Annotated in this window: 53 protein-coding genes and 2 pseudogenes (2 of these 55 only partly in view); 22 read left to right on the top strand and 33 right to left on the bottom strand. The window is 67.4% G+C overall.

The window, feature by feature from the left end; all coding sequences use genetic code 11:
* Positions 1 to 299, top strand: the final stretch of a protein-coding gene (locus QOL69_RS16225) for an NAD-dependent epimerase/dehydratase family protein (protein WP_283404025.1). It extends 358 nt beyond the left edge of the window; only the last 299 of its 657 coding nucleotides appear in the window; the start codon falls outside the window, past its left edge; the stop codon is at positions 297 to 299.
* A gap of 31 nt (positions 300 to 330) precedes the next feature.
* Here QOL69_RS16225 and QOL69_RS16220 read toward each other — a convergent pair whose 3' ends face one another.
* From QOL69_RS16220 to QOL69_RS16170, 11 genes are all read right to left on the bottom strand, one after another.
* Entirely contained in the window at positions 331 to 606 is a 276-nt protein-coding gene (locus tag QOL69_RS16220) for a DUF8119 family protein (protein WP_283404024.1), read from the bottom strand.
* Positions 607 to 733: 127 nt separating this feature from the next.
* Positions 734 to 1,195, bottom strand: coding sequence for a universal stress protein (locus tag QOL69_RS16215; protein WP_283404023.1), 462 nt, complete (start codon positions 1,193 to 1,195; stop codon positions 734 to 736).
* Positions 1,195 to 2,955 carry a VC_2705 family sodium/solute symporter gene (locus QOL69_RS16210; protein WP_283404022.1) on the bottom strand — a complete coding sequence of 587 codons (1,761 nt, stop codon included), beginning with the start codon at positions 2,953 to 2,955 and terminating at the stop codon, positions 1,195 to 1,197. The genes QOL69_RS16215 and QOL69_RS16210 overlap by 1 nt, the downstream gene beginning before the upstream one ends.
* Positions 2,952 to 3,455: a DUF4212 domain-containing protein gene (locus tag QOL69_RS16205; protein ID WP_283404021.1), complete on the bottom strand. Its 504-nt coding sequence runs from the start codon at positions 3,453 to 3,455 to the stop codon at positions 2,952 to 2,954. Before QOL69_RS16205 ends, QOL69_RS16210 begins: the two co-directional genes overlap by 4 nt.
* 104 nt (positions 3,456 to 3,559) lie before the next feature.
* Entirely contained in the window at positions 3,560 to 5,554 is a 1,995-nt protein-coding gene (gene acs, locus QOL69_RS16200) for an acetate--CoA ligase (protein WP_283404020.1), read from the bottom strand.
* Between the two features lie 97 nt (positions 5,555 to 5,651).
* Positions 5,652 to 7,454: a bacterio-opsin activator domain-containing protein gene (locus tag QOL69_RS16195; protein WP_283404019.1), complete on the bottom strand. Its 1,803-nt coding sequence runs from the start codon at positions 7,452 to 7,454 to the stop codon at positions 5,652 to 5,654.
* A gap of 159 nt (positions 7,455 to 7,613) precedes the next feature.
* A complete protein-coding gene (locus QOL69_RS16190; RefSeq protein ID WP_048078257.1) occupies positions 7,614 to 7,853 on the bottom strand; it encodes a DUF2061 domain-containing protein in 240 nt (79 codons plus the stop codon).
* A gap of 69 nt (positions 7,854 to 7,922) precedes the next feature.
* Positions 7,923 to 9,878, bottom strand: coding sequence for an acetate--CoA ligase (gene acs, locus QOL69_RS16185; RefSeq protein ID WP_283404018.1), 1,956 nt, complete (start codon positions 9,876 to 9,878; stop codon positions 7,923 to 7,925).
* 106 nt (positions 9,879 to 9,984) lie between these two features.
* The gene (gene hflX, locus QOL69_RS16180) at positions 9,985 to 11,343 is read right to left on the bottom strand and encodes a GTPase HflX (RefSeq protein ID WP_283404017.1); all 1,359 of its coding nucleotides are present in this window, start codon (positions 11,341 to 11,343) and stop codon (positions 9,985 to 9,987) included.
* Positions 11,340 to 11,690 carry a DUF2209 family protein gene (locus QOL69_RS16175; RefSeq protein WP_283404256.1) on the bottom strand — a complete coding sequence of 117 codons (351 nt, stop codon included), beginning with the start codon at positions 11,688 to 11,690 and terminating at the stop codon, positions 11,340 to 11,342. Before QOL69_RS16175 ends, hflX begins: the two co-directional genes overlap by 4 nt.
* A 170-nt stretch (positions 11,691 to 11,860) precedes the next feature.
* The gene (locus QOL69_RS16170; protein ID WP_283404016.1) at positions 11,861 to 12,913 is read right to left on the bottom strand and encodes a threonine aldolase family protein; all 1,053 of its coding nucleotides are present in this window, start codon (positions 12,911 to 12,913) and stop codon (positions 11,861 to 11,863) included.
* A 125-nt stretch (positions 12,914 to 13,038) separates the two neighbouring features.
* Between QOL69_RS16170 and QOL69_RS16165 the strand changes: the two genes are divergently transcribed.
* Both QOL69_RS16165 and QOL69_RS16160 read left to right on the top strand, forming a co-directional pair.
* On the top strand, positions 13,039 to 14,574 hold the full coding sequence (locus QOL69_RS16165) for a carboxypeptidase M32 (RefSeq protein ID WP_283404015.1): 1,536 nt from the start codon (positions 13,039 to 13,041) through the stop codon (positions 14,572 to 14,574).
* Positions 14,575 to 14,615: 41 nt separating this feature from the next.
* The gene (locus QOL69_RS16160) at positions 14,616 to 14,747 is read left to right on the top strand and encodes a hypothetical protein (protein WP_283404014.1); all 132 of its coding nucleotides are present in this window, start codon (positions 14,616 to 14,618) and stop codon (positions 14,745 to 14,747) included.
* Positions 14,748 to 15,067: 320 nt separating this feature from the next.
* Here the strand turns inward: QOL69_RS16160 and QOL69_RS16155 are convergent, their stop codons facing one another.
* Together QOL69_RS16155 and QOL69_RS16150 are read right to left on the bottom strand one after the other, a co-directional pair.
* Positions 15,068 to 15,679, bottom strand: a complete 612-nt coding sequence (locus QOL69_RS16155; protein WP_283404013.1) for a hypothetical protein — start codon at positions 15,677 to 15,679, stop codon at positions 15,068 to 15,070.
* Positions 15,680 to 15,901: 222 nt separating this feature from the next.
* Positions 15,902 to 17,074, bottom strand: coding sequence for a 3-dehydroquinate synthase II (locus QOL69_RS16150; protein WP_048078250.1), 1,173 nt, complete (start codon positions 17,072 to 17,074; stop codon positions 15,902 to 15,904).
* Positions 17,075 to 17,198: 124 nt separating this feature from the next.
* Between QOL69_RS16150 and QOL69_RS16145 the strand changes: the two genes are divergently transcribed.
* Positions 17,199 to 18,836, top strand: a complete 1,638-nt coding sequence (locus QOL69_RS16145) for an HTTM domain-containing protein (protein WP_283404012.1) — start codon at positions 17,199 to 17,201, stop codon at positions 18,834 to 18,836.
* Positions 18,837 to 18,858: 22 nt separating this feature from the next.
* Here QOL69_RS16145 and QOL69_RS16140 read toward each other — a convergent pair whose 3' ends face one another.
* The 4 genes from QOL69_RS16140 to trpC form a co-directional block, all read right to left on the bottom strand.
* Positions 18,859 to 19,650 carry a 2-amino-3,7-dideoxy-D-threo-hept-6-ulosonate synthase gene (locus QOL69_RS16140; RefSeq protein WP_283404011.1) on the bottom strand — a complete coding sequence of 264 codons (792 nt, stop codon included), beginning with the start codon at positions 19,648 to 19,650 and terminating at the stop codon, positions 18,859 to 18,861.
* Positions 19,651 to 19,730: 80 nt separating this feature from the next.
* Positions 19,731 to 20,618: a tryptophan synthase subunit alpha gene (gene trpA / locus QOL69_RS16135; RefSeq protein ID WP_283404010.1), complete on the bottom strand. Its 888-nt coding sequence runs from the start codon at positions 20,616 to 20,618 to the stop codon at positions 19,731 to 19,733.
* Entirely contained in the window at positions 20,619 to 21,923 is a 1,305-nt protein-coding gene (gene trpB / locus QOL69_RS16130) for a tryptophan synthase subunit beta (protein ID WP_283404009.1), read from the bottom strand. It abuts the gene before it with no gap.
* Positions 21,920 to 22,702, bottom strand: a complete 783-nt coding sequence (gene trpC, locus QOL69_RS16125) for an indole-3-glycerol phosphate synthase (protein WP_283404008.1) — start codon at positions 22,700 to 22,702, stop codon at positions 21,920 to 21,922. Before trpC ends, trpB begins: the two co-directional genes overlap by 4 nt.
* A gap of 151 nt (positions 22,703 to 22,853) precedes the next feature.
* On the opposite strand from trpC, the gene QOL69_RS16120 reads away from it, so the two are divergent.
* Complete coding sequence (locus QOL69_RS16120; protein WP_283404007.1) at positions 22,854 to 23,324, top strand: MGMT family protein; 471 nt, start codon at positions 22,854 to 22,856, stop codon at positions 23,322 to 23,324.
* 67 nt (positions 23,325 to 23,391) lie between these two features.
* Here the strand turns inward: QOL69_RS16120 and QOL69_RS16115 are convergent.
* A pseudogene (locus QOL69_RS16115) lies at positions 23,392 to 23,857 on the bottom strand (DUF302 domain-containing protein).
* A 126-nt stretch (positions 23,858 to 23,983) separates the two neighbouring features.
* Between QOL69_RS16115 and QOL69_RS16110 the strand changes: the two are divergent.
* Positions 23,984 to 24,517 carry a desampylase gene (locus QOL69_RS16110; RefSeq protein WP_283404006.1) on the top strand — a complete coding sequence of 178 codons (534 nt, stop codon included), beginning with the start codon at positions 23,984 to 23,986 and terminating at the stop codon, positions 24,515 to 24,517.
* Positions 24,518 to 24,523: 6 nt separating this feature from the next.
* On the opposite strand, the gene QOL69_RS16105 is transcribed toward QOL69_RS16110, so the two are convergent.
* From QOL69_RS16105 to cmk, 3 genes are all read right to left on the bottom strand, one after another.
* Positions 24,524 to 25,336, bottom strand: a complete 813-nt coding sequence (locus QOL69_RS16105; RefSeq protein ID WP_283404005.1) for a universal stress protein — start codon at positions 25,334 to 25,336, stop codon at positions 24,524 to 24,526.
* Positions 25,336 to 26,760 carry an APC family permease gene (locus QOL69_RS16100; RefSeq protein WP_283404004.1) on the bottom strand — a complete coding sequence of 475 codons (1,425 nt, stop codon included), beginning with the start codon at positions 26,758 to 26,760 and terminating at the stop codon, positions 25,336 to 25,338. Before QOL69_RS16100 ends, QOL69_RS16105 begins: the two co-directional genes overlap by 1 nt.
* A 99-nt stretch (positions 26,761 to 26,859) precedes the next feature.
* Positions 26,860 to 27,474, bottom strand: a complete 615-nt coding sequence (cmk, locus tag QOL69_RS16095; protein WP_283404003.1) for a (d)CMP kinase — start codon at positions 27,472 to 27,474, stop codon at positions 26,860 to 26,862.
* Between the two features lie 133 nt (positions 27,475 to 27,607).
* On the opposite strand from cmk, the gene QOL69_RS16090 reads away from it, so the two are divergent.
* Positions 27,608 to 30,610, top strand: a complete 3,003-nt coding sequence (locus tag QOL69_RS16090; protein WP_283404255.1) for an ATP-dependent helicase — start codon at positions 27,608 to 27,610, stop codon at positions 30,608 to 30,610.
* 1 nt (position 30,611) lies between these two features.
* Positions 30,612 to 31,403, top strand: coding sequence for a CDP-alcohol phosphatidyltransferase family protein (locus QOL69_RS16085; RefSeq protein WP_283404002.1), 792 nt, complete (start codon positions 30,612 to 30,614; stop codon positions 31,401 to 31,403).
* 63 nt (positions 31,404 to 31,466) lie between these two features.
* Here QOL69_RS16085 and QOL69_RS16080 read toward each other — a convergent pair whose 3' ends face one another.
* Both QOL69_RS16080 and QOL69_RS16075 read right to left on the bottom strand, forming a co-directional pair.
* Positions 31,467 to 32,573 (bottom strand): oxidoreductase, encoded by a 1,107-nt coding sequence (locus QOL69_RS16080; protein ID WP_283404001.1) that lies wholly within the window; start codon positions 32,571 to 32,573, stop codon positions 31,467 to 31,469.
* Positions 32,574 to 32,809: 236 nt separating this feature from the next.
* The gene (locus QOL69_RS16075; protein ID WP_283404000.1) at positions 32,810 to 33,190 is read right to left on the bottom strand and encodes a DUF7475 family protein; all 381 of its coding nucleotides are present in this window, start codon (positions 33,188 to 33,190) and stop codon (positions 32,810 to 32,812) included.
* A 147-nt stretch (positions 33,191 to 33,337) separates the two neighbouring features.
* Between QOL69_RS16075 and QOL69_RS16070 the strand changes: the two genes are divergently transcribed.
* From QOL69_RS16070 to QOL69_RS16055, 4 genes are read left to right on the top strand one after another with little or no spacing between them, the layout of a single operon-like run.
* Positions 33,338 to 34,396, top strand: a complete 1,059-nt coding sequence (locus tag QOL69_RS16070) for a zinc-dependent alcohol dehydrogenase (protein ID WP_283403999.1) — start codon at positions 33,338 to 33,340, stop codon at positions 34,394 to 34,396.
* On the top strand, positions 34,384 to 34,755 hold the full coding sequence (locus tag QOL69_RS16065; protein WP_283403998.1) for a 6-pyruvoyl trahydropterin synthase family protein: 372 nt from the start codon (positions 34,384 to 34,386) through the stop codon (positions 34,753 to 34,755). The genes QOL69_RS16070 and QOL69_RS16065 overlap by 13 nt, the downstream gene beginning before the upstream one ends.
* A gap of 5 nt (positions 34,756 to 34,760) precedes the next feature.
* Positions 34,761 to 35,924 (top strand): glycosyltransferase family 4 protein, encoded by a 1,164-nt coding sequence (locus tag QOL69_RS16060; RefSeq protein WP_283403997.1) that lies wholly within the window; start codon positions 34,761 to 34,763, stop codon positions 35,922 to 35,924.
* Positions 35,921 to 36,694, top strand: a complete 774-nt coding sequence (locus QOL69_RS16055; RefSeq protein WP_283403996.1) for a class I SAM-dependent methyltransferase — start codon at positions 35,921 to 35,923, stop codon at positions 36,692 to 36,694. Before QOL69_RS16060 ends, QOL69_RS16055 begins: the two co-directional genes overlap by 4 nt.
* 62 nt (positions 36,695 to 36,756) lie before the next feature.
* On the opposite strand, the gene QOL69_RS16050 is transcribed toward QOL69_RS16055, so the two are convergent.
* Positions 36,757 to 36,945, bottom strand: coding sequence for a hypothetical protein (locus QOL69_RS16050; protein WP_283403995.1), 189 nt, complete (start codon positions 36,943 to 36,945; stop codon positions 36,757 to 36,759).
* Between the two features lie 61 nt (positions 36,946 to 37,006).
* Positions 37,007 to 37,987 (bottom strand): formyltetrahydrofolate deformylase, encoded by a 981-nt coding sequence (locus QOL69_RS16045; RefSeq protein ID WP_283403994.1) that lies wholly within the window; start codon positions 37,985 to 37,987, stop codon positions 37,007 to 37,009.
* Positions 37,988 to 38,167: 180 nt separating this feature from the next.
* On the opposite strand from QOL69_RS16045, the gene purS reads away from it, so the two are divergent.
* Together purS and purQ are read left to right on the top strand one after the other, a co-directional pair.
* Positions 38,168 to 38,419, top strand: coding sequence for a phosphoribosylformylglycinamidine synthase subunit PurS (purS, locus tag QOL69_RS16040; RefSeq protein ID WP_283403993.1), 252 nt, complete (start codon positions 38,168 to 38,170; stop codon positions 38,417 to 38,419).
* Positions 38,420 to 38,492: 73 nt separating this feature from the next.
* A complete protein-coding gene (gene purQ, locus QOL69_RS16035; RefSeq protein WP_283403992.1) occupies positions 38,493 to 39,170 on the top strand; it encodes a phosphoribosylformylglycinamidine synthase I in 678 nt (225 codons plus the stop codon).
* A gap of 24 nt (positions 39,171 to 39,194) precedes the next feature.
* Here the strand turns inward: purQ and QOL69_RS16030 are convergent, their stop codons facing one another.
* Positions 39,195 to 39,566, bottom strand: a complete 372-nt coding sequence (locus tag QOL69_RS16030; RefSeq protein WP_048078072.1) for an SHOCT domain-containing protein — start codon at positions 39,564 to 39,566, stop codon at positions 39,195 to 39,197.
* 173 nt (positions 39,567 to 39,739) lie between these two features.
* Between QOL69_RS16030 and QOL69_RS16025 the strand changes: the two genes are divergently transcribed.
* The gene (locus QOL69_RS16025; RefSeq protein WP_048078073.1) at positions 39,740 to 40,132 is read left to right on the top strand and encodes a VOC family protein; all 393 of its coding nucleotides are present in this window, start codon (positions 39,740 to 39,742) and stop codon (positions 40,130 to 40,132) included.
* Between the two features lie 98 nt (positions 40,133 to 40,230).
* Complete coding sequence (gene ilvD / locus QOL69_RS16020) at positions 40,231 to 42,021, top strand: dihydroxy-acid dehydratase (protein ID WP_283403991.1); 1,791 nt, start codon at positions 40,231 to 40,233, stop codon at positions 42,019 to 42,021.
* Positions 42,022 to 42,741: 720 nt separating this feature from the next.
* On the opposite strand, the gene QOL69_RS16015 is transcribed toward ilvD, so the two are convergent.
* Entirely contained in the window at positions 42,742 to 42,993 is a 252-nt protein-coding gene (locus tag QOL69_RS16015; RefSeq protein WP_048078075.1) for a DUF7999 family protein, read from the bottom strand.
* Positions 42,994 to 43,198: 205 nt separating this feature from the next.
* On the opposite strand from QOL69_RS16015, the gene QOL69_RS16010 reads away from it, so the two are divergent.
* Positions 43,199 to 43,738, top strand: a complete 540-nt coding sequence (locus tag QOL69_RS16010) for an NYN domain-containing protein (RefSeq protein ID WP_283403990.1) — start codon at positions 43,199 to 43,201, stop codon at positions 43,736 to 43,738.
* Between the two features lie 223 nt (positions 43,739 to 43,961).
* Here QOL69_RS16010 and QOL69_RS16005 read toward each other — a convergent pair whose 3' ends face one another.
* The 3 genes from QOL69_RS16005 to QOL69_RS15995 are packed head-to-tail and all read right to left on the bottom strand — an operon-like array spanning position 43,962 to position 48,719.
* Entirely contained in the window at positions 43,962 to 44,522 is a 561-nt protein-coding gene (locus tag QOL69_RS16005; protein ID WP_048078077.1) for a thioredoxin family protein, read from the bottom strand.
* A 43-nt stretch (positions 44,523 to 44,565) separates the two neighbouring features.
* On the bottom strand, positions 44,566 to 45,510 hold the full coding sequence (locus QOL69_RS16000) for a DUF368 domain-containing protein (RefSeq protein WP_283403989.1): 945 nt from the start codon (positions 45,508 to 45,510) through the stop codon (positions 44,566 to 44,568).
* Positions 45,511 to 45,548: 38 nt separating this feature from the next.
* Positions 45,549 to 48,719 carry an oligosaccharyl transferase, archaeosortase A system-associated gene (locus QOL69_RS15995; protein ID WP_283403988.1) on the bottom strand — a complete coding sequence of 1,057 codons (3,171 nt, stop codon included), beginning with the start codon at positions 48,717 to 48,719 and terminating at the stop codon, positions 45,549 to 45,551.
* 98 nt (positions 48,720 to 48,817) lie between these two features.
* Between QOL69_RS15995 and aglG the strand changes: the two genes are divergently transcribed.
* The gene (gene aglG / locus QOL69_RS15990) at positions 48,818 to 49,756 is read left to right on the top strand and encodes a glucosyl-dolichyl phosphate glucuronosyltransferase (RefSeq protein WP_283403987.1); all 939 of its coding nucleotides are present in this window, start codon (positions 48,818 to 48,820) and stop codon (positions 49,754 to 49,756) included.
* On the opposite strand, the gene QOL69_RS15985 is transcribed toward aglG, so the two are convergent.
* On the bottom strand, positions 49,757 to 49,966 hold the full coding sequence (locus QOL69_RS15985; RefSeq protein WP_283403986.1) for a hypothetical protein: 210 nt from the start codon (positions 49,964 to 49,966) through the stop codon (positions 49,757 to 49,759). It abuts the gene before it with no gap.
* 190 nt (positions 49,967 to 50,156) lie between these two features.
* Positions 50,157 to 50,687 (bottom strand): annotated as a pseudogene (locus QOL69_RS15980) (sugar phosphate nucleotidyltransferase).
* Between the two features lie 280 nt (positions 50,688 to 50,967).
* On the opposite strand from QOL69_RS15980, the gene QOL69_RS15975 reads away from it, so the two are divergent.
* Positions 50,968 to 51,756, top strand: a complete 789-nt coding sequence (locus tag QOL69_RS15975; protein WP_283403985.1) for a sulfatase-like hydrolase/transferase — start codon at positions 50,968 to 50,970, stop codon at positions 51,754 to 51,756.
* Positions 51,757 to 51,865: 109 nt separating this feature from the next.
* Positions 51,866 to 53,104, top strand: a complete 1,239-nt coding sequence (locus QOL69_RS15970) for a glycosyltransferase family 4 protein (protein ID WP_283403984.1) — start codon at positions 51,866 to 51,868, stop codon at positions 53,102 to 53,104.
* A gap of 13 nt (positions 53,105 to 53,117) precedes the next feature.
* On the opposite strand, the gene QOL69_RS15965 is transcribed toward QOL69_RS15970, so the two are convergent.
* Positions 53,118 to 54,077: a glycosyltransferase family protein gene (locus QOL69_RS15965; protein WP_283403983.1), complete on the bottom strand. Its 960-nt coding sequence runs from the start codon at positions 54,075 to 54,077 to the stop codon at positions 53,118 to 53,120.
* Positions 54,078 to 54,900: 823 nt separating this feature from the next.
* On the opposite strand from QOL69_RS15965, the gene QOL69_RS15960 reads away from it, so the two are divergent.
* Complete coding sequence (locus QOL69_RS15960) at positions 54,901 to 55,842, top strand: NAD-dependent epimerase/dehydratase family protein (RefSeq protein ID WP_283403982.1); 942 nt, start codon at positions 54,901 to 54,903, stop codon at positions 55,840 to 55,842.
* A 51-nt stretch (positions 55,843 to 55,893) separates the two neighbouring features.
* Positions 55,894 to 56,474, top strand: partial view of a glycosyltransferase family 61 protein gene (locus QOL69_RS15955; RefSeq protein ID WP_283403981.1) — the 5' portion only. The gene runs 616 nt beyond the window's last position; the window shows 581 of its 1,197 coding nt (coding positions 1-581); the start codon lies at positions 55,894 to 55,896; its stop codon lies beyond the right edge, outside the window.

The following is a 56,474-nucleotide window of genomic DNA, read 5'->3' as shown; positions in this document are numbered from 1 at the left end:
CCGGCGTCCGAAACGCCTACCTGACGGCCAAGCGCCGCGCGGAGGCGTCCGTCGCCGACCTCGACCTCGACACCGTCGTCCTCCGGCCGGGACCGGTGTACGGAGAGGGGCAGCCACACCTCCCGGGCGTCGTCGACCGGGTCCTCCGGTTCGCCGCGAGCGCGCCGCCGATCGCGTCGCGGCTCGGCGAGTCGCGGCCGCTCGCGGTCGGCACCGTCGCGCGGGCGGCGTACCGCGCCGCGCTGGACCCGGGCGAGCGGCTGCTCGACGTCTCCGACATCCGCGATCTCGCCGGGTGAGACCGGAGAAAAAGCCGACTCCGACTCCGACTCAGCGCGCGCTGCGTTCCTTCGCCATCTCCAACGAGATGAAGAAGCCGAAGTACGCCGGGATCCCCGCGAGCATGAACATGTACAACACCCATTGCGGGGCCGTCGAGAAGGCGACGTTGTACAGCGCCGACGCGAGCCCCACCCACACGAGCGCGAACAGTAGGTCTTGGAGCATTCCGGTCCCGTTCTCGCTGAGCACGTGCCGGGCGCGGTCGGCGACGCTCCGGTCGGTCGGCTCCTCGTCCGGCGGCTCCGTGGCGTCCGAGTCGGGCATGAAGTGAGTGTGTGCGGAGGGGGTACGTCGGTGTTGCGGAATCGCGCGGCGTCGGCCGCGCGACGGAGCGGTTCATCGACCGTCTGGGCGGCCGCGCTTGTCGGGGGTCGGTCCCCGTCGAAGCGGTTCAGTCCTCTTCGAGGTAGTCGACGACGAGGACGGGGACGTGCGTCGAGCGCAGGGTGCGCTCCGTCACGCTGCCGAGCAGCGCGCGGCGCACGCCGGCGCGGCCGTGGCTCCCCATCACGATGAGGTCGATGTCGTTGTCCTCGGCGTAGTTGGCGATCACCTTGTGCGGTCGCCCGCCGGAGACGTGTTCGACGACGTCGACGCCGCGTTCGTCGCCGCGCTCGGCGACCACGCCCGTCGCCTCGTCGGCCTGATCTTTCAGCTCTCCCATCTCGTCGAACCGGCCCTGCTTGAGCCGGTCGACCTGTTCGGTTCCGAGACTGAAGTTCACCGAGTCGATGTCGACCACGTACAGCGCGTGGACCTCCGCGTCGTACTGCTCCGCGAGGTCGAGCGCGTGGTCGACGGCGGCCTCCGCGACGTCGCTACCGTCCGTGGGGACGAGGATGCGTTCGTACATTATCGCTCCTCCGTGGCTTCGTCGTCGTCAACTGCGCGGTCACCGTCGGCGGCCGCGTCGTCAACTGCGCGGCCGCCGTCAGTCGCCACGTCCTCGCCGCCGTCCGCGGCGACGACGTCCTCGGCGGTCTCCTGCTGTGCCATCGGCTCGGGGCTGTGACACTGCCGGACGATCCGCTTCGTCTCCAGCGACGGCTCGTCGGTCGCCATCGAGACGACGACGGTGACGACGAACACGACCGGGAGCGTAATGAGCGCCGAGCCGATGGCGGGCATCCACGTGGCGAGCCCGGCCGACAGCGGCGCTTCGAGCGAGCCGATGTACGTCGGGACGATCTGGTTGATCATCGGGATCGACCAGAGCGTCAGTCCGGTGGTCATGCCGGCGAGTGCGCCCTGCCGGTTGGCGTTCTCCCACCACATGCCGAGGAAGAACATCGGGAACAGGACGGAGCCGGCGAGCGAGAACGCGTACCCGACGAGCGCCGCGATCGACGACGCGGGGTTGAGCGCGGCCAGCGTGGTCAGCGCGCCCAGCGCGACGATCGAGAGGCGGCCGACGAGGATCTGCTGGCGCTGCGTCGCGTCCTCGTTGATGATGTTCGTGTAGATGTCGTGGCTGATCGCCGACGAACCGGCGATGAACAGCCCGGCGACCGTCGCGATGGCCGCGGCGATACCGCCCGCCGCGACGAAGCCGACGAACCACTCCGGCAGCTCCGACAGCTGCGCCGCAAGCACGACGATGACCTCGCTGGCCGCGCTCGTCATGCCGGGGTCGCCGTACGTCGCGCCGACGTTCTGCGAGTAGAGGTCCGTGCCGAACGCCGCGAACGCCGGGGCGCTCCAGTACAGGATACAGATGAAGAACAGGCCCCAGACGGTCGACCAGCGGGCTGTCCGTTCGCTTTCGACCGTGTAGAACCGGACGAGCACGTGCGGGAGCCCGCAGGTACCGACGATCAGCGAGAACGTCGTGGCGACCCACAGGTAGTAGCTCGACGAGGCGAACGGTTCGGAGAACTCGCTGCCGAGCTCGCTGATCAGCATCCCGTACTCGAGCTGCGGCAGTACCGTGGAGTAGCCGTTGGTGTAGCCGACGGCGAACAGCCCGAGGACGAACGCGAGGATGAGGATGGTGTACTGGACGGTCTGGTTCTTCGTGGCGCCCAGCATGCCGGACAGCGTCAGATAGCCGACGGTGACGACCATCATGGCGACGACCATCACCTGGTACCCGTCTAAGCCGGGGACGTATGCCCCGTAGTTACCGAAGATGTACAGGCCGACGAGCGCCATCCCCTTCGCCTGTCCGATGGCGTAGACGAACCCGATGAGGAACGTCGTCACCGCCGCGATGGCGCGCGCGGTGTCGGAGTTGAACCGGTCGCCGACGAAGTCCGGCGCGGTGTACTTCCCGAACCGGCGCAGCTGCGCCGCGAGGAAGATGAGCAGGATGAAGTATCCCGTCGTCCAGCCGACGACGAACACCAGCCCGTAGAAGCCGGCCAGCGCGATGGACGCCGCCATCCCGAGGTATGACGCCGCCGACATCCAATTCGCTCCGATCGCCATCCCGTTCTCGACGTTCCCGATGGAACGGCCGGCGACCCACATGTCGTCGGTGTCGGCCACGCGGAAGACGAATCCGATCATGAGGAACAGCCCCAGCATCCCGATCACCAGGAGCGACGGCACCAGCTTGAACGAGATGTCGAGTGCCTCCGGGAGGAGGTCGCTCTGTAGGATGACCCCCGTCATTCGTCGGACCCTCCGTCGGTCGCTGCGGCCTCGGCACGGCTCTCAGTCTTCGTGACCGTGGCGTGGTCGATGCCGTACTTCTCATCGAGCGCGTCCCGCTTTCGCGAGTACCAGAACGCGAGGATGAGCGCGCTCGTCGGCGCGCCGAACGCGACGAGGAAGTAGTGGAGCGGGAACCCGAGGATCGGCATCTGGGTCGTCATCGGGCCGGGCGCGAGCCGCGTCAGGGTCACCGGACCCCACACCGCGAGGACCCATACGGCGAACCCCGTCCAGACGATGCGGAGGTGATCGCGCATGTACGGCGTGCTCGGGTTCAGGATGTTCACTTCCGCCCCGAGGTAGTCGGTGTCGTTGTGCGTCTGTGCCGCACCGGTCGCGACGCCGCCGTCGGTGGCCGCGTCGTCAGTTGCGCGACCCCCATCGGTGGCCGCGTCGTCGGGTGCGCGGCCACCATCGGTCGCCGCGTCGTCTCGTTCGCGTGAGGTATTATCTGTCATGTTTTGGTGTGTGTTGTCGTTTTGTGTGGTATTTTCGTGATGTTTGTCGTCGTATCGCCCGTCGTGGTCGTGTCCGGAACGGATCGAAAACGGGCCGCCGAGCGCTACTCGGCGTCGGCCTTCTGCTGGATCTCCTCGACGATCTCGGGGTTCCGAAGCGTGCTCGTGTTCCCGAGTTCCTCGCCGTCAGCGATGTTCTCGAGCAGGCGACGCATGATCTTCCCGGAGCGCGTCTTCGGCAGGTCCGGAGTGAACACGACCTGCTCGGGCCGCGCGATCGGACCGATGGCGTCCTCGACGCCCGCGACGATCGCCTCGCGGAGCTCGTCGTCACCCTCGTAGCCGTCTTCGGTCGTCACGTAGGTGTAGACCGCCTCGCCTTTGATGTCGTGGTTCCCGCCGACGACGGCCGCCTCGGCGACGCCTTCGACGCCGACGATGGCGGACTCGATCTCCATCGTCCCCAGCCGGTGGCCGGAGACGTTGAGCACGTCGTCGACGCGGCCGAGGACGGTGATGTAGCCGTCGTCGTCGATCTTCGCGCCGTCCTCGGGGAAGTACACCCAGTCGTCGGGGTCGTCGCTGTCGGTGTCGGAGTACTCCGCCCAGTACTCCTCGATGTAGCGCTCGTCGTTGTTGTACAGCGTCCGGAGCATTCCCGGCCACGGCTTCTGTACCGTGAGGTAGCCGGCCTTCCCCGGCTCTACCTCGTCGCCGAGCGTGTCGAGGATCTGGACATCGAGCCCCGGCAGCGGCGGTCCGGCCGCGCCGGGTTTCATGTCCTTCACCCCGGGCAGCGTCGTCACCATCATCCCGCCGGTCTCGGTCTGCCACCACGTGTCGACGATCGGGCACTCCTTGTTCCCGATGTGCTGGTAGTACCACTTCCACGCGCGCGGGTTGATCGGCTCGCCGACCGTGCCGAGCAGCCGCAGCGAGGAGAGGTCGTGGCGGTCCGGGAACTTCTCGCCCCACTTCATGAACGCCCGGATCGCCGTCGGGGCGGTGTACAACTGGGTCGCCTCGTACTCATCGATGATCTCCCAGAGGCGGTCGCGCTCCGGGTGGTCGGGCGTCCCCTCGTACATCATCGTCGTCGTTCCGAGCGAGAGCGGCCCGTAGACGATGTAGGAGTGGCCCGTGATCCAGCCGATGTCGGCCGAACAGAAGTACGTGTCATCCGGCTTGATGTCGAGGACCGACTGCGAGGTCCACGACACCCACGAGAGGTAGCCGCCGGTCGTGTGTTTCACGCCCTTCGGCTTCCCCGTCGTCCCCGAGGTGTACATCAGGAACAGCATGTCCTCGGCGTCGCGCGTCACCGGCTCGACCGTCGCGCCCGCCTGCTCGGCCACGAGGTCGTCGTAGTCGACCTGGTCGTCGCCGAGGTCGTGGCCGAAGTCGTCGCCGTTCGGACCGAGGCGGTCGACGACGACGGTCGTCGTGTCGTGGTCGACGCCCGCGAGCCCCTCGTTCGCCTTGTCGAGGTGGTCGAGCGGGTCGCCGCGGCGGTAGTAACCGTCGCAGGTGACGAGGTACTCCGACTCCGCGGAGTTCATCCGCGTCGCGAGCGCGTCGGCCGAGAACCCGGCGAACACGACGCTGTGGGGCGCGCCGATGCGCGCGCACGCCAGCATCGCGATCGGCAGTTCCGGGATCATCGGCATGTACATCGTGACGACGTCGTCCTCCTCGACGCCCTGCTCCCGAAGGGCGGCCGCGAACTCGTTGACCTCGCGGTGGAGTTCCTCGTACGTGAACGAGCGGTCGTCCTCGTCGACCGGTTCACCGACCCACTCGATGGCGACCTCGTCGCCGCGCTCGTCGAGGTGTCGGTCGAGGCAGTTCGCCGACGCGTTGAGTTCACCGCCCGTGAACCACTCGTAGAAGGGCGGGTTGCCGTCGTCGAGCACCTGATCGTAGTCGGTTTCCCACTCCAGCAGGTCGGCGGCCGCCTCCCAGCATTCGGGCCAGTTCTCCTCGAACTCCTCGTATATCTCCGGGTCGGAGACGTTCGCCTGCTCGACGAACGACTCCGACGGCTCGAATACCTCTTGTTCCGCCAGTCTCGCTTCCAGTTGGCCGTCTCCCTCTGTCATGGTACGGTCGTATCCAACCGATATCGCCATATAAACGCTGACGCTAAATACGAAAAACCGTGATAGACTGCCGTCGGATCCCGACGGGCCGCCGCGATCACCCGTCGGTGCGGACCGCGCGTTCCTCGCCCTCCCGGACCGACAGCTCCGTCTCCTCTTCGAAGACGCCGTCGAGTAGGGCGCGCTGCGCCTTTCGGAGGTGATTGTGGAACGTCGGCGAGGAGACGCCCATCGCGTCGGCCACCTCCTCGGCGGTGCTGCCGCGCGGCCAGTCGAAGTAGCCACCGTGGTACGCCGCGGACAGCGCGGCCCACTGTCGGTCCGTGAACCGGTCGCCGACCCCGTCTCGCAGCGACGACTCCGCCCGCGGCGAGCGGGCGACGGACTCCTTGCTGGCGAGTCGGACGTCCGCGAACCGGTCGCGGAGACCGTCGGCGATCGGTCTGACGTTCGTTCCCTCCGGGAAGTCGGCGACGACGCGGACCCGCCCGTCGGCCGCGGACGCCTCGCGGACCGTCGCGCCGTGGTCGATGAGCGCCCGGACCAGCGAGCCGCCGGCGAGGCGGAGCGACGCCGAACACCCGTCCTCCCGGGTTTCGATCACCCGGAAGTCGGAGACGCCCGTCGCCGCCTCGACGACGGCCGCGACGTCCTGCGGCCGGGCACCGTCGACGGAGAGGTACGCCCTGGAGGCGTCGTCGTCGACATCGACGGTCGACGCTAGTTCGATCCGGCAGTCCAGCCGGTCGCTCGCCCGCGCGAGGAACGCCCTCTCGTCGGCCGTGTGGAACTCGACCTCGGTGACCGCGTCCGAGTGGAGCAGTTCCCGCCACCGGTCCGCGGTTATCGCCCGGCCGAGACACCGGCCGAGCGCGGCGAGCGCCCGACGCTCGGCCCCCTCGATCGGATCGTCGTCGGCCGCGACGACGCAGAGCGCGCCGTGAACGACGCCCTCGTAGGTCGCCGGGACCGCCAGGGCCGGCCGTCCCCCCGTCCCCTGTCCCCCATCGGTCGCGGCCGGCGCGCCGTCCGCTATCGCGTCCAGCCACGGTCCCTCGGCGGTCGCGACGCGGTCCGCGAGCGCCTCGCGGTCGACGCCCGCGGCGGCGGCCACGTCGGTCCGCTTGCCCCCGACCGCCCGGCGGACGACCCAGGCCTCGGCCCAGCGGTCCGCCTCGACCAAACTGCCGGGGACGGCCGCGACGGGGTCCGTCGATCCGGGGTCCGCGAGCGCCTCGAACCCGGGTATGGCGGTCGTTCCGAGCCCTCCCGCGGCCGCGTCGTCAGAGTCCTCGTCCGTGGCTATCGCGGCCGCGAGCGCCTCCCCGTCGAGCGGGTCGAGGTAAGGGTCGAGCGTGGCGAGCGACTCCCACCCGCCCGCGTCGCGGACCGCTCGGGGGTCGACGTCGCGATCGACGAGCAGCCGGCGGGCGAACGTCTTCCGGAGGCGGCTGGGCGTGATCCGTTCGTCGAGCGCGCCGTCGGTGCGGTCGGCCGCCCGCGCCGCGGTCTCGCTCACGATCATCTGGACCCGGCGGGGCGAGACGTCGACGTACGGCTCGTCGTCGTCGAGGCCTTCGCTCGTTGCGTACCGGTCGAGGTCGGCCGCAAGAGAGGCCGAGACGACGGTCTCTCTGTCGATCCGTCCGTCGTCGGTCGCGGTCGACCCCGCGTCGTCACCGCTCGCGGTCGCGCCGTCGTTCCCGGCGGCGGCGGGCACGGAGAGGATGCGAGCGCCCGCGGTCGACTCCGCCTCGCGGAGGTGCCGCGGTGCGACGCGGGTTATTTCCTCGGTCCTGAGTCCGGCCTCGCCGGCCAGCCTGACGACGAGCGCCGCGCGATACGTCTCCGCGGCGGTGACGAGCGCGTCGTAGGCGTCCGCGCCGAGACCGTCGACCATTCGTTTCGGAACTCAACACGTAGCCGAAACAAAACTGTTCCGATAGCTGCCACTCTCAGCGGTGAGCAGTCCGCCTCCGCGGAACTGTTCACAGAAGCGATCATCGAGACCGGTCAGAACTTTCGGGCTCTCAGTAGGTTCCGAAACGGTCGGCAGCCATCAGCCCGACACGCCGACGCCCCACGACACGTGGTCCCACAGGCGCTCGTAGCCGTAGTAAGTGAGCGTCTTTACGGCGTTGGTCACGAGGCCGATACTCGCCGCTTGTCCGACGTCGCCGACGACGAGCCACGCGACGACGACGGTGATAGTCACCATCAAGGCCCGGTAACAGAGGGTCTTGACGACCGCACGGCGTCGCGCGTTGACCGCGTCCCGCGAGAACACACCGAGGTTCATACCGTCATCTTCGGTCGCCGCTGGTAAGTAACTGATAGGTGTCTCTCAATGACTGAAAAGAAACTGTATTCAATTACTCTCGTTTCGGACGGTCGACTCGATCTCGCCCACGACTTCGGGGTTGCGGAGGGCGCTCACGTCGCCGAACTCCTCGCCGCGGGCGATGTCCTCCAACAGGCGTCGCATGATCTTCCCGGAGCGCGTCTTCGGGAGTTCGGGGGTGAACACGATCCGGTCGGGGCGAGCCACGTCGCCGACGGCACTGGCCAGTCGGTCCGCGATGGCGTCGCGGAGGGTCTCGTCCGGCTCGACGCCGCTCTTCGTCGTCACGTACGCGACGATCCGCCCGTCGTCGTCGCCGACGACCGCGGCCTCGGTCACGCCCTCGGCGTCGACGATGGCCGCCTCCAGCTCGCCGGTGTTGAACCGCTGGGCGCGGACGTTGATCACGTCGTCGACGCGCCCGAGGATCGTGACGTAGCCGTCCTCGTCGACGGCCGCGCCGTCGCCGGTGCGGTAGCGCCAGCCGTCCTCGCCGTTCAGCCAGTACTCCCGCAGGTAGCGCTCGTCGCCCTCGCGGAGCCCGCGCAGCATGCCGGGCCACGGCGACGCGAGCGTTAGATAGCCGGACTCGCCGGGGTCGACCGGATCGCCGTCCTCGTCGACGACGCGGGCGTCGATGCCCGGCAGCGGCGGCCCGACTTTTCCGGGTTTCATCGGCGTGACGCCCGGGAGCGTGGCGAGCGCTATCGCGCCGGTCTCGGTCTGCCACCACGTGTCGACGATCGGTGCCTCGCCCCCGCCGACGTGTTCGCGGTACCAGCGCCACGCCTTCGGCGTGATCGACTCGCCGACCGTCCCGAGCAGCCGGATCGACGAGAGGTCGTGGGAGTCGGGGTACTCCGCACCCCACTTCATGAACGAGCGGATCGCGGTCGGCGAGGTGTAAAAGACGCTCACCGCGTTGCGCTCGATCAGGTCCCAGACGCGGTCGCGGTCCGGGTAGTCGGGCGACCCCTCGTACAGCACCGTCGTCGTCCCCGTCGCGAGCGGGCCGTAGACGCCGTAGGAGTGACCGGTGATCCAGCCGATGTCGGCGGCACACCAGTAGGTGTCCTCGGGCCGCACGTCCAAGACCTTCCGCGTCGTCCACGCGACGTGCGCGAGGTAGCCGCCCGTCGCGTGTTCGACACCCTTCGGCCGCCCGGTCGTCCCGGAGGTGTACATCACGAAGAGGAGGTCCGTCGCGTCGCGGGCGACCGGCTCGATCGTCTCCCCGTCGTGGGCGTCGACGAGCGCGTCGTACTCGCGCTCGTCGTCCCCCAGCGAGACGGAGAGCTCGTCGCCGAGGCGGTCGACGACGACCGCCGCCGACAGGTCCCCCTCGGCGCGGATGCGGGCGTTGTCCGCCTTCGACTTCTGGTTGAACGCGTCCTCCCGGCGGTAGTAGCCGTCGCAGGTGATCAGGTACTCGGAGTCGGCCGCGTCGATCCGGGTCGCGAGCGCCTCCGCGGACAGCCCCGCGAAGACGACGTTGTGGGGCGCGCCGATGCGCGCGCACGCCAGCATCGCGATCGGCAGCTCCGGGATCATCGGCAGGTAGAGCGTGACGACGTCGTCCTCCTCGACGCCGAGGTCGCGGAGCCCGGCCGCGAGCGCGTTCACCTCGCGGTGGAGGTCGAGGTAGGTGTACGACCGGCGCTCGCCGCGCTTGCCGAACCAGCGGATCGCGAGCTGGTTCCCGCGCTCGTCGAGGTGACGGTCGACGCAGTTCGCCGCGGCGTTGAGCCGCCCGTCGGGGAACCACTCGTAGAACGGCGGCTCGGAGTCGTCGAGGACGGTGTCGTACTCGCGGTCCCACGTCAACAGGTCGGCCGCCTCGCGCCACGCCTCCGGTCCCTCCCGGTCGAACCGCTCGTACACCGCGGGGTCGCTCGCGGCCGCTCGCTCCCGAAAGTCGGCCGGCGGCGGGACGACGTCCTCGTCGCCGTCGACGAGCCGACCGTGGCCCCCGGATTCGTCCATGACACGTATTGGCCCGCGGAGAAACGTATACTTTGTCCGACTCCTCGCCGAGTGAGAGCCGCCGTCGACGGCGGCGGATCGCCGCGGTGGACTCCGCCGACGGCGGTCAGACCGACTCCTCGGTCGGTCGCGCCGTGATCTCGGCCGCCTTCGCCCGGGCGCGGGCGACGATCGACGGCTTCGCCTCGAAGTCGACGGTCACCTGGTCGGCCGCGTACGTCTCCTCCTCGACGTGCCCGTGGTCGTGGACCCACGAGACGAGGCTCATCGCGTCGTCCGAGACGGGTAAGACGAGTCGCTCGCGCTCCCAGTCAGGGAGTTCGTCCTCGACGCGGTCGCGGAGTTCTGCCACGCCCGCCCCCGTCTTCGCCGAGACGCCGATCGGGTCCGGTGCCACGCCCGAGAGCGCGGCGCGCTTGTCCGCGAGTTCGCCCGGCCGAAGCCGGTCGATCTTGTTGAACACGGTGACGACGGGGGCCTCGTTGCGCTCGTAGAGGGTGTCGTGGCTCGTGACGAGCTTCTCGCGCATCGCCTCGACGGACTCGCTGGCGTCGACGACGAGGAGGACGAGGTCGGCGCGGTAGACGGAGTCGAGCGTCGACTCGAACGACTCCACGAGCCAGTGGGGGAGATCCGCGATGAACCCGACCGTGTCGGTAAGCAGGACGTCTCGCTTCTCCATCTCGGCCCGCCGAGTGGTGGTGCCGAGCGTCGTGAACAGCATGTCCTGCGACTCGGCGGTCGTGTCGAGGTCCGGGTGGCGCTCGGCGTTCTCGTCGACGTCGATCTCGGCCGCGAGCCGGCGCATCAGCGTCGACTTCCCGGCGTTGGTGTAGCCCGCGAGCGCGACCAGATCGAACCCGGAGTCGCGGCGCTGCTCGCGGCGCGCCTCCTCCTTTTCGGCGATCGAGTCCAGCTCGTCGCGGATCTCGGATATCTGGCGTTTGATGTCGCGCTCGACGCTCTCGTCGTACTCGCCGAGCCCCATGAATCCCGGCCGCTCGTCGCGCTTGGCGAGGCTCGCCTTCGCCTCGGCGCGGGGGAGCTCGTACCGCAGCTCCGCGAGTTCGACCTGTAGCTGCGCCTTCCGCGTGTTGGCGCGCTGGCCGAAGATCTCGAGGATGAGCGTGAACCGGTCGACGACCTCGACGCCATCGGCGAGCTTCCCGCCGATGTTGAACGTCTGGTACGGCCCCACGTCGTTGTCGATGATCACCGACCCGGCGTCGGTGCGACGGACGAGGTCCCGGAGCTCCGCGACCTTCCCCTCGCCGAACATGAACGCGGCGTCCTCCGTGCGGGTCTGGGTGAGTTCCCCGACTACGTCGTAGCCGGCCGCGGCCGCGAGCTGGCTGATCTCGGTCAGGTCGGCCTCCCCGGCGTCGACGCGCTTGGCGACGACTGCGCGGCGTCCCTCGGCGCTCGGATCGGCGTCGGCGTCCGCGCCCGCAGCGCCTCCGGTCATCGGAGGAGGTCCCGGGCGGCGTACGCGGCGTGGTGTGCTGCCTGCACTGTCTCGCGCTCGCCTATGCTCTCGACGTATTTAAAATCGGGCTGGAAGCTGAGTCCGACGCGCTCGGCCGGCTCCTCGTAGAACTCGCCGCCCTCCGCGACGATCGCTCCGTCCGGCGGCTCCGGGAGGTCCCCGACCGCCTCCGCGGCGAGCGCGACGGTCGCCTCAAGCGTCGGCCCCTCGCGCGCGGCGGCGAAGCCCATCCCCTCCACGGACCGGATCCGCGCGGAGTCGATCCGCGCGTGGACCGCGGCCGCGACCATCAGGTACTCGCCGTCCTCCTCGTGGCGACCGCTGATGTCGACGCCGACGACCTCAGGGGCGGGCGCACTCCACCTCGGTTGTGCGACGCGGCGCGACCGGTTCGGCTGTCGTCTCGTCCATGTACCACGGTACGTCGGCCGTCGAATTGAACGTTTCCGTGGTCCGCCGCGGTCCGGTCGGACCGCGGGTCGAGACGGCCGTCGGGTCAGGCCCGCAGGTCGTCCACGACCTCGCCGATCCGATCGACGGCGGCGTCGACGTCGTCGGCGTCGACGTCGAGGTGCGTGGTGAACCGCGTCGTGTAGTCGTCGAACTCGACGCAGCCGACGCCGGCCGACTTACACGCCGTCACGAGGTCGGCGGCCGCGATGCCGGCCGCCTCGGTGTGTGCCACGACGATGTTCGTGTCGGGCGCGGGCGCGTCGACGCCGTCGAGCGCGTCGAGCCCGGCCGCGAGCCGCTCCGCGTTGGCGTGGTCGTCCGCGAGGCGCTCGACGTTCTCCAGCGCCTTCAGCCCGGGCGCGGCGATCATTCCGGCCTGTCGCATCCCGCCGCCGAACAGCTTGCGGACGCGGCGCGCGTCCTCGACGAACGCCTCGTCGCCGGCGAGGATCGAGCCGACGGGCGCGCCGAGCCCCTTCGAGAGACAGAAGGTGACGCTGTCGACGCCGTCGACGATCTCGCTCGCGTCGACGCCGAGCGCGACCGCGGCGTTGAACACGCGCGCGCCGTCGAGATGGACCGGCACGCCGGCGTCGCGGGCGACCTCGGCCGCGGCCGCGATCCGGTCGACCGGGACGGCGATCCCGCCGCGGTAGTTGTGCGTGTTCTCCACCGCGAGCAGGCCGGTTCCGGGGCGGTGGAGGTCCTCGTCGACGAGGCCCTCGCGGACCGCCTCGGGCGTCGGGACGCAGCGGTCGCCGGCGTCTATCGTCCGCGTCTGGACGCCCGAGAGCTTGGCCGCGCCCGCCAGCTCCCACCGGTAGATGTGCGACTCGCGCTCCAAGAGGAGCTCCTGGCCCGGCTCCGTGTGGACGTGGACCGCGATCTGGTTCGCCATCGTCCCCGAGGGGACGTACAGCGCGGCCTCCGTACCGACCGCCTCGGCGGCGCGCCGCTCCAGCTCGTTGACGGTCGGGTCGTCGCGGTACACGTCGTCGCCGACCTCGGCGGTCGCGGCCGCGTCGCGCATCGCGTCCGAGGGCGTCGTCACGGTGTCCGAGCGTAGGTCGATGTCGAGTTCGTCGGCTTCGGGCATCGGTTGTAGCTCGTTCCGCGGCGGCGGGCATATATCCCGCGCTCGTCGGTCGACACTCCCGGGCGCGCGGTTCACCGCGTTCCGCGTCCGTTCCCTTCTTAACGACGGGGATCGATTCGAAACTCATGGCAACGGAAGCCACAGCAGACGGCACGGACGACGCGTCTGACGCACCGGACGCATACGACGCGCTCCTCGACCGCGTCCAGCGGTGGAACGCGGTCGGCAGCGCCTCCGGCGTCCTCGGCTGGGACCAGCAGGTGATGATGCCCGAGGGCGGCACGCCCGCCCGGTCGAAGCAGCTCTCGGCGCTCTCCTCGGTCCACCACGACATGGTCACCGACGACGAGACGGGCGAGCTGCTCGACGAGCTCGACGACGCCGACCTCACCGACGAGCGGGCCGCGGTCGTCCGCGAGGTCCGCCGCGAGTACGAGCGCGCCGACGCCGTTCCGGTCGAACTCGTCGAGGAGATCTCCGAGACCGGCTCCGAGGCGCTTCAGGCGTGGGAGCAGGCGAAAGCCGAGGACGACTTCGACGAGTTCGCCCCGTACCTGGAGAAACACGTCGAGCTGAAACGCGAGTACGCCGAACACATCGACCCCGACCGCGATCCCTACGCGGTCCTCTTCGAGGAGTTCGAGCCGTGTCTGTCGATGGAGCGCGCCGAGTCGATCCTGACCGAGCTCCGCGAGGCGCTCGTCCCCATGATCGACGACATCCGCGAGTCCGACCGCGAGCTCGCGGTCGACACCTTCGAGGGGACGTTCCCCGAGGAGGATCAGGAGGCGCTCTCCCGTGAGGCGCTGGATCTCGTCGGCTACGACTTCGACCGCGGCCGCCTCGACGTCTCCTCGCACCCCTTTACCTCGGGCAACCAGTTCGACTGCCGCGTGACCACCCGGTTCGACGAGACCGACCCGCTCGGGGCCGTCGGCTCGACGATCCACGAGTTCGGCCACGCGCAGTACAACCTCGGGCTCCCGCAGGAGCACTTCGGTACGCCGCTCGGCGAGTCGCGCGACCTCTCGGTCCACGAGTCGCAGTCGCGCCTCTGGGAGAACCACGTCGGGCGCAGCGAGGCGTTCTGGGAGGAGTTCCTCCCCGTCTTCCAAGAGCACTTCCCGCAGACTGAGGACGCCACCGTTCGGGACGCCTACGAGGCGTTCAACCAGGTGTACGAGGACAACTTCATCCGGGTCGAGGCCGACGAGCTCACCTACCACCTCCACATCGTGATCCGGTTCGAGATCGAGCGCGACCTGATCCGCGGCGACCTCGACGTCGAGGACGTGCCCGAAGTGTGGAACGACAAGTACGAGGAGTACCTCGGTATCCGGCCCGACACCGACAGCGAGGGCTGTCTTCAGGACATCCACTGGAGCCACGGCAACTTCGGCTACTTCCCCACCTACTCGCTCGGCTCCGTGATGGCCGCCCAGCTGTTCGCGGCCGCGGAAGCGGAGATCGACGACCTCGACGCGAAGATCGCCGACGGCGACTTCGACGACCTCCACGACTGGCTCGGCGAGAACGTCCACCGGCACGGCTCCCGCTACGAGACGAACGAGCTGGTCAAGCGCGCGACCGGCGAGGAGTTCACCGCCGACGCCTTCCTCGACTACGTCGACGAGAAGTACGGCGAGCTGTACGGTATATAAACACCCTCAGCCGTTTCTGCGTTCCTTATAAGCAATCGCGTGTGGCGGGGAGTCGATACTGCGGTGGCGCGTGCCTGCGAGCGGTCGCCACCGGCGACCGCGAAGCAGCACCGCGCGAGGGAGTCGGTCGCCGGAGCAACGCGGAGGCGACCGACGAGGCTGGGGAGGCGTGAGGTGCTGTGCGGGGCGGTGTGGGGCGGGTATCGAAGGGGCAGCCGCGAGGCGGGCGTAGACGACGCAAGGACCGCAGGAACGAGCGGAGCGAGTGACGAGGACCGCAGCGAGTGTACGCCCGCCTCGCGGCTGGGGCTTCGGTGGTGTCGATCAGCCATTTATAACCAGGTACGTTCAGCTAAGCGGCTGGGGCTTCGGCGGTCTTCGTGTCGATCGCTCGCTTATAAATAGCAATCACGTACAGCCGAGCTACCGGGGCTTCGGAAACGGTCTCACCGCAGTAACCGAAACTGTCCACACATAACGGCCTCTCCGCGCCCTATCCCAGCCGGAATCCGGTCATCAGCGCGATGAGCGCGAGCATCACCGCGCCCTCGAACAGCCCGACGACGAGGTTCTTCTGCTCGATCGATTCGAGCTTGGACGCGTCGGGACTCGCCGACAGGGTCTCGTAGTACGCCGACAGCTGGAGCCGGTGCGGGACCGCCAGCCCGAACGCGAACAGCCCCCAGCCGAGGCCGAGCGCCAGCCCGGACCACGCGCCGCCGAAGCCGTAGCCGAGTCCGATTTCGGGCGTCAACAGCACCGTCCCGGACAGCACCGTCGTCAGCGAAACCCCGACGAGGAAGAACACGGCTTTCGGAATCAACACGGTGTTCACCGCGGCCGACGCCTCCTCGTCGAGCCCGCCTAGCGTCGGCCCGATGAGCGCGGGGAAGATCAGCGCGAAGCCGAACCACACCGCGCCCGCGGCGACGTGCGTGTAGAAGAGTAGTTCGGTGTTCGCCAGGCCGAGGCTGGCGGCGAGAAACGCCAGCGGCACGAGGAAGCACCCGGCCGCGAACGCCGGGTTCGCGGCATTCGCAAGGTGTCGTACCCGTTCGACAAACCCCGACTCCGCGACGTGGCGACCTTCGTTAGCAACTGCCATGTGACAGCGACATTAGAGAATCACACTAATGTGTTCGGGTCGATGCGAACGCGCCCGGTTCCGATCGGCTCGACGACCTCGCTCGCGTACGAGGTCTTCCGTACGGTCGACCTCGCTACTCGCGGGCCAGAGGCCCGCTCATTTGTAGTGGCCTCCCTTCGGTCGGCCACTCGGCTCACGGCTACGCCGTTCGCATATGAGACTTCGCTTCGCTCAGTCTCGCTACTTCTCAATGATGCTCTCCTCGACCGCCTCGCCGAAGTGGCGCGCCACGTCCTCGTAGTAGACGAGCGCCTCGTCGCCCTCCTCGACGTCGGTGACCGCCTTGCGGCCCTCGCTCGTGGCGATCTTCACGGTCTCGGCGTTCTGGATGAGCGTCTCGATGCGGTCGGTCCCCTCCTCCGTCTCGATTTCCGCCTGAATCCGGAACATCGGGCGCTTCTCGATTTTTACCCGACCCACCACCGCCTCGCGGGTGTTCCCGTCGGTGTCGACGAGCTGGACCTCGTCGCCGCTCGACAGCTCCGCGAGGTAGTTGGTACCGCCCTCCGCGTTGCGGACGTACGCGTGGACCGCGCCGGCGTTCACGCGGAACGGCCGCGACGCGACGTACGGCGACTCGGCGGTCTCGGCGTGGACGAAAAAGAGGCCGCGCGACATCGAGCCGACCAACATCCCCTCGGTGTCGTCCATCAGCGATCCGGTGTCGATACAGACGCGGTCCGCCATCCCGGTCTGTTCGATCGCCGTCACCTCGGCGTATCGGAGGTCGAGCGTCTCGCGGTCGGCCGCGTCGCGGGCTTCGACCGCGCCGCGGATCTCGTCGGGGTCGTCGGCGTCGAGGAGGACGCCGTCCGCGCCGATCTCCAGCGTCTCGAAGGCGGTTCGAGCCTCCGCGGCGGTCGTCGCACCCGCGACGAGGTGCGTCTCCTCGCCGACCCGGGCAATGAGGTTCTCCAGCGGGATGATAGACCAGTCTTCGCCGACGATCACGGTGAACTCGGCGTCGTCGGCCGCGGCCTCCGCGAACGCCTCGTACTCGGTGCCGAGGACGCGGACGTACGCGCCCTGCGCGCGGTCGTCGCGTCGGCGGAGCGTCGTCAGGTCCGCCGACCCGGAGAGGTCGTCGGGCATCGCGATCGTCCCGTCGCCCTCGCCGCCCTTCCCGACGAAGTACGCGTCGGCCTCGGCGTCGCTCTCGGCGTCGTCGATCACGTCGGCGTCGGAGCGGAACGCCGCGACGTTCACGTCGCCGAGCTCCCGGACGCGACCCACGTCTCCCTCGTCGACGAGGACCCAGTCCGCCCCGGCCTCGATGGCGGCCGTGACCCGTCGCTTGCGCGCCTCCCAGTCGCCGACGTCGCCGTCGGCTTTGACCCAGACCGTGCGTGTCATTGTCGGAACCTCACGGCGCGCCGGCTTGAAAACTGCGGAAGGGTCGCGCGTTGCGGACGCGATCCGGCGCGGCGACGACAAAGCACTTAGTAGTGAAATCACTTCGTATGAGTTGGATTACCGGATGACGCCACCATGGCAACCGCTCTCGACGGTAGGTTCCCGATACGCGGCGGCTCGCGACTCCCTCCGCGAGCGCGGCACACCCCATCTCGGGATCGATCCGCGGGCGCTCGGCGCGTTCCGGATCGCGCTCGCGCTCATCCTCCTCGCCGACCTGCTGGTCTATCGGCTGCGAGGGGTGGGCGCGTTCTACACGGACGCCGGCGTCCTTCCGCGCTCGACGCTCGGTGAGGTCTATCCGCTCTTGGAGGCCGTCTCGCTCCACGCGCTGTCCGGCTCGGCATGGGTACAAACGGGGCTGATCGCCGTCGCGGTCTGCGCCGCCGTCTGCCTGCTCGTCGGCTATCGAACGCGGGCCTCGACGGGGGTCTCCGTCGTCCTGCTCGCGTCGCTGTACGCGCGGAACCCGTACGTGATCAACGGCGGGAACACGATTCTGGTCGCGTTCCTCCTCGTGAGCCTCTTCCTTCCGCTCGACGCTCGCTGGTCGCTCGGCGGGAGCCGTCACGGCGACGGTCGCGGTCGGGAGGCGGCCGACCGAGGGGCGGACGCCGAACGCGGAGCCGGGATCGATCGGCGAATCTGTTCGGTCGGCACAGCCGTCGCGCTGCTGACGCTCGTGTCCATCTACGCGGCGAACGCGGTCTCGAAGTACCGGAGCGACGCGTGGATGTCGGGCGTCGCGGTCCCTCGGATCTTCCAATTGGGGGAGTTCACCGTGGGACTCGGCCCGCTCGTCTCCGAACACGCAGCGGTCCTCGCGGCGGTAAACTGGCTCTGGACCGCGCTCCTCTCGGCGTCCGTCCTGCTGGTCGTCGCGACCGGGCGGCTCAGGACCGGGGTCGCCCTCGCGTTCGTCTCCGCGCACCTCGGCATGGCCGCGACGATGCGGCTCGCCGTCTTCCCGTACGTCATGGTCTCTGTACTGCTGTTGTTCCTGCCGCCTCGCGTCTGGGACCTCGTCGAGACCGTCGCGTCGAAGCTTCGCGTTCCCTTCCGGTCCGGGGCGCGCACAGCTCGAAGCGACGGCGGACGTGCTGACGCTGGAAGCGGTGACGGCGTGAGCAGTGACGCCGGAAGAGGTGACGGCGTGAGCAGTGACGGCGAACCGGGCGACGCCGAACGCGCCACGGAGTCTGCGTCCCCGGCCAAATCTCGGGCACGCCGCGGGATTCGGGTGGGAGCCACCCTGCTGCTCGTGGGGTTCTTCCTCGCGCTCGTGTGGTGGCAGGCCGCGGGCGTCGGGCTCGTCGACCTCCCGGCGTCGGAGTCGACCGGCGAGCTGTCGGAGGGGAGCTGGTCGTTCTTCGCCCCGAACCCGCCCGACGCCTCCGGCTGGTACGTCGTCCGCGGGACGCTCGAATCGGGCGACGCGATCGACGTGCGGGACGGCGGGGCGGTCGCGTACGACCGACCGCCGGACGCGGCGGAGACGTATCCGACGACGCTCTGGCACCAGTTCGGATTCAGGACGAAGAACGCCGGCGAGTCGCGGTACCGACCGGTGGCGTCGTACGTCTGCGAGCGGTCGGACCGCGATCTCTCGTCCGTGACCGTCTTCCACGTCGAGCAGCCGGTCGATCCGGACGGACCGGTCGGGGAGCCGCAGGTAGAAGAGCGGATCAGCGCCGCCTGCTGACTCGGGACCGCGGGGCGGAGCGCTACGCCTCGACGAACCCGCCCGCGCGCAGCGCCTCCTCGACGGAGGCGTCGTCGTGGACGACCGCCGAGACCGCACGGGCGATCCCCTCGGGGTCCTCGTGCTGGAAGATCGACCGGCCCATCGAGACGCCGGCGGCGTCGCCGTCCATCGCGCCGCGGACCATCTCGACCGTCTCGGGGTCGGTCCCCTTCGAGCCGCCGGCGATGACGACCGGCAGCCGGGTCGACTCCGTCACGCGCGAAAAGGTGTCGCCGTCGCCCGAGTAGCCCGTCTTCACCACGTCCGCGCCGAGTTCCTCGGCAAGCCGGACGGCGTGACCGAGCGCCTCGGGGTCCGTGCTGTCGACGCCCGGGCCGCGCGCGTACGCCATCGCGAGGACGGGCAGCCCGAGCCGCTCGGCGTCCGCGGTCAGCTCCGCCAGCTCCTCGATCTGGTCCGGCTCGTACTCCGAACCGACGTTGATGTGGAAGGAAACGGCGTCAGCGCCCGCGCGGACCGCATCCTCGGCGGTTCCGGTAACCCGTTTGTCCTGTTCGTCCGGCCCAATCGTCGTCGAGCCGTTGAGGTGGACGATGTAGCCCGCGTCGTTCTTGTTCTCGTGGACGCGTGGGGCAACCCCGCGCTGGGTGAGCACCGCGTCCGCGCCGCCGCTGGTGACGCCGTCTATCGTCGACTCGATGTCGACGAGCCCCTCGACGGCACCCATCGTGATCCCGTGGTCCATCGGGACGATGAGGTATCGGTCGTTCGTGGAGATGCGGTCGAGTCGTGCCGAGAGTCCTGCTGTCATGGTGAGATCGATCGTTGTGTGAGCGTGTGTCAATCGGAGGTAAGTGGGTTTCGTTCGGGGACGTATTGGTTCGTTTCGGCTCAGGCAGACTCGACGGTCTCAGTCCGCGAGCGGTAGCCGCGCTCGGCTCCCGCATTCAGTTCCCGAGAGAGCGCCTCCAGTCGGTCGGCGACCTCGGCGGTCGATGAGTCCTCCGCGACGCCCTCGGCGACCACGTCGACGAGCGCCGAGCCGACGATGATCCCGTCCGCCCCGCCCGCGACGATCCGCTCGGCGTGGTCGCCCGTCGAGATGCCGAACCCGACCGCCTTCGGCACGTCGTACTCGCGGAGCCGGTCGAGGCTCGCCGTCGTCTGGTCCGAGACGTCGTCGCGAGCGCCCGTGGTCCCCAGCCGCGCCTGAACGTACACGTAGCCGGAGACGTTGGCCATCATGCGGTCCAGTCGGTCGCCGCGCGTCGTCGGGGCGACGATGAAGATCAGGTCCAGCCCGAACTCGTCGCACGCCTCCCGCAGCGGGTCGGCCTCCTCCGCCGGAAGGTCGGGGACGACGAGGCCGGAGATTCCGGCCGCTGCCGCGCGTTCGACGAAGGGGCGCGGGCCGGTGCTCGCGGCGTCGCCGCTCGCGTCCGAGGCGCTTCGCGCCTCGCTGTCCCCGTACTGATAGATCAGGTTGTAGTACGTCATACAGACTAAGGCGGCGTCGACATCCAACTCCTCCGCGAACGCGAAGAAGCGGTCGGGCGTCATCCCCGCGTCGAGCGAGCGGACGAGCGCTTCCTGGATCGTCGACCCCTCGGCGATGGGCTCCGAGAAGGGGAGCCCGAGTTCGATCACGTCCGCGCCGCCGCGGTCGAGCGCCTCGACGTACGCCTTCGACGACTCGTAGTCGGGGTCGCCCACGACGAGGTACGGGACGTACGCCGGGCCGTCCGCGAACGCCGCGTCGAGCGCGTCGGCGTTCGCCATCTACATCCCCCCCGTGAACATCGACATGTCCGGCGCGCCCTCGATATCGCGCTTGTCCGTCTCCTCGATGGCGGCGTCGAGGTCCTTGTCGCCCCGCCCGGAGACGTTCACGACCACGCGCTCGCCAAGCTCCTCGTGGTGTTCTTCGAGGAAGCCGAACGCGTGCGCCGTCTCTAACGCCGGGATGATCCCCTCCGTCGAGGAGAGCCGGTGGAACCCCTCCAGCGCGGCGTCGTCGTCGACCGCGACCGGACTCACGCGCCCCTCGTCGACGAGGTACGCGAGCTCCGGCCCGACGCCGGCGTAGTCGAGTCCCGAGGAGATCGAGTGACTCTCCATGATCTGCCCGTCCGAGTCCTGAAGCAGCTTCGTGCGCGCGCCGTGGAGGACGCCCTCCTCGCCGGCGAAAAGCGACGCGGAGTTGGGCGCGACGCCCGCCTCCTCGTCGACCTCCAGCGTCGAGCCGCCGGCCTCGACCGCGTGGAGCGCGACCGACTCGTCGTCGACGAACTCGGCGAACGACCCCATCGTGTTCGACCCGCCGCCCGCGCAGGCGACCACGTCGGTCGGGAGCCCGCCCGTCTTCTCTCTCGCCTGCTCGCGGGCCTCCTCTGAGATGACCGCCTGGAAGTCGCGGACCATCACCGGGAACGGGTGCGGGCCGACGATGGAGCCGATCACGTAGTGGGTGTCCTCGACCGTCTCCGCCCAGTCGCGCATCGTCTCGGAGATGGCCTCCTTCAGCGTCCCGCGGCCGGTGGTGACCGGCTTCACCTCCGAGCCGTTGAGCTTCATCCGGAACACGTTGGGGCGCTGGCGGTTGATGTCGCGCTCGCCCATGTAGATCGTACAGGGCATGTCGAGGTGCGCGGCCGCCATCGCGGTCGCGGTGCCGTGTTGGCCGGCTCCCGTCTCCGCGATGATCCGCTCTTTGCCCATGTACTTCGCCAAGAGGACCTGTCCGAGCGCGTTGTTCAGCTTGTGCGCGCCGCCGTGAAGGAGGTCCTCGCGCTTGAGGTACACCTCCGTGTCGTAGCGCTCCGAGAGCCGGTCGGCGCGCTGGAGCGGGGTCGGCCGGCCGCCGAAGTCGGCGAGCCGCTCCCGGAACTCGTCGACGAACCCGTCCTCGTTGTCGAGGACGTAGCGCTCGTAGGCGTCGGTCAGCTCTTCGATCGCCGGCATCAGCGCCTCAGGGACGTACTGGCCGCCGTAGCGGCCGAACTTCCCGTCGTCGCGGCCGCGCTCGCGGCCGGGGCGTCGCGCCGTCTCCGTTTCCTCCGTCGTCCGCGTGTCGGTCTCGCTCATGTGGTGTGTTCCGTGGTCTCCGCTCGCGTCAGTTCTCGCGTGTTCGCCTCGACGTCGCCGTCCATGATCGCGCTGCCGACGAGCAGGGCGTCCGCGCCCGCCGCGCGCATCCGGCGGACGTCCGCGGGCGATCCGATGCCGCTCTCGGCGATCAGCGTCACCTCGTCCGGGACGTGGGGTGCCACGGACTCGAAAGTTCCGAGGTCGACGACCAGCTCCGCGAGGTCGCGGTTGTTGACGCCGACCGTCGTCGCGCCCGCGTCGAGCGCGCGCTCCAGCTCCTCCCGGTCGTGGACCTCGACGAGCACCTGGAAGCCGCGGTCGCGGGCGGCCGCGAGCAGGTCCGGGAGGTCGTCGCCGACGAACCGGGCAATGAGCAGGACGACGTCGCTCTCGACGGCGTCGAGCTGGTCCTCGTCGACGACGAAGTCCTTCCGCAGGACCGGCACGTCGACGGCGTCGCGCACGCGTTCGAGGGTGTCGACGCTCCCGCCGAAGTGCTCCGGCTCGGTGAGCACGCTCAGGGCGGCCGCGCCGCCCGTGACCATCCCCTCCGCGAGCGCGACCGGGTCGTCCTCGCGGGCCCCGTCGGTCGTCGGACTGGTCGGTTTTACCTCGGCGATCACCGGGACGCGCCCGTCGGCCTCGGCGCGCTCGAACGCGGCGGCGAGGTCACGGGGGGAGACCGAGACCCGCTCGCCCGGTCCCGCGGCCGCGCGTTCGTGAGCGGCGGACAGGATCGATCTGACCGCCGGTGCCAGCTCGTCTGGATCGTCCATTACTATACACTAATGTACGTATCTGTTCATAAGACTTGCGGGGGACCGCGCCGGGCGGGACAGGACCTCTCTCCCCGGCTCGGTTCGCCACGTCGGGCGTTGGGCGGCGGCCGGCCGATATTTTAAGTGATCGACCCTTCCAATGAAGGGTATGAATATGTCGGGTACCTCCGGGGTCTACGCCCGGGAGTTCGACGAGATCGGCCGCACCATTCAGGTGGGGTTCGCCGGCGGCCGCGTCATTTCGGTGTCGTTTCCCGCCGAGCCGCCGGACGACGCGGAGGACGACCACGACCTGCTGGACCGCATCGGCGCGTACGTCGACGGCGAGCGCGACGAGTTCCCCGAGGTCGCGCTCGGGCTGACGGTGCCGACCGACCAGCGAGCGGTGTTGGAGGCGCTCCGGAGCGTACCGTATGGCGAGGAGGTGACGGTGAGCCGACTCGCGCGGCTCGGCGGCTTCGACCCCGACGACGCCGACGACGTGGCGACGGTGCGAGACGCGCTGGCCGACAACCCGATCCCCCTCCTGCTGCCGGACCACCGCGTGAGCGGCGGGCCGCACGCGACGCCGAGCGCCGTTCGGAGCGCGCTCCGGCGCATCGAGGGGATCGACCGCTGAGGACGCGCCGGATCGGTCGCGGATCTCGACTTCCCTCGGTGCGGCATCGCTCGCGACACGGCCTACTCTACTCGGAGCCGTGTTCCTCGATGTTCTCCCAGACGACGGTCATCAGTTCGCCCGTCTTCTCGACGAGCGCCTCGACGTCGGCCGACGACTCCGAGGGGGCGCAGCCGAGGTCGCGGATCGCCTTCGTCGCCGAGACGTGATGGACGTGGACGCGGTCGTCGCCCTCGCGCTCGTAGACAATCGTCGTACACGGGAGCATGCCGGCGAGCGTCGGGTCGATGCCGAGGGCGTCGTACGCGATCTCCGGGTGACAGACGACGATCAGCGCGGTCCGCTCGACGTCGTCGTGACCGAGCATCCCCTCGACCATCTGGTCGAGCCGCGTAACCTGAACCGTCTCGAAGTCGGCCAGTTCGTGTTCGAATCTGGACGAACGGCACCGCGTCGTCGAACGGCATGTCGAGGGTCGTGTGGAGGGCCTCCTCGGCGGTCGGTGCCGGGGACCCGGCGGAAGCGTCGCTCATGCTTTTCTCTCCCGGGGTGAGGGTAAAAATACCCGTGCGAGTTCAACGACTGCCGCTACCTCCGACGAGGAGGCGGCGCTCGCCGGCCGGATCGGATTTATCCGGCGGCCGCCCGTCACCCCTCGTGTGATCGAATTCCCCAGGGCGGTCTACGACGAGATCGTCTCGCGGGCGTACGCCGGGGGCGAGGCGGAGGTCTGCGGCATCTTGGCCGGGACCACCGTCAACGACGGCGAGGCGGGCGTCGGCGGCGATGCGGGCGTCGACGACGGGGCGGGCGTCGGCGGCGATGCGGGCGTCGACGACGGGGCGGGCGTCGACGGCCGGAGTGATGTCGAGGAGGTGACGGTCGTCGAGCGCGCCTACGCCGCCGATAACGTCGCGGAGACGCCGCAGATTCGATACCGCATCGACCCGGAAGAGCAACTCGAACTGTTAGAGGAGATCGAAGCCGCTGGGCTCGACGTGGTCGGCTTCTACCACTCGCACCCGACCGGACCGACCGAGCCGAGCGAGACGGACGCCGCGGAGGCGACGTGGCCGGACCGCTCGTACGTCATCTGCGCGCTGGACGGTTACCCCTTCGTCGGGTCGTGGCGCTGGCGCGCGGACGCGGAGGCGTTCGAGCGGGAGACCGTCGCCGTCCGCGGCGAGCGGTAGCCCAACTCACTCCTCGCGATCGGAACGCGCCTCTGCGCCGGACGTGCTGGACGCGCCGGACTCCCGGTCGCGGACCACGAGGACGGGACCGACCGACGCGGCCGCGACCCGTTCGCTCTCGTCGCCGAACACGAGCGACCGGAAGGACGGCGCGCGCTCCGCCATCACGACCGCGTCGTGCCCGGCCGCCGCGCCGATCAGCGCGTCGAACGCCGGGCCGCCCTCCGCCAGTTCCGTGGTCGTCTCGACGCCCGTCCCCCGGAGTCGGTCGGCCACGGCCGCGAGCCACGCCTCGTCGGTGACGCTCTCGGCGGCGTCGCCTTCGGATTCGGCCGGAACGTCCCCCTCGACCGCCCCGTCGCCGTCTGCGCCGTCGCCGCGGGTCCCGGCCGCGAGGAACAGCGTGACGCCGATGTCGCGGCCGCCGACGAGCGTCTCGACGAACGAGATGATCCGGTCGACGTCGACGTCGCCCGAGACCGACACGAGGATCCGGTCGACATCGCCGGTCGGTCCGGAGACGGCGAACGCGTCCGCACCCACCTCGTCGGCGACGCGCCGAACCGTCTGCTCGCGGTCGCGCGTGAACACGAGCCGGTGGTCGGCGTCGCCGCCGGCGGTCCGGAACTCCTGGCTCAGGTCCTCCAGCGCGGACGTGGCGCGCTCCCCGAACTGGAGCCGCGCCTGGTCCGGCGGCGTCTGTTCCGGCAGGACGTGGTAGCCGAGCACCGTCACGTCGACGGTGCCGAGCAGCGACATCAGCCCGGGCGAGACCGTTTCGCCTTCCAGTATCGCGACGGGTACGAGTGCTCGTGTCATCACAGGGCCCCCTTGAGTGACACGTCGCGGGCGTAGTAGAAATACCATCCGGCGGTAACGGCGATGACGGCGACGCCGACCGCTATCGAGAGCCGGTTCATGAACGCGATCAGCCCGAAGCTGGCAAGCGCGCCGAGGACCGGGATTACGGGCCCTCCCGGCACCGTGAAGTCTGGGTCGTACCACTCCGGTCGGTCCCGCCGGATGGCGACGAGCGCGACGCACATCAGTCCGTACATGATCAGATGGAGGAAGGAGGCGACCTCCGCGAGCAGCTGTACCTGCCCGGTCGCGGCGAGGACGATCACCGGGCCGCCGGCCATGCCGAGCGCGACGTGGGGCGTGCCGTATCGCAGGTTGATGCGGCTCGCCCACCGCGGGAGGAGCGCGTCCTTCGAGACCCCGTATATCGCCCGCGACGTGCTGAGGATCGACGCGTTCGCCGACGACATCGTCGCGAGCAGCCCGCCGACGATGATGACGAGCGCGCCGGCCGGCCCGAGCAGCGCCCGACCCACCTCGACCATGGCGGTCTCGCCCGCGTTCAACAGCGCGTCCCGCGTGAAGATGTTCGTCGCGATGAAGATGGTCAACACGTACAGGACCGTCACGATCAGCACGGACCCGACCATCGCCAGCGGGAGGTTCCGGCCGGGATCCTTCATCTCCCCGGCCACCGTCGCGACCTGCGCGAAGCCGAGGTACGAGGTGAACACGAGCGCGGCGACCGAGAGAATCGGGACCGCCTCCCAGACGCTCTCGGCCTGTCCCGGCGGCGTGTCGACGGCGACGAACCCGAACGCCTCCAAGAGGCCGTATCCGAGGAAGGCGACAAGCATCGACAACAGCAGCGCGACGATGGCGTTCTGGAGCTTCGCGGCGTTCTCGGTGCCGGTGACGTTCAGGACCGTGAACGCGACCCCGGCGACGACGGCGATGACGGAGACGATCACGGTCGGGCTGACGCCGACGGTGACCCCGACCTGCGCGAGCGCGTCGAGGGCGTAGTAGCCGAGTCCGACGAGGTAGAAGGCCGTCGCGAACACGAGTCCGAGCCACAGCGACAGCCCGATCACCGTGCCGGCGAGCGTCCCGAGCCCGCGCGAGATGAAGTAGTAGCCGCCGCCGCTGCGGGGCATCGCGGTCGCGAGCTCTGAGGTCGGGAGCGCGACGAGGAGCGCGATCAGCCCGCCGACCGCGAACGAGGCGGTCGCCGCCGTGCCGATCTCGCCGCCGGCGAGCCCGGGGAACACGAAGATCCCGGCACCGATCATCGTCCCGATCCCGATCGCGAGCCCGCCGCTCAGCCCGATGGTGCGTTCGAGTTCGGCCTCCTCGGTGATCGTCGCCCGCTCGGTCTCGACGACGGTCTCCGCCACCGGTGCGTCGCCGTCGAGGTTGCGGCCGCTCGGCTCGTCGGTCATGTCTTTCGCCGTACGACCAGCTATCTTATAAGTGTGGGCCGGGACCCCGTCGGTCCCCTGCTCCGACCTGTCCCCGCGGACGGGGCCGCCGAGCGGGGTTCAGATCTCGAAGTCGGGCGTGTCGAACGCGCCCTCGTCGGTCTCGACGTCGTACCCCTCGATGCCGGTGAGCGCCAGTTCGAGCGTCGACTCGGTGTCCCAGCGCCCCGTGTTGATCGCGAGGTCGTAGATCGACCGGTCGGACAGGTCGATGCCGTAGTAGGACTTGTACCGCTGCTCCTCAATGACCTCGCGGACCTGCATCTCGGAGGTCATCTCCTCCCGGTCGGCGGTCCGGTCGGCGCGGACCTCGTCGGGCGCGTCCAGCCAGATCCGGATGTCCGCCCGGTTGCCGGCGATCCACCCGGCGAGCCGCGACTCCAGCACGAACGCCTTGTTCGCGGTCCCCCACTTCTCGGCGATCCGGCGGAGCCGCCGGTCGAGCGCGCGGTCGATCTCCTCGGACTCGCCGGTCTCGGCGATGAGCTGCGAGAGGCTCATGTCGCGTTCGGCCGCGATCTCGCGGAACAGCTCGCCCCCCGAGACGTAGCCGCAGTCGAGCGCCTCCGCGATCCCCTCGACGAGCGTGGTGGCACCGCAGCCCGGCGGGCCGGAGACGGTGACGAACAGGTTCCGGTCGATCCGTCGGTCGGCCTCCGGCGAGGTACCGCTCATGCGTGCGTTGTCACGGAAGCGCGGCGGATAAACGGGTCGGTTGCGCGAATTTCCGCGGAGCCGACGGAGGTGGGGTCGGTTGCGCGAAGTTCCGCGGGGAATCGACGCAACCGATTTCCCTTCCCGACCCCTCGTGATCGCCGTGACCGAGTCCACGGATCGCGACGCCGAGGCGACCGCGCGGGCGCTCCTCCGCGGCGCGGTCGACCGCAGCGCGGTCGCGGACCCCGACTTCGACCCGGAGACGGTCCCGATCGGCGACGCCGACGTGCTCGCCCGGCTCTCGTCGCCGGTCCGTCGCTGGTGGGTCGAGCGGTTCGGCGGGTACGTCGCCGAGAACGGCGGCTTCTTCACCCCGCCCCAGCGGGAGGCGATCCCCCACGTCGACGACGGGGAGAACTGCCTCGTCGCCGCGCCGACGGGCAGCGGGAAGACGCTCGCCTCCTTTATTGCGGTCCTCGACGACCTCTTCGCGCGCGACCGCGCCGGCGACCTCGACAACTCCGTCTACTGCCTGTACGTCTCGCCGCTGAAGTCGCTCGCGAACGACATCGAGCGCAACCTCGCGACCCCGCTGGAGGGGATCGGCGAGGCGATCGCGACGGCGGAGGGAGAATCCAGCGACGAGAGCGACGGCGGCGAGTCCAACCCGAGCGACAGCGACGGGGACGACCCCTACGACCCCGGCGTCAGGCAGGCGATCCGCCACGGCGACACCTCGAAGGCGGACCGGCAGGCGATGCTCTCGGAGACGCCCCACGTCCTCAACACCACGCCGGAGACGCTCGCAATCTTACTCAACTCGCCGAAGTTCAAGGAGAAGCTCCGCACCGTCGAGTACGTGATCGTCGACGAGATCCACTCGCTGGCCGCGAACAAGCGCGGCACGCACCTCTCGGTGTCGCTGGAGCGGCTGACGGAGCTGATCGCGGCGGGCGACGACGCGGCGTCCGCCGCCGGTCCCCCGACGCGGATCGGCTGCTCGGCGACCGTCGAACCGCTCGACGGGATCGCTTCGTTCCTCGTCGGCCGCGAGCGCGTCGACGGCGCGGTCGGCGACGCCGACGGGTTCAAAACGCGTCCCTGCGAGGTGGTCGACGCCCGGTTCGCCCGCGAGTTCGACCTCGAACTCAGGACGCCCGCCGCCGACCTGATCCACACGCCGCGGTCGGCGGTGACCGACCGGTTCTACGAGTCGCTCCACGACCTGATCGAGCGCCACGAGAACACGCTCGTGTTCACGAACTCCCGGTCCGGCGCGGAGCGCACGCTTCAGGAGCTCCGGCAGCGGTTCGACTACGACGAGTCGGACTCGGGCTGTCACCACGGCAGCCTCGGCGAGGCGCAGCGGACGCGCGTCGAGGAGGGGCTGAAAGCCGGCGACCTCGACGTGGTCACCACCTCGACGAGCCTCGAACTCGGCATCGACATGCCCCACCTCGATCTGGTGGTCCAGGTCGGCTCGCCGAAGTCGGTCGCGGCGCTCCTCCAGCGCGTCGGACGCGCCGGCCACAGCCCGGGAGAGACCGTCGAGGGGCGGGTGTTCGCTCTGGACCGCGACGAGCTGATCGAGTGTGCGACGCTGCTCGCGCGCGCCGAGGACGGCTTCGTCGACCGCGTGTTCCCGCCCGAGGGGGCCTACGACGTGGCCGCACAGCACGTGTACGGGATGGCCATAAACCGGATCCGGCCCGACCGCGAGGTCCGGGAGGTGTTACGCCGGGCGAACCCGTACCGCGACTTCGACGAGGCGGCCTACGAACGACTCATGCGGTATCTCACCGCGGACTACGACGGGCTGGAGTCGAAGAACGTCTACCCGAAGGTGTGGCGCGACGCCAACGACCCGCCCGACGGCGACCACCACCACCCCGAGTTCCCGGTCGGCGAGACGCTCGTCGGGAAGCGCGGCCGGCTCGCACGGGTCATCTACATGACGAACGTGGGGACGATCCCCGACTCGTTCACCTGCGACGTGTTCACGCGCGGCGACGAGTGGGTCGGCACGCTCGACGAGTCGTACCTCGACACGCTGGAGTCCGGCGACGTGTTCGCCTTGGGCGGCGAGCGGTTCGCGTTCCGCTACCGCCGCGGCTCGAAGGTGTACGTCGACCGCACGAGCGAGCGGCCGACGGTCCCCTCGTGGTTCGCGGAGCGCCTCCCGCTGTCCGCGGACCTCGCCCGCGAGGTGCTGGCGTTCCAGGCCGAACTCCTCGACCGGCTGACCGGCGACGACCCGAACGCCGGTCCCGCCGCGGTCCGCGCGTGGCTCCGGGAGTTCCCCCTCGACGAGAACGCGGTCCGGGCGCTCGCCCGGATGTACGACGAGCAGGTCCGGTACGCGGGGCCGGCTGGCGTCTCGACGCCCGACCGCCTCGTGGTGGAGGAGGAACTCGACCGCAGCGAGTACAAGCGCCGCTTCTACGTCCACTCCGTCTACGGTCGGCGGTTCAACGACGGGCTCTCGCGGCTCGCCGCGAGTGCGGTCGCGAACCGGACCGACGCCAACGTCGCGGTCGCGGTCGCGGACCGCGGGTTCTCGCTCGCGCTCCCGCTGAACCGCAAGGTCGACGTGGCACAGATCTTGGCCGACCTCGACCCGGAGGCGGTCCGCGAGGACCTCCGCGAGGCCGTCGAGGGGACCGACCTGCTCCAGCGGTACTTCCGGATCGACGCGGGGCGCGCGCTCATGATCCTGAAGCGGTACAAGGGGTACGAGAAGTCGGCCGCCGAACAGCAGGTCTCCGCCGAGATGCTGCTGTCGTTCGCGGCGGAGTTGGACGAGTTTGCCGTGTTGGAGGAGACGTACCGCGAACTGCTGGAGGACCGCCTCGACGTGGCGGGGATCCGCGAGGTCGTCGGGCGGATCTCGACCGGCGATCTGGCGGTCGAACACCGCGTCGTCGACTCGCCCAGCCCGCTCGCGTTCGGGCTGGCGACGCTCGTCGACTCCGACACCGTCATCGCCGACGACGAGTCGGCCGTCCTCCGCGAGTTCCACGCCCGCGTGATGGAGGAGATCGGCGAGACACCGCGGACCGCCGACGACCGGAGCGCCGACGACGCCGGGACCGCTGCCGACGACCGGAGCGCCGACCGCAACGCCGAACCGTCGGCGGACCGACGGACGGACTGAGATGGCCGGACTCGGGCCGCACCCAGCGCCGCCTTCCCGCCTCCGCATTCAGTTCGTCGCCGTCGCGGCGCTCGGCCTCCTCGGTCTCGCCGCGCTGTGGCGACCGCTCGGGGCCGGGTGGGTCCTCGCCGCGGTCGCGCCCGGGACGTACCTGACGGCGTACGCGTGGACGAACCTCGGTGCGAACCGTCCGCCGGGCGGCGACGACCTCGACCCTCAACTCGGTCCGGCGAACGCGATCACGCTGTTCCGCGGCTGGCTCGCCGCGGTCCTCGCCGGCGCGGTCGTCGCGCCGTCCCCCTCCCCGTGGGTCCCCGTCGCGCTCTTCGCCGGCGCGGTCGGTCTCGACGCGGTCGACGGCGCGGTCGCCCGCCGCACGGCGGAGACGGTCCTCGGCGCGCGCCTCGACGGGGCCACCGACGCGCTCGCGGTCCTCGTTGGCGCGGCGGTCGCCGTCGCGCTCGGGTCACTCCCCGGGTGGTACCTCGTCGCCGGCGGGGTCTGGTACGCCTACGCCGCGTCGCTGTGGCGGCGCAGGCGGAAGGGCGCGCCGGTGTACGAACTCTCGCCGAGTCGGGTCCGCCCGTTCGTCGGCACCGTCCAGTTCGTCGTCGTCGCGCTCGCGCTCCTCCCGGGCGTCGGCGGCGCGGGCGGGCTGCCCGTCTGGCTCACCGCGCTCTCGGCGCTCGCGCTCGCGGCCCTGCTCGGAAGCTTCGCCCGCGACTGGGCCGCCGCGACGGGGCGGCTGGGTCGCGACGATCCGCCGGTCTCGGCGGGGGGAGACCGCGGCTGAGTCGGTTGATAGGAGGCCACAGAACGGATTGCGACTCCCCGAAGGAGGAGCTACGCGGTGCCGTCAGTCGTCTCCGGGGATCTCTGCGTCGCTGAGCGAGGCGTCGGGCTGGAAGACGACGCTCGGGTCGAGGTCGTCGAGCGGCTCGCCCGCCCGGACCCGGTCGGGCCAGTCGTGGTTGGCGAGCGCGCCGGTGCCGAGCGTGATCAGGTCGGAGCCGTCGGCCAACGCGGCTCGGGCGTTTTCGGGGTCGCCGAGGCTCCCGTTGGCGATCACGGCGACGTCGTCGCCGGCGTGGTCCGCGGCGAGTTCCGCGAGCGTCCGGTCGGTGTCCGGCACCTCGGGCGCGGTCGCGTCGCCGCCGGTGACGTGGACGTAGTCGGCACCGGCGTCGGAGAGCGCGCCGAACAGCGCGGCGGCGGTCGCCTCGCCGTCGGGCCAGACCCGCTCTTGATCGGCCACCGCCGCCTGCGAGGCGCGGACGCCGACGACGAACTCGTCGGGCGTGGCCTCGTCGATGGCCGCCGTCACCTCGGCGGGGAACCGCGCCCGGTTCTCCGGCGATCCCCCGTACTCGTCGTCGCGATCGTTGACCAGCGGGTCGACGAACTCGTGGAGGAGGTAGCCGTTCGCGGCGTGGACCTCGATCCCGTCGAACCCGGCGTCAAGCGCGCGCTCCGCCGCGGCGACGAAGTCCGTTTTCACGTCGGCGAGCCCCTCATCGTCGAGTCCGTCCGCCTCGGGGAACTCGCCCGAACCGCCGTACATCTCGGCCATCTCGCCCGGCGGACGGTACGGGGACGGGGCGACGGGACCGAGCCCGTAACGGTTGCCCTGCGCCTGCGCCCCGGCGTGCATCAACTGGGCGATGATCGGACTGCCGGCCTCGTGGACGGCGTCGACGACTGGCTCCCACGCCGCCGCCTGTTCGTCGGTCGCGAGGCCGGGCTGATTGGGGTAGCCCTGACTGTGCGTCGCGTCCGGGTGGACGCCCTCCGTGACGAGGAACGAGAAGCCGCCGCGGGCGAAGGAGGCGTAGTACCGCGCCATCCGGTCCGTCGGGTGCCCCTCGTCGGTCGCGCTCGTCCGCGTCATCGGCGCGAGACCGACGCGGTTGTCGAGAGCGTGTCCGTTCAGTTCGAACTCGTCGAAAAGCGGGTCGTCGGCCATCGCGTTTCAGTACCGTAGTCGGGAACATAAGCGGACGGCGGCTGTGCGCGTCCCGTCACACAACACGTGTGGTACCACGGCTCGCGGCCGCGGGCCACACGGTACCGAGGCTCCGGGTACCGGCAGTGGAACGGTCAGAATCTCAACGGTTCGCGAACGGAAGGGAGACGTTCGGTTTCTCGGTTCTCACGTCGCGGGCGGCCGCCCGGCCGTCGCGCCGTGAGCGGACCCCGATCTCAGGACTCCCGGTACAACAGGACCGCGAGGACGACGATCAACACGATTTGCGCGATCTTGTCGACAGCACCGTACGTTCCGATGTCGGCCGGGAACGAGTACGTCCCGGTGACGAAGTTGATGACGTACCATAAGACGATCTGTCCGCCGGTGAACGGGATTCCGAGCGCGTACGTCAGCCGGCGACGGTACCCGGCGATTATCGCCGTCACGCCCGCGCCGAAGCCTAGGGTCGCGACGAAAAAGGAGATACCCAACGCTCCCCCGACCTGTACCCCAAGAACGACGTGTACGATCCCGGACACGGTGGCGGCGACGATCCCGATCCAGTGGAGGGGGGTCAGCGATTCGGTGTCGACGCCGGCTTCGGAGTGTGACATGAACACGTGAAACACGGCCTCGCTCGGTTTATTTGTACCCCCTCGCCGCACCCGGGTTCGGCTTCGCGGGGGCTTTATGATTGACCGGTCCGTGCGATCGGTAATGCCACACCGTCTCAGTCGTCGGTCGCGGACGGGTGAGTCCCCGTGAGCGGTGGCGACACCGGACGCGCGGTAGAGTTCGTCGGCCCGGAGCGCGTCGACGTGGTCGCCATCGACGACCCCGTCCCCGCCCCCGACGAGGTGGTCGTCGAGGCGACGGTCTCGGCGGTCAGCGCGGGGTCGGAACTGCTCGCGTACCGCGGCGAACTCGACCCGGACACGGTCGCGGACGAGGAGCTGCCGTCCCTCGACGGCGACCTCTCGTACCCGCTCCGGTACGGATACGCGGCGGTCGGACGGGTGACAGCCGTCGGCGACGCCGTCGACCCGGCGTGGCGCGACCGGACCGTCTTCGCGTTCAACCCCCACGAGAGCCGGTTCGCGGTCTCGCCGGACGCACTCTATCCCGTTCCCGACGGGGTCGGCCCGGAGACCGCGACGCTGTTCGCGAACGCGGAGACCGCGGTCAGCCTGACGCTCGATGCCGCCCCCCGGATCGGCGAGCGCGTCGCGGTGTTCGGCGAGGGCGTCGTCGGACTGCTCACGACCGCGCTGCTGGCGCGGAGCGGCGCTGAGACCGTCGTCGCGGTCGAACCGAGAGAAGATCGACGGTCGCTCGCGGCCGAGTTCGGCGCGGACGCGGTCGTCGACCCGAGCCGACACGACGGGCGGGCGGGCGTCGTCGACGCGGTCCGCGAGCACACCGACGGCGTCGACCTCGCCGTCGAGGTGTCCGGCCGGCCGGAGACGCTGGAGACGGCGGTCGAGACCACCCGGTTCGACGGCCGCGTCGTCGTCGGGTCGTGGTACGGGACCAAGCGCGCCGACCTCGGCTTCGGCGACCACTTCCACCGCGGGCGGGTGACCGTTCGGAGCAGCCAAGTCAGCACCATCGCGCCTGAACTCCGCGGGCGCTGGGACCGCGAGCGCCGCCGCGAGACCGCCTGGCGCGAACTCCGGCGGCTCAACGACGACCTCGACGTCACGGACCGGCTCGTCACCGACCGCGTCCCCGTCGCCGACGCGCCGAGCGCGTACCGCCGGCTCGCGGACGAGCGAGACGCCACCCGCCAGATCCTGTTCACCTACCCATGTACGAACTGACCGTCACCGAGTCGTTCGTCGCACAGCACTTCCTCACCGTCCCGAACCCGCCGGCCGACGAGGCGACCCTCCATTCGCACGCCTTCACCGCGGAGGCGACGTTCAGCGGCCCCGAACTCGGCGAGTATGGCTACCTGCTCGACATCGACCTCGCTCGCGAGGCGCTGCGGGCCGCCGCCGACCGGTACCGCGACGAGACGCTCAACGACCGCCTCGACGGAAACCCGAGCGCCGAGCGGCTGGCCCGGGCGCTGTTCGACGCGCTCGCCGGCGTCGACGCCCCCGCCGCGACCGAACTGACCGTGACCGTCCACGAGGACGACGTCGCGCGCGTCTCGTACACGGGCGCGCTGGAGTGACGAGGATGCGCGTCGCCCTCGTGCTCGCCGGCGACATCGACGCCGAGTCCGGCGGCTTCTACTACGACCGCCGGCTCCGCGACCGCATCCGCGAGCGGGGCCACGCGGTCGAGGTGGTCTCGCTTCCCCGAGGCTCCTACCGGGAGCGCCTCGCGCCGAACCTCCGCGCCCGCCGGCTCACGGACCGGCTCTCGGGGTTCGACGTCGTCGTCGAGGACGGGCTAGCGCACCCGTCCGTGCTGCTCGCTAACCGCTCGCTCGACGCGCCGACCGTCGCTCTCGTCCACATGATCGCTTGGCGTGCGCGGGCGGCTCAGGGGGCGGCGGGAACAGACGCGGCCGGCCGGGTGCGCACCGAACTCGCCCGCCGAGGGGTCGCGGCGGTCGAGCGCCGCTTCCTCCGGGGGGTCGACGCCGCGGTGTACAACGCCGAGACGACCCGGCGGGACGCGGCCGGACTCGGCGGCCCGGACCGGAACATGGTCGCGCCGCCCGCCGGCGACCGGTTTGACCCGGTGGTCTCCGAGTCCGATATCCGGGAGCGGGCGGGCTCCGGGCCGCTGGAGGTGACGTTCCTCGGGAATGTCGTCTCCCGAAAGGGGCTGGACACGCTCGTCGACGGCGTCGCTCGGCTGGATCGAGATGCGGTCGACTGGCGGCTGACCGTCGTCGGCGACCGGACCGTCGCGCCGGAGTACGTCGAGACCGTCGAGCGCGCGATCGCCGCGGCCGGAGTCGACGACCGGGTCAGCTTCGTCGGCCGACTCGACGACGAGGCGGTCGCGGCGCGGCTCCGCGAGAGCCACGTCTTGGCAGTCCCCTCGCGGTACGAGCCGTTCGGGATGGTGTACCTGGAGGCGATGGGGTTCGGCTGCGTCCCGCTGGCGACGACCGCGGGCGGGGCCGGCGAGTTCGTCCGCGACGGCGAGTCCGGGGTCCTCGTCTCGCCCGACGACCCGCGAGCCGTCGCCCGGGCGCTCCGGGACCTCGACGACCGCGACCGGCTGGCCGAGATGGGCGTCGCCGCGCGCCGCGACTACGAGGCGCGGCCGGGGTGGCCACAGACGCTCGACCGCGCGGTCGATTTTCTGGCGGCGGAGGCGGGAAGCGGGGCGATCGCGGACGGGAAGACAGCTGCGGATGAGAGGACCCGGGGTGATAGCGCGTGACCGACCACGCCGCGTACCTCGACGCGAAGCGCGCGCTCGACGACCGCTCGCTGAACCGCACGGTCCTCGACCGGTTCGCCGCCGAGCTTCCGCCGGAGCCGGAGATACTGGAGGTCGGTGCCGGCACGGCGACGATGGTCGAGCGCCTCGCCGAGTGGGACGTGATCGAGGGCGGCCGGTGGGTCGCCGTCGACGCCCACGAGGAGGCGCTCGCCGCGGGCGAGGCGCGGGTCGGCGACGCGGTCGGCGGCGTCGACGTCGAGTACCGCGTCGCCGACGCGTTCGATTTCGCGCGCGACGCGGCGGCCGCGGGCCGACGGTTCGACGCGGTCGTCGGCTGCGCGTTCTTCGACGTGGTCGACGCCGCCCCCGCGGTCGACGCCCTCGCCGCGGTCGCTCCCGTCGCGTACGCGCCGATCACCTACGACGGCGAGACGCGCTTCGCGCCCCCCGATACGGACGACGACGCCGTCCTCGACCGGTATCACCGCCACATGCGGGAGTTCCGGCCCGGCGGTCCGGACGGCGCGGCGGCGCTGGCTCGCGCGGCGACCGTGATCGCCGAGGGACCGTCGCCGTGGACGATCGAACCGCCGTACGAGGCGGGCGAGCGGACGGTCCTCGCGCACCTGCTCGACACGGTCGAGGGCGCGGTCGACGAGACCGACTTCGACGCGAGCGACTGGGCGGACCGCCGGCGTGAGTCGCTCCGATCGGAGCGGCTGCGCTACGAGGCGGCGAACCGAGACCTGCTAGTCGAACTGGAGTGACACCGGAACTGCGAGCGCGTCGCAGTCACCGCTGTGTCGCGCGCCCCGGTCGAGTTCGCGGATCACGGCCCGATCGGCTCGGTCGGGAGCGGATCGGGGAGTCCCTCCAAGATCAGCGTCGTGTAGTGGAGGAACACCGCCAGCCCCGCCACCGACAGCAACAGGAGGAACAGCAGGACCAGCCGCTCGTCACTGCGGACCACCCCGGCGGTGTCCGCGAGGAACTCCCTCCGCCCGCGGCGCTCGGTCATCGGTCCAACGTTGCGGTCGCGGTCAATTAAAAGTAGTCGATAGCGCGGCCGAGACCGACGCTCAGTCGTCCGACGGCGACGGCCGGGACCGACTGAGCGGCTCCCCGTCGACCGGCTCGTCGGGGTTCGCCTCGACGGCGGCCTCGCTCAGCCCGAGCCGCGCGTCGACGTCGATGTCCTCGCGGACGTGGACGGTTCCCCGGTGGACCGCGATGGCGTCCGCGAGGTGGAGCCGGACCGCGTCGAGCAGCACGTCGGCCTCCAGCGGCTGCCCGCGCCGCTTGATCTCGGCGACGTCGGCATTCGGCGGCACGTCGAAGGCGCGCTGGGCGATCACCGGCCCCTGATCGAGGTCGGTGGTGACGTAGTGGGCGGTGACGCCCGCGATGCGGACGCCCGCGTCCTTCGCCTGCCGGTACGCCTCCGCGCCGGGGAACGCCGGCAGCAGCGAGGGGTGGACGTTGATGATCCGGCCCTCGTACCGGAAGACGACCTCGGGCGAGAGGATACGCATGTAGCGGGCCAAAGCGATCAGGTCCACGTCGTACTCGGCCAGCAGGTCGAGCAGGCGCTCCTCGTCGGTGTTCCCGTTGCCGTCGCCCACGTCGTAGAAGGGCTTGTCGTAGCGCTCCGCGAGCGACCGGAGGTCGCCGCGGTTGCCGATGACGACCGGGATCTCGGCCTCCTCGCCGTCGTCGGCGAGGTCACCGTTGGCCTCCGCCTCCAGCAGCACCTCGGGCGCGTGGGTCTCCTTCGTGACCAGCAACGCGATTCGGCGCGCGTCGCGGTCGCTCGGGAACCGGACCTGGATGTCCACGTCGAGTTCGCGGCCCAGTTCGGCGAGCGCGCGGCGGAGCTCCCCGCGGGAAGTCTCCATCTCCGCGGTGTCGACGCGGGTCGTCATGCGGAAGACGCCCTCGCGGACCGCCTGATCTAAGTCCTCGATGTTGATTCCCCGCTCGAACAGCAGGGAGGTGACCCGCGCGATGAGTCCGGTCTTGTCTCCTCCGACGACCGTGATCTCGGTCAATTCGCGGGTCATGCGACGATCACCTCCGCGGGTTCGAGCGGCTGCATACACCCTCCTCAACAGGCGGAGGGGTTTGCCCCTTTCGTTCCGCGCGGTCCCTGCCTCCCGCACGTTCGACCGATCTATATCCACGAACGTGTCTATACGAGGCGTTCCAAAACGGTTTTTACACACGACTCCGCACCAACGGACATGACCGACTACACGGCGACGGTGACGGTCCGGCTGAAGCGGGGCGTCCTCGACCCGGAGGCCGAGACGACCCAACAAGCCCTCGAACGGCTCGGGTTCGAACTCGACGACCTCCGCTCCGCGGATCGCTTCGAGGTCGACCTCGCCGCCGCCGACGCCGACGAGGCCGCCGATCGCGCCGGCGAGATGGCCGAGCGGCTGCTCGCGAACCCGACGATCCACGACTACGACGTGGCGGTCGCGGAGCGATGACGGTCGCCGTCGTCGAGACGACGCCGATCGTCACCGGCGCGGCGGTCGCGGCCGCCCACGCGAGGTGGTCGGCGTGACGGTCGCCGTCGTCCAGTTCGGCGGCTCGAACTGCGACCGCGACGCCGTCCGCGCGTTAGCGCACCTCGGGATCGACGCCGAGCGCGTCTGGCACGAGGACGGACTCCCCGAAGACACCGACGGGATCGTCCTCCCCGGCGGCTTCTCCTACGGCGACTACCTGCGCGCCGGCGCGATGGCCGCCCGCGACCCGATCATGGACGAGGTCCGCGCCGCGGCCGAATCGGGCGTCCCCGTCATCGGGATCTGTAACGGCGCGCAGATCGGCTCCGAGTCCGGCCTCACGCCCGGCGCGTTCACCACGAACGCCTCCGCTCGCTTCCAGTGTGAGCCGGTCCACCTGCGCGTCGAGCGCGCCGACACGCCGTGGACCGCCGCCTACGACGAGGGCGACGTGATCGAGGTCCCCATCGCCCACGGCGAGGGCCGGTTCGAGATCGGCGACGAGGCGCACGCAGACCTCGTCGCCGACGACCGCGTCCTCTTCCGCTACTGCGACGCCGACGGGAACGTCACCGACGCCGCGAACCCGAACGGCTCCACGGACAACGTCGCCGGCGTCCTCGGCGAGCGCGAGACGGTCGCCGTGTTGATGCCCCACCCCGAGCGCGCCACGCTTCCCGACCTCGGCCGCAGCACCGACGGCGCGGGAATCCTCGAAGCGTTCGCCTGAATCGATTCCCGGGTCAACTTCAGCTCACCGCGCTCGCGCAGCCTCTCCGGCGGACTCCGTCTCGGCGGCCGTCCTCTCGTCGACTCCGTCGCTCCCCTCGCGCTCCAGTTCGCGCTCCAACGCCCGCTCGAACTCCTCCTCCGCGAGTTCGCCCGCGGCGTACCGCCGTTGAAGGCGCTCGACCGGGGTCTCGTCGGGGTCACCCTCGTCCGGTCCGTCATCCGTCTCGCTCACGAGCAGCTTGATCCCGACGAGGCCCACGGCGATCAGCACCGAGACGGTGAACAGCGCGACGAGGGGAAACGCGAACATCCAGCCGCCCATCCCGCCCGCCATCCCCGAACCGGCCATCCCGCCCATCAGCGGCCCGACGGCGACGAAGTCGAACACAATCATGTGCGGTAGTTACATTTCTCCGATTAAATACTCAGCGGCCGTTGGCAGGTAGCGAGACCGCGCGTAGCCGTCCCGAGTCGACGAACCGCCGTCGGTTCGCTCGCCGACGTTCGGCAGCGAGGGGCGTGCCGCTCCCCCTACGACTTTTGCGCCCGGCAGCCGAATCGGTCAACGTGAACGCACGCCACATCGACCACGTCAACCTCCGGATCCCCGAAGACGGCGTCGACGACGCCCGCGAGTTCTACGGCGACGCGCTCGGCTTTGGGATCGAGGACGCGCTGTACGCGGCCGACGACAAGCCGTTCTTCGACGTGCGGCTCTCGGCGACGGCGGTGATCCACCTGTGGCCCACGGCCGAGTTCGAGCCGCCGACGCCGACGAACTACGACCACGTCGCGGTCGTCGTCGAGGAGTCGGTCGACGAGACAGCGACCGAACTCGCCGACGCGGGCGTCGAGGTCGAGAAGACGCTCGACTCGCCGCTCGGTGCGACCGGCGAGGCGGGCGCGGTGTACGTCCGCGACCCGTTCGGGTATCGAGTGGAGCTGAAAGCGCGGGTGTGAACGGGAACCGAGGCGAGGCCGCCCCGAACCCGTTCGCCCGCGCGAGCAACCATCGCCCCGACGCGGCGGTTTAAGAGTCCCGAGCGACAGGGGCGAGTATGAGCGAACAGCAGCCGAGATCCGACGACGACGAGCGGCGTCGCCGCCGGGAAGACACAGATCGATTCGCCGGGGGGAAAGACGAGGACCTGCGGAGCCGCGAAGTGACCGAGGGACCGGACAAAGCGCCGCACCGCGCGATGTTCCGGGCGATGGGGTTCGACGACGAGGACCTCTCGTCGCCCATCGTCGGCGTGCCGAACCCGGCGGCGGACATCACGCCGTGTAACGTCCACCTTGACGACGTGGCGGACGCCGCGCTCGACGGCATCGATGCCGCGGGCGGAATGCCCATCGAGTTCGGGACGATCACCATCTCCGACGCCATCTCGATGGGGACCGAGGGGATGAAGGCGAGCCTGATCTCGCGGGAAGTGATCGCGGACTCGGTCGAACTCGTCTCCTTCGGCGAGCGCATGGACGCCCTCGTGACGGTCGCGGGCTGCGACAAGAACCTCCCCGGGATGATGATGGCCGCGATCCGGACGGATCTGCCCAGCGTCTTCCTCTACGGCGGGTCGATCATGCCCGGGCAACACGACGGGCGCGACGTGACGATCGTCCAGGTGTTCGAGGGTGTCGGCACCTACGCGCAGGGCGACATGGACGCCGACGAACTCGACGACCTAGAGCGACACGCCTGCCCCGGAGCGGGCTCCTGCGGCGGGATGTTCACCGCGAACACGATGGCGTCGCTCTCGGAGGCGCTCGGGCTGGCCCCGCTCGGGTCCGCCTCACCGCCCGCCGAGGACGAGGCTCGCTACGCGGTCGCCGAGCGCGCGGGCGAACTCGCGATGGACTGTATCGAGAACGACCGCCGCCCCTCCGACATCCTCTCGCGGAAGTCGTTCGAGAACGCGATCGCCGCCCAGACCGCGATGGGCGGGTCGACGAACGCGGTCCTTCACCTGCTCGCGCTCGCCGGCGAGGCGGACGTCGACCTCTCGATCGAGGACTTCGATAAGATATCGCGCCGCACGCCGAAGATCGCGAACCTCCAGCCCGGCGGGACGCGGGTGATGAACGACCTCCACGAGATCGGCGGGGTTCCGGTCGTCCTCCGCCGCCTGCTTGAGGCCGACCTGCTCCACGGCGACGCGATGACCGTGACCGGGCGGACGCTCAAAGAGGAACTGGCCGAACTGGAGGCGAACGGCGACCTCCCGGACGAGGACGAAATCGAGGCCGACTTCCTCTACACCGTCGACGACCCGAAGGAGGAGGAGGGGGCGATCAAGATCCTCGACGGTAACCTCGCGCCGGACGGCTCGGTGCTGAAGGTGACCGGCGACGACGAGTTCTACCACGAGGGCCCGGCCCGCGTGTTCGAAAACGAGGAGGACGCGATGGAGTACGTCCAGTCGGGCGAGATCGAGTCCGGTGACGTGATCGTCATCCGGAACGAGGGGCCCCGCGGCGGTCCCGGGATGCGCGAGATGCTCGGCGTCACCGCCGCCGTCGTCGGCGCGGGCCACGAGGACGACGTCGCCCTCCTGACCGACGGCCGCTTCTCCGGCGGCACCCGCGGTCCCATGATCGGTCACGTCGCGCCCGAGGCCGCCGCGGGCGGCCCGATCGGGCTCATCGAGGACGGCGACCACATCACCGTGGACATCCCCGAACGCGACCTCACCGTCGACCTCTCCGACGAGGAGCTCGCCGCCCGGCGCGAGGAGTGGGAGGCCCCGGAACCGCCCTACGAGGGCGGCATTCTCGCGAAGTACGGTCGCGACTTTGCCTCCGCCGCCGACGGCGCGGTGACGAACCCGCGACTCACGCGAGACCTGTAACCGGGCACGAAGCTGTCGGAGCCGCCGGGAGCGTCCGTTTTTACTGAGGCTCAAAATTAACGATCTCGACGGCTCCTTTTCATCTACCGCTGTGGCGCGCGCCTCCGAGGCCGCATCGCGGCCGAGGAGCGCCGCGCGTGGTCGCCGGCGCGTAGCGCCGGCTGCCAGAGAATCCTCGATTCTCGCTGGAGTCGCTGGTCCCTCCGCTTCGCTCCGGGACCAGCGACAGGGCGAGAGCGAAGCTCTCGCTTGAAACCGGACGTAGTCCGGTGACGAGGCTGGGGAGGTGTGAGGCTGTGCGGTCCCGCGAGCGACCGGAGGGAGCGAGCGGGAGTACGGAAGTCGCAGCCCGCGCAGCGAACGTAGTGAGCGAGCAGGACCGTCTTCCGGTGGTGCGGGGCGGGACTCGAAGGGGCAGTCGCGAGGCGGGCGCAGGTGACGCAAGGACCGCAGGAAGGGAGCGAGCAGCGCGAGCGACCGACGAGGACCGCAGCGAACGTGCGCCCGCCTCGCGACTGGGGCTTCGGAGCGGTTCATGTCGATTAACGATTTATCAACAGGAACAGCTTCGTATAGCCGAGCGGCAGGGGCTTCGGTGGTGTTCACCGCCGCGAGACTCTCGGCCACGTACAACCGAGTGACCGGAACTTCGAGAACGTCTCCGTTTCTCACCGAGCCGCGATCAACGACCGAACGTCGGCTCCTCACTCACCTCGATTCTTATTGCGGGGAGCCGCCGTCCGTGACCGCGGTCTCGACGGACTCGGCACACCAGACGTTGCTCCGGCGGCCGGCACGCGAGAGCTCCATCCTGACCACCGACCCGACCGGTAGGTCCGCGACGCGCTCCCGGGCGTCCTCGTCGGCGTACTCGACGACGTGGTACGTCTCGTTGCGTGGATGGGCACGTACCGTGGTACATTCGTGATCGTTCTGCTCGGAGATGACGGTGTACGCGTTCGATTGTGACATCTTATTCCGTTATTCTTGGACATACTACTTCAAGTCTCCGTATATTCACTACAGTCGTGAGTCAGGTAGTAATACGGATATAAGGTGTACGAATGCCGAAACGATCAGTCGCCGTGCGTGGCCCGCGGCGACTGCGCCGCACGCTGCCCCGACCTCGTCACTCGCGGATCACCACGCCTATCTCCGATGGTCTCGGATCGCGGTCATGGAGCAAGACGACGAGGGGGTTGAAGGTTCCAGTTCGGACGCCGCCGGACAGACGGACCCGGACGCCGGCGGCGTGGCGCTGTTCGTCGACGGCCCGAACGTGTTGCGCGAGGAGTTCGACGTCGACCTCGACGACGTGCGCCGGGCGGCCGAGGCGGAGGGACCGCTGGTGACGACGCGGCTCTATCTCGACGAACACGCGACGCCGGGGCTGATTCAGGCCGCCGAGGCCCGCGGCTTCGAGGTCGTGATGACCAGCGGCGACGTGGACGTGAAGCTCGCGGTCGACGCCGCGCGGTTCGCGGCCGAGGGGCGGATGGAGACCCTCGCGATCGCCTCCCGCGACACCGACTTCAAGCCGGTCGTCGAGACCGCGAACGGCTACGGGATCCGAACGCTCGCTATCGCGCCCGGCGAGTTCGGGCGCTCGGACGCGCTCCGCAACGCCGCCAACGGGTCGGTGACGCTCGACGGCGACGAGAGCGATGTAACCGAAGACAGCGGTGAGACGGATACCGAATCGGCTTGGCACCGGTAGCGATCGAGTGATATCGTCCGCGGCTATTTATAAGCGAACGGCGACTCCGCTGGGACCGTCTCCAAAGCTCTAGCCGCTCGTTTATTCGTCACGGCTACCGCGCAGCACACCACCGAAGCCCCAGCCGCGAGAACATCCGAAAGACGGTCGCCTCGCTTCGCTCGGCGCTGCGTCTTTCGTGGTCCCGTTCGCTTCCGCTCGCGGGACTCGTGGCAGCGAGACCCTACGCGTCCGGCCACTTGATCGAGCAGCCCCGAGACGGGCGGTCGGGGATCTCGACTTCCTCACCTGCGAGAACGGCGTCGACCGCGTCGCGAACGTAGAACTCCGTCGCCTCATCGTCGGGGTTGAGCGCGTCGTCGAGCCGGCCGTGGTAGCGCAGCCGCCACTTCCTGTCCTCGCGGCCGAAGAGGAACGGGTCGGGCGTACACACCGCGTCGTAGGCGGCCGCGACCTCCGCGGTCTCGTCGCGCAGGTACGCGTCGTACGCGACCGTGCCGTCCGCGACGGCCTCGCGCATCGCCTCGAAGGAGTCCTCCGGGTACTCGTCGGCGTCGTTGGGGTTGATCCCGACGACGGCGAGGTCGTCGTACTCGACCGCCAGATCGTTCAGCAGGTCGATTTTCGCCTTCGCGTACGGGCAGTGGTTACAGGTGAAGACGACGAGCAGCGCGTCCGTCTCGAAGTCGTCGAGCGCGTACGTCTCCCCGTCCGCGCCGGGTAGTTCGAAGTCGGGCGCTACGTCGCCGCGGTCGAGTTCGGACTCGGATTCGGTCTGGACCATGTCGCTCCGGGCTACGGCGGCGAGCGGAAAAGGCGTTGCGCGCTCAGTACTCGACCGCGTCGGAGTATCGGTCCAAGACGAGCACGAGTGCGGCACCGCCGATCGCCGCCAGCGCGAACCGCGGCGCGGCCGCCCGCCACGACTCGGCGCTCTCCGCCAGCCGGGTCGATGTCTCGACGAGCGGCGCGCGGAGCGCGCCGACGATCAGGCTCACGAGGAAGGCGAGCGTCGCGGTGCGTGCCCGGGAAAGCGCGTAGCGGACCGCGTGCGCGATGGTGAACAGTCCGCAGACGCCTCCGACGAGGAAGACGGCGACGGGCGGTAGCGTCTCGACGAGTGCGTCGGACCCGTTCCCGACGGCGAGCGCGCCGACCCCGTCGACGAACCGACTCACGACGCCGGACATGTACTCGTACTGGCCGAGGACGACGAGCAGCAGCGAACCGGAGACGCCCGGCAGCACCATCGCGCTGACCGCGACCGCGCCCGCGAGGAACACGAGCGGCAGCGGGCTTCCGAGTCCCGTCGAGCCGACCCCGGAGGCGAGGAACGCCAGCGTGAACCCCCCGGCCGCGGCGACCTTCCGGCGCGGCGTTCCGAGGTCGACGTCGCCGAGCAGGGCCGCGGCGCTGGCGGCGATCAGCCCGAAGAAGAAGCCGTACGTCGCGACGGGCCGCGTCGCAAGTAGGTAGTTCACCCCGCTCAACACGGCGATGACCGCGGTACCGATACCGGCCCCCAACACGAGCAGGAACGCGCCGTCGACCTCGCGGAACGCGGCCCGCGCGTCCGCGAGGTTCCCCGGCCGAACCCCCGCCAGCACGCGGCGTACTCGACCGGGATCGATCGCCGTGACGGCCGCGATCAGCCGCTCGTAGATGCCGACGATGAGCGCGATGGTCCCGCCCGAGACGCCGGGCACCGCGTCCGCGCTCCCCATGGCGACGCCTTTCAGGTACAGCGTCAGCCACTCGCGTCGGTCGTCCATACGTCGAGAATAGTGTGGCGGTAGTTAACAGCCCGGAATTACGCGCTCGCGTCCCCGGTCGCCGTCGTCGCGCTCGTGGCGTCGACCGCCGTTACCGGCTCCGCCGCGCCGAGCACGCTCGCGCTGTCGGTCGAGTTCGTCGTGTTACCGCTGTCGCCGCCGTCGCCGCCCTCGCTCCCACTATCGACAGGACACGCCGGGTCGCCGCTCGGGCAGTCGACGATCCGTTCTTCGAGTTCGACCGTCGCCGCCGTGTCGTCCTCACCGACGACCTGCCCTTCGGTCACCTCGACCTGTCCGAACTGCTCGGTGGTGTACAGGTCCTCGCCCGTCGTCTGCGCGGTGCTGACGTTGTACGGACCGGTCGCGCGGACGCTCGTGTTCGTGTACCCGTTCTCGGGTCCGAACTCGTCGTAGCCCGTCGTCGAGTACGGGAGCGTGAGTTCGAACTCGCCGTTTTCGTCCGCCGTCGCGTACTGCGTGTACTCGAACGTCTGCCCGTTCAGTTTCCGCATCTCGACGGTCGCCTCGACCTCCTGACCGGGTGCCGCGCCCGACCCCTCGACGGTCGCGCCCGGCACGCGCTCGAACGTCTTGACGAAGTCGTCGCTGAACGCGCCGAACAGCGACTCGCCGAACGTCGCCTGGAGGTCGACGCCGAACCGCTGGGCGAGTATCTGTGCCTGCTGTGCGTACGGCGAGCGTCCGGGTGCCTGCGTGGCGTGAACCAGCCGGTAGTGTTCGAGCGCCTCGACGCGCTCGGTGGGCACGCCCATGACGCCCCCGACCTGCGCCGAGCCGTCCTCCTCGGCGTACGAGCGGGCGGCCGAGAGGTTGTCGAACCGCTGGACCGGCTGTCCCTCGCTCGGGAGGACCTTGATGTCGACCTGTTCGCCCGACTGGGTCTGGGCCGTCTGCGGCTCCCAGTCCAACACGACCGGGTCCGGCTCGACCGCGCTCCCGTAGTGCTGGTAGAGCCGGATCATCTGGCTCTCGTGGTAGCGCTGCGTCCGCGTCTGGAGGGCGGCCCGGAGCCCGCCCTGCTGGCCGTTCTGGCCCTGGACCCGTTCGTACAGCAGCTCGTTGAAGTCGCGGACCGTCTCGTTGCCGCTGTAGAAGGTGACCGGCGCGTTGAACTTGGAGTTCGGCGACGCCATCTGCCAGTCGACCATCACGTAGCGAGTCTGGTTGCCCTCGTCGCTCTGGCTCGCGAGCACCTCGGCCGCCTGCTGTTCGCTCGGTGCGAGCAGGTAGTCGGCCGCTTCGCCGGCGTTCTGCTGGAACGGATTGGCGTTCGGGATGCGCTCGGCGCGGGTGGTGATCCAGTGGCCGTAGTCCCACCACGACTGGACGCCGTACGCGCCGTCGGGGTAGTCGAAGTCGCCGTCTGCGGGCCGCTCGTAGGTGGTGTACGGATCCATCGCGTTGTCCGCGCCTCCGAGCTCGCCCGGCTGAGGCGTCTCGTCGTTCATCCACTGGAGGCTCTCGTCCCACTGGACGACGCTGCCCGGTTGACTGGAGTTCCCGGCGGTCCAGACCGGCGTGGCGACGCCGACGAGCGGGACGAGGAGGATCGCGAGCACGGCGAGTACGGTCAGCACCTGCCAGCCCTCGACGTTTTTGACCGCGTCGAGAGACGTGAGATCGAGGGCATCGAACGCGACCTGGAGGAAGTACGCCGTGCCGACCGCGACGACGACGGCGAGGTAGTAGTTGAAGCGGGTCTGGGTGAACGCCGCGCTCCCGATGAACGCCGCCCACACGACGAAGTACAGCTCCTCGGCGTCGTACTCGACGAGGAACGTCGCCCCGACGAGGAACGCCGCGGCGAGGACGAGCCCGACCACCTGCCAGTCGAGGCCGACGACGCCGCCGACCGCGCCGTACGCCTGCGGGACCGCGTAGACGGAGCCGACCACGGCGAGCGCGGCCGGGATGTACAGCGTGTGATTGGTATCGTCGGAGCGGTACAGCGGGCGCGCGAGGATGTAGAGGACCGCTGCGAGCGCGAGGAAGAAGGCGAGCCCGTACTGCGAGAGCACGAAGTTCGTGAACGTGGCGTCTTGGAGCGGCGGGCCGCCCTCGCCGATGGTGCGGAAGGTGGCGCTGGAGCTGAATCCGACGAAGTTGAGGAGGTTTCCGGTGAGCGTCGACCACAGCGACGGAATGGCGAGCCAGACGACGCCGGCCGACGCGAGGATGAGTCCGCCGACGGTCGGTGGGTACGTGGAAACGTCGAGGTTGCGTGCCTCCCACTCGCGGGCGAGCCACGCGAGGAAGACGGCACCGACCGCGACGCCGAGCGGGAGGACGACTTGGAGGAGCGAGTATGACGTCGTCCCGAAAGAGAAGTCGTTGAGCGGAATCAGCTGCATCACGGCCGTAACCGTCATCGCGACCGCGCCCGCGAAGGCGACTGGCTCGGGGCTCCGGCCGTGGGAAACGTCGCTCGTGAGCTTCACCGCGAGGTAGATACCGGTGATGCCGACGAGGAGGATACCCGGCTGCCACGTCCAGATGTAGAGTCCGAGTGCGACGCCGGCTGCCGCGGCGTACGAGACGGGGCGTTTCAGGGCCTCGACGTCGCGGTCGACGACGAGTTCCCAGACGGGCTTTTCGCGCTCCGCGACGGCGAAGGCGACGAGGAACGCGAGGACGGCGATACTCTGGAAGAGCACCTCGGCCGCGCTGTGGTCGGGGAATCCGACGAGCGAGTAGCTGAAGAACGTTCCGGGGAGGAGCGCGAGGACCAAGGCTCCGCCGAGCGCAGCGACGCGGCCGGCAAAGCGCCGCGCGATGAAGTACGTCGGGATCGCGACGAGTGCGCCCGCGATCGGGGCCATGACGAGCATGACCTCCTCGGTGCTGCCCATGATGGGGCGGGCGATCCAGACGCCCACCGCCATGATGTGGTCCCAGAGCGTTCCGAACTGGCCGGCGGTTCGGCCGAACGGGAATCCCGTGTATGGATCGAACGGGAGCGTGTTCGGCCAGTTCTCCATGAGATACGTCGTCTCGCGGAGGTGATACCACGGGTCGTTGCCCCGGAAGTACACCTCGCCGTTTCGAACGAAGTTGCCGTACGACCGGAGGCGAGTCCACAGCATGAAGGCCACGGCCCCGAGGAGGAGCGGGACGTGGTACCACCGTTTGAGGACGTCGAGGGGAGCGTCTCCCCCGTCCTCGTCGGTGTCTGTTTGCGCGCTCATTGTACGTGGTGAACACCAAAACCTCCATAAGGCTTGTTATATACCGCCCGACGACGGGTTCAGAATCCTTATTGATCCGGGCGGAAAACTCGGCGTCAATGAAGGTCTCCGTCGTCGTCTGTACGTACACGATGGAGCGCTACGACGTGTTTACAGAGGCCGTCGAGAGCGCGCTCGCGCAAATGTACGATCCGATCGAGGTTGTGTTGGTGATCGACGGAAATCCCGAGGTGTACGAACACGCGGTCGACGACTTCGGTGATCACGAGAACGTCGTGATTCACGACAACAACGAGAATCGTGGGATTTCGTTCAGCCGGACGAAGGGCGCGGAGCTGGCCTCGGGCGAGATCGTCGCGTTCATTGACGACGACGGCGTGGCCGAGGAGGACTGGATCGCGAACCTTGTTACGGTGTACGAGGAGACGGACGCGATCGCTGTTGGCGGTGACGTACGGCCGAACTGGCAGGGTGAGCGACCGGAGTTCTTCCCCGAAGAGTTCTACTGGTTGGTGGGGTGTGTCGAGCCTGGGTTCGCCGAGGACGGTGAGGAGGTTCGGAACACGTACGGATCTAACATCTCCTACAGGCGCGAGGCGTTTCTTGAGGTCGGTGGGTACGACCCGAACACGGGTCGAAAGGGAGACAAGCACCTACAGGCTCACGAGGCCCCAGTCGGGATTCGGCTACTGGAGGAGTTTGGCCGGGGAATGGTGTACACTGAAGACGCCATTGTACACCACACGCTGTTTGAGTACCGGGGGGAGTTCCGATGGCTGGTGTCGCGATCGTTCTGGCAAGGGTACTCCAAACGCGTGATGGATCTTTTGTACCCAGATGCGCCCGATGCCAAGGGCGATTACCTCAAGTGGTTACTGACAGACCGGGTGCCACGCCGGTTAGAGGGGCTCGTTCGGTCGCCGTCGATCGCGGCGGTAGCACAGCTCGGCGCGATTGGAGTGTTTACCGCGGCTGTCGGGTTGGGGTACTTATATGGGACTGTGACCCCGGACCTGATCAAGAAGGCAAACGCCTGACTACAGGTTCACTTCACTAAAATCGCCAACGTTCAGTTTTGACGGAGTTCCTCCGACCTCTGAGTTGTTCCCGACGATCGTCTCTGAAGGGTTAACGTCCGAGAGCTTCGAATTCGTACCGACGATCGTGTCTCGAACTCGGCTATCAATGACGGTCGCTTCATCGTCGATACTTACGTACTGCCCGACGACGCTCCCCTCGATACTCACACCACTTCCGATATCGACCGGCGGGATAACGACGGATTTGTTGCCTGTATGCGTCTTATTTCCAGGTGTGGACTCAAGCAGACCCTATTCGCTTATAGCAGCGTTTCCGGGCGTCCACAGCCGTACCAATCCCCTACTTCGAACGTTCAGAACTCCGCGTCCAACTCGAGCATTCGCTGAAGCGCATCCGTCAGTTGGTACTCGTCTCCTGCGCCGCGTACTCGTCGTCAATGAAGTAACTAATCGCGTCAAACAGGCCGTCCATGTCTTCAATAAAGTAGATCCCGCTGATCGCAAGATTTGAGTCCGGATTATCCGGCTTCTCCTCAAGTTCGGCGATCTCGTCTCCATCAGGTGTCACAATGTCGTAGTCCGATGGCACATCGACACGCTTCACGCCGATGCTTCTGTCGACATCACCGAGCGACTGGTGAGATTTATAGAAGCTCTCGTAACCATCTTCAAAAAGCATGTCCCCAAGCAGGATACACATGGACTCGTCGTCGAAATAATCTCGCGCTTAGTAGATACAGTGTCCAAGATCTTCAGTGTGTTCCTGCTCGGCGTACTCCACGTTTAGGTCGGCAGCGTATGCGTCGTCCACGTACTCGATTACGTGGTCTTTCATCACACCGACGATAATGACGACATCGTCGACCGAGGAGTCAACAAGCCCGTCAAGGATATGTCCGAGAATCGGTTTTCCGGCGACACGCACCATCGGTTTCGGCTTCGTACGTGTTTGGGGTAAACTCTTGTCCCCTGGCCTGCTCTAACTTCGGTTTTACTTTCGAAATACATTTGCGACGTACTGAGGATCGTATGTTATGGCCGTCAATTTCTCTAGTTGGGTATCTGAAAGTGCTCAACGAATCCGTGACAACAGTTTACGGGGGGTCGCTGAGAGCCTGTATCACGTATATGTCGGTTTGCTTTTGTATGTCAGCACATATTTTGACATCGGAACCAACGTTTTTAAACGGAATTGGGATGTTCTCATCGTGCTTGATGCCTGTAGAGTCGATGCTTTGCGGGCAGTACAAGATGAATACGAGTTTCTTGAGAATATCGAGACGACGTGGTCTGTCGGTAGCACAACCGTTGAGTGGATGTCTCTAACATTTCGTGACACATTCCGCTCAGAAATATCGGAGACTGCGTACGTGAACGGCAACGTTCAATTTGAAAAGGTGTTCCAAGAACGACGAGCACCGCCGCACGCAAACGCCGCTCCGTTTCACCCTTCCTTCGAAACGTATGGTCTCGTCAACGAATCTGAGTTCGACTACATAGACCCCGTATACGAATACGCATTTGACGACGATCTCGGAGTTGTACCGCCACAAAGTATGACTGACCGTGCGGTTGACGTTTGGCGTAACGAGTCCCCACAGCGACAGATCGTCCATTATCTTCAACCACACGAGCCATATATTGGTGTAGACGATCCCCCCGAACACGCACTACAAAAGCTAGGATCTGGAGATATCGACCGTGACCAAGTATGGGACTGTTATCTCGATACGCTCCGGTTGGTCCTCGACGAAGTCGAGTTACTCTTAGAAAACTTGGACGCAGAGACTGTCGTCATAACTGCTGACCATGGAGAGGCGATGGGTGAGTGGGGATTCCATTCACACAATATTGGCTGTCCTCACCCTGTTGTTCGGAAGGTTCCGTGGGTAACGACCACCGGCGTCGATACGCAGACATATGAGCCGTCTCTGGAGCCCAAGTCAGATGCTGAACTGGATACGCAGTCTCAACTTGAACACCTTGGTTATCTATAATAATTCAGCGGACTTACTGAACGTATCCTTTTACTGAGCATGGGAACACTTTTGACTCGATCGCCAGTACGCTACTTTCACGACAACAACTGAGATCCTTTCCGAATTTATGCCACCAGAGACAGACATTCGGCCCCTTCTTGTGAACGCGTCAGACACCGGGGGCTCGGCAACGGCGACGAAACGAATCCACCGGGCGCTTAGATCAATTGGCGTGGAATCCCGAATGCTGGTTCAGGAGAAATCCACGAACGACGGAACGATAGTCGGGCCTTCCTCGAAGATCGAGACGGCTTGGAGCCTTGCTCGCCCACACGTGGACATGCTCCCGTTGCGGTTTTACGGCCAGAAGAGCGGATTTACAGTGAACTGGCTTCCCGAGCGAATGAACGAACGGATCGAGGAGATCGATCCAGATCTGGTTCACCTCAACTGGATGGGACGTGGAGCGATGTCGACACGGTCGATCGGCCAGATCGACCGACCGATAGTCTGGCGGTTCCCCGATATGCACGCGATGACCGGCGGATGTCACTACGCGGCCGACTGTGACGGGTTTGAGAACAAGTGTGGTTCCTGTCCGCAACTCGATAGCGAGTCCGACGTGGATCTGTCTCGATTCAACTGGCTCCGAAAGGATTATTATTGGGACGACCTCAATCTGACCGTCGTCACGCCGAGCACGTGGCTCGCCGAGGAGGCCGAACGCAGCTCGTTGTTCGGCGATCACCGTATCGAGGTCATCCCGAACGCGCTCGACACCGACGTGTACAGACCACGGGACAGTTCGCTCGGTCGAGAGCTGTTCGGGCTTCCGGAAGACAAGCGGCTCGTGTTGTTTGGTGCCGTCGACCCGATGGGTGACCATCGAAAGGGAGCGGATCTGCTACAAGAGGCGCTTCAGGAGATCTCTGGCGATCTCGAAGACGTGGAGCTGGTGATATTCGGATCCGAGGAACCGGACGATCCCCCGGACTTCGGGTTTCCGACGAACTACGTGGGATACCTCCACGATGATCCGAGTTTAGCGTTGCTGTATAGTGGCGCTGACGTGATGGTCGTTCCGTCGAGATACGAAGGGTTCGGACAGACGGTGTCGGAGTCGCTAGCGTGTGGGACGCCCGTGGTGGCGTTCGACGCGACGGGGCCGCGAGACATCGTGGATCATCGGGAGACGGGCTGGTTGGCAGAGCCGTACGATGCGGCTGAGTTGGGGGTGGGAGTGAAATGGGTGCTGGCGTCGGATCGAAAAGAACTGGCGGCGACGGCTCGGGAACGGGCTGTCAAACAGTATGAACAGCGAGGTGTGGCGGGGAGATATCTTGACCTGTACGAGTCGCTAGTGTAAATCTGTGTGTTAATTACTTACTATTCATAGAATGTGTGATAGTAATATTGTTAACAAGTGATCGCATGCGCTCCCAAATTGGGTAGACTATTGGGTGAACCTTCCAGCGACCGGGTCGCAGTCGGTGAAATGACTGATCATAATCCCTGTCCACCACGATATAATCGGGATGGTTCAATGGGAAGTCCATAGAATATACAGGGGTACCGGCAAACGGCGAGTCCTCATCACTCGTATGGGTTGCCCCTTCGCCGAATCCAATGTTTGCAATCAGATTTCTGGATGGGACGATTGATAGCCCTGAATTTATATGTCGGGTAAATGCCCACTGGTAGTCCCACGTTTCGTTGTTTCCCTCATACGTCTCGCGGTATACACGCTTTAGATGGTTGTACTGCCATTGATCGCCAATAAGATCCTGAACTCTATCCTTGGCATTGGGATCAGCCCATAGTTCCATATCCGGATCGTACATATCCCAGTACTTGCTCCACGTTGCCCATCCCCAGATACCTCCATTATATGAAAAGTGGTAATCTTGCCCGTTGTCACGCCACGTGCCAAGTTGGTTTCGACCCGTGATTTCCATGATTCGTTCGTCGTCTTGATATCGCCTAAGTAGTGTCTGGCAGAAGTTGAAGAACGTTGGATCTGGAACAGTATCATCTTCAAGGATGATAGCACGTTCCACGGTATTGAATACATACTCAAGACCGGTCACGAACCGCTGTTTAATGCCGAGATTCGTACTTGCGTAGAGTCGCTTAACGTCGCAACTCCATGTGATATCTTCAACAACAGCGCGTGCGGCCTCCGTCCGCTCTCGGTCAGACTCGTCGGCTGGGCCATCGGCAACAATGAACAACTGCGAGGGCTTTGCATCTGTAATCCGATCGAAAACACGAGCTGTGTATTCAGGACGATTATAAATAAAAAACACGACAGGAGTAGAGAGGGTGAATGTACCAGACATACACCATATATGTCCTCTGAACAAAAATACATTACGAAGTATTAGAATATCCAATCCACTAGTTTTTTCATCGTAAATATTGTTTAACGACCATGCCTGACACCATCCTTATACAAGGAGATTCCCTTGCCCTCCCTCGAGAGGAAGTTCAATACAAGGAAACATGGCCGTACCATGTCCGAGAAGCACTCTTTGATACTCACGTGATAAACAGTGCACGTGGAAATAATACTACTGAGTGCCTCTATCATCCCGAAGAGTATGAGAATCGACGGTTACTAGAGTACTATCATCCAAATACCGTGGTTGTACAACTGGGTATTGCGGACTGCGCACCCCGATACTTCCGACGAACAGAACAGAAATTCCTCTCAAAAGTACCCAGTATCTGCCGGCGAGCGGCTCTCTTCACGGGAAAGCGACTACGATCGCGTTCCCAAAGACGGGCTTACGTAAAACCCGAACAATTCAGATCGAATATATCTAAGTATCTTGACCGAATTACGAATATTGACACTTCTAGCGTTGTATTAGTGAATATACTATCCGCAGGCTCGAAATACAAGCAACAGAATACTGATGTCTCAGATGCTATTAAAAAATACAACGCAATACTTGATAATGTCGCAAAATCGACCGAGAACTGTTCGACTCTCCGGCCACTTGTAGATGACATATATGAAGAACAAAAGATTGTAGACAAATATACTGTCGATGACGGATATCACCTTTCTCCTGACGGGCACGAACGACTGGCCCATCGACTGCTTGACCAATTATAAAAACAGAACCATTATCTGTCGAGAGGGTATCCGGAATTGTAGTGGCAACACGTGTGATGGTCGCCGGCGGTGGCGGCTTCGTTGGCAGCCACCTCTGTGACGCGCTTCTCGACGATGGCTACGAAGTTTTCTGTGTCGACAACTTCGGGAGCGGCCGCCCTTGGAACGTCGAACACCTCCTCGACCATCCGCGATTTACGCTCCAGAAGGCGGACATCCGCCAGCCGCCGGCTCTCCCACCGGTCGACGAAATATACCACCTCGCCTCTCGGGCGTCACCGAAGGACTTCATCGACTTCTCGGTTCGTATCTCCCTCACCAACACAGAGGGGACCCGAAACCTCCTCGATCACACAGTAGCCTGCGACGCCAAGATGCTCTTCGCTTCGACGAGCGAAGTGTGCGGCGACCCCGAGGTACACCCACAACCCGAGAGCTACACCAGCAACGTCAACATCTGCGGCCCACGAGACTGTTACGATGAGTCCAAGCGGTTCGGCGAGACGCTGACCGTCGCCTATGAGCGCGAGTACGACCTTGATGTTCGAACGGCCCGTATTTTCAATACGTATGGGCCGCGAATGCGAGTCAACGACGGTCGCGTTATCCCTAATTTCCTCTCACAAGCGATCAGAGATGAGGACCTGACGGTGTACGGCGACGGATCACAGACCCGCTCGTTCTGCTACGTCTCCGACCTCCTCCGAGGAATTCGACAGGTCATGTCGGAAGACGAAATGAAAGGCGATGTCGTAAACCTCGGCAACGAGCATGAAATTACGATCAAGCAACTCGCAGAAGCGGTCCTCCGAACCTACGATGCCGAGAGCGAGATCACCTACAAGTCGCTCCCCGAAGACGATCCCAGTCGACGGCGACCAGACCTTTCGAAGGCTGAGCGCGTCTTGGACTTCGAACCGACTGTCAAGCTTGAAACCGGCCTACAGAAAACGATCAAGTACTTCGAAGAACAAATTTGGTAATCCGTATCCGTTCTATTCACAAATTCCAAACGCGATAACACACTAATTATCATGGTACCAAACCAAACGTCCATCTTTCGTTCGCTCGCTGAGCGACTCGTTCCAGAAAGGGGTAAAAAAGCAGCTAGATGGGCTTTTAAAGATCGATACAGAGATAGTGTTGTTTCATACAGAGATCTTGTTGACCAAGGACGTGCTGAATACTGGTCGTTTGGCGAACGTCGTTCATTTTCGTTTGAAGAACCTGATTACTACAATAATCTTCCGACCGAAATTGAGAACATAATCGGCAAGCACAAGCGTCATCCACCGTTCGTAATCGAAGTTCCTGATGTAGAACTCGTTGGATATCCCGGAATCAAAGTCACCTCTTCCGACGAATATCTGGTATACAATTACTGGCAGCCGGGAAACGACAGATCGGCTGTAGACTTTGCTTACGACGCTGTTGAAGCATTGAGTTACGGAACATGGGATTTCTCTCGGCGTAACAACGTTCCGCGGCAGTATGATGTGGCTGTGCCATTGCTGAAGCGATGGGGAACCAATTATAGCCATTGGACCGAGGAATGCCTGACCCAAATTCAAGGACTAGAATATTACATACAGAAAACTGGCGAGGAACCAATACT

It is taken from the genome of Halorubrum sp. DM2, assembly GCF_901686465.1.
Taxonomy (GTDB): domain Archaea; phylum Halobacteriota; class Halobacteria; order Halobacteriales; family Haloferacaceae; genus Halorubrum.
This window is presented reverse-complemented; position numbering and strand designations above follow the sequence as displayed.

Coding starts and splice junctions, on each gene's coding strand:
- QOL69_RS16220 (WP_283404024.1), bottom strand. CDS start 606: ATGCCCGACTCGGACGCCACGGAGCCGCCGGACGAGGAGCCGACCGAC.
- QOL69_RS16215 (WP_283404023.1), bottom strand. CDS start 1,195: ATGTACGAACGCATCCTCGTCCCCACGGACGGTAGCGACGTCGCGGAG.
- QOL69_RS16210 (WP_283404022.1), bottom strand. CDS start 2,955: ATGACGGGGGTCATCCTACAGAGCGACCTCCTCCCGGAGGCACTCGAC.
- QOL69_RS16205 (WP_283404021.1), bottom strand. CDS start 3,455: ATGACAGATAATACCTCACGCGAACGAGACGACGCGGCGACCGATGGT.
- acs (WP_283404020.1), bottom strand. CDS start 5,554: ATGACAGAGGGAGACGGCCAACTGGAAGCGAGACTGGCGGAACAAGAG.
- QOL69_RS16195 (WP_283404019.1), bottom strand. CDS start 7,454: ATGGTCGACGGTCTCGGCGCGGACGCCTACGACGCGCTCGTCACCGCC.
- QOL69_RS16190 (WP_048078257.1), bottom strand. CDS start 7,853: ATGAACCTCGGTGTGTTCTCGCGGGACGCGGTCAACGCGCGACGCCGT.
- acs (WP_283404018.1), bottom strand. CDS start 9,878: ATGGACGAATCCGGGGGCCACGGTCGGCTCGTCGACGGCGACGAGGAC.
- hflX (WP_283404017.1), bottom strand. CDS start 11,343: ATGACCGGAGGCGCTGCGGGCGCGGACGCCGACGCCGATCCGAGCGCC.
- QOL69_RS16170 (WP_283404016.1), bottom strand. CDS start 12,913: ATGCCCGAAGCCGACGAACTCGACATCGACCTACGCTCGGACACCGTG.
- QOL69_RS16165 (WP_283404015.1), top strand. CDS start 13,039: ATGGCAACGGAAGCCACAGCAGACGGCACGGACGACGCGTCTGACGCA.
- QOL69_RS16155 (WP_283404013.1), bottom strand. CDS start 15,679: ATGGCAGTTGCTAACGAAGGTCGCCACGTCGCGGAGTCGGGGTTTGTC.
- QOL69_RS16150 (WP_048078250.1), bottom strand. CDS start 17,074: ATGACACGCACGGTCTGGGTCAAAGCCGACGGCGACGTCGGCGACTGG.
- QOL69_RS16145 (WP_283404012.1), top strand. CDS start 17,199: ATGACGCCACCATGGCAACCGCTCTCGACGGTAGGTTCCCGATACGCG.
- QOL69_RS16140 (WP_283404011.1), bottom strand. CDS start 19,650: ATGACAGCAGGACTCTCGGCACGACTCGACCGCATCTCCACGAACGAC.
- trpA (WP_283404010.1), bottom strand. CDS start 20,618: ATGGCGAACGCCGACGCGCTCGACGCGGCGTTCGCGGACGGCCCGGCG.
- trpB (WP_283404009.1), bottom strand. CDS start 21,923: ATGAGCGAGACCGACACGCGGACGACGGAGGAAACGGAGACGGCGCGA.
- trpC (WP_283404008.1), bottom strand. CDS start 22,702: ATGGACGATCCAGACGAGCTGGCACCGGCGGTCAGATCGATCCTGTCC.
- QOL69_RS16120 (WP_283404007.1), top strand. CDS start 22,854: ATGAATATGTCGGGTACCTCCGGGGTCTACGCCCGGGAGTTCGACGAG.
- QOL69_RS16105 (WP_283404005.1), bottom strand. CDS start 25,336: ATGACACGAGCACTCGTACCCGTCGCGATACTGGAAGGCGAAACGGTC.
- QOL69_RS16100 (WP_283404004.1), bottom strand. CDS start 26,760: ATGACCGACGAGCCGAGCGGCCGCAACCTCGACGGCGACGCACCGGTG.
- cmk (WP_283404003.1), bottom strand. CDS start 27,474: ATGAGCGGTACCTCGCCGGAGGCCGACCGACGGATCGACCGGAACCTG.
- QOL69_RS16085 (WP_283404002.1), top strand. CDS start 30,612: ATGGCCGGACTCGGGCCGCACCCAGCGCCGCCTTCCCGCCTCCGCATT.
- QOL69_RS16080 (WP_283404001.1), bottom strand. CDS start 32,573: ATGGCCGACGACCCGCTTTTCGACGAGTTCGAACTGAACGGACACGCT.
- QOL69_RS16075 (WP_283404000.1), bottom strand. CDS start 33,190: ATGTCACACTCCGAAGCCGGCGTCGACACCGAATCGCTGACCCCCCTC.
- QOL69_RS16065 (WP_283403998.1), top strand. CDS start 34,384: ATGTACGAACTGACCGTCACCGAGTCGTTCGTCGCACAGCACTTCCTC.
- QOL69_RS16060 (WP_283403997.1), top strand. CDS start 34,761: ATGCGCGTCGCCCTCGTGCTCGCCGGCGACATCGACGCCGAGTCCGGC.
- QOL69_RS16050 (WP_283403995.1), bottom strand. CDS start 36,945: ATGACCGAGCGCCGCGGGCGGAGGGAGTTCCTCGCGGACACCGCCGGG.
- QOL69_RS16045 (WP_283403994.1), bottom strand. CDS start 37,987: ATGACCCGCGAATTGACCGAGATCACGGTCGTCGGAGGAGACAAGACC.
- purS (WP_283403993.1), top strand. CDS start 38,168: ATGACCGACTACACGGCGACGGTGACGGTCCGGCTGAAGCGGGGCGTC.
- QOL69_RS16030 (WP_048078072.1), bottom strand. CDS start 39,566: ATGATTGTGTTCGACTTCGTCGCCGTCGGGCCGCTGATGGGCGGGATG.
- ilvD (WP_283403991.1), top strand. CDS start 40,231: ATGAGCGAACAGCAGCCGAGATCCGACGACGACGAGCGGCGTCGCCGC.
- QOL69_RS16015 (WP_048078075.1), bottom strand. CDS start 42,993: ATGTCACAATCGAACGCGTACACCGTCATCTCCGAGCAGAACGATCAC.
- QOL69_RS16010 (WP_283403990.1), top strand. CDS start 43,199: ATGGAGCAAGACGACGAGGGGGTTGAAGGTTCCAGTTCGGACGCCGCC.
- QOL69_RS16005 (WP_048078077.1), bottom strand. CDS start 44,522: ATGGTCCAGACCGAATCCGAGTCCGAACTCGACCGCGGCGACGTAGCG.
- QOL69_RS16000 (WP_283403989.1), bottom strand. CDS start 45,510: ATGGACGACCGACGCGAGTGGCTGACGCTGTACCTGAAAGGCGTCGCC.
- QOL69_RS15995 (WP_283403988.1), bottom strand. CDS start 48,719: ATGAGCGCGCAAACAGACACCGACGAGGACGGGGGAGACGCTCCCCTC.
- aglG (WP_283403987.1), top strand. CDS start 48,818: ATGAAGGTCTCCGTCGTCGTCTGTACGTACACGATGGAGCGCTACGAC.
- QOL69_RS15970 (WP_283403984.1), top strand. CDS start 51,866: ATGCCACCAGAGACAGACATTCGGCCCCTTCTTGTGAACGCGTCAGAC.
- QOL69_RS15965 (WP_283403983.1), bottom strand. CDS start 54,077: ATGTCTGGTACATTCACCCTCTCTACTCCTGTCGTGTTTTTTATTTAT.